A 57,671-nucleotide genomic window follows, 5' to 3' on the forward strand; every position below is an offset into this window, starting at 1 on the left:
ATGAACTGTTACCCGTGCCACGCCGCGCAGAAAACATCGACTATTTAGCGGACAGAATCAAGCAAGTCCAAGACATCATTCAACGTCCTTTGGTCATGGAGAACATCTCTTATTACCACAATTACGGAGATGAGATGCCTGAGGGTGAGTTTATCGCTGAAATAGCAAAGCGCAGTGGCTGTGAGTTGTTGGTCGACATCAATAATCTCTACGTGAACAGTCAGAACCACCACTTTGATGCAGCTCAAATGCTTAAAGCTTTGCCGAGTGATGCTATTCGCTATTACCACATTGCAGGGCATTTAGTTGAAAACGACAGGTCGGTTGAAAGTGATAAATCGATTAAAGGTAACAAGTCGCTGATTGATACCCACGGCATGGAAGTACAGCAAGCTGTTATTGACTTGGCACGTTACACCATCTCTATTCATGGCAGTAAACCGTTATTGCTAGAAAGAGATAACAACGTACCGCCTTTGGTTGTACTGACAGAAGAGTTACGAGGTGTGCATAGTCAGGTTCTAGATGCTGGTGTAAGTCATCGCCCTCTTGAACAGGAGTTGTTATATGCATAATCCGCCAAACTCAATGGTAAGGCAAACACAAGCTTTGGCTGCATTAATACGTTCGCCACTTGAAGGCAACGCGGTGTGCCGATACAGCGAATTCATTAGAGATAACGTATTTGGTGTATTGAACAACACATTTCCGCTGTTTTGTCAGCAAGTCGACCAAGACCAACTACTGATATTGGTTGATGAGTTTGTTGTCGTGCATTACGCCTCAGAGCCGGAGTTTCATCATATCGCGACTGAGTTTGTCAGCTTTGTTCAGCGTCGCGCTCAGCCAATGTATATCTCTAGTTTGACTGCCACCCATCAACTTACAGACGATCAATTGGCTGTATTGGAGTTCGAATGGTGTGCCTTTTGCGTTGAAATTGACTCTTCAAAGCAAGTATTGCCGATGTCGTGGACGGGTGACTTTTGTATCGATGAACAACAGCTTCAATTGGGCTTGTTAGTCAACAGTATGATGAAGCTCGTACAGGTACCTTTCCTTGTTCATGGTGATTCACTGACGTTTCTAACACAAAGGCGACACTCAATTTATTACGCGATTTATCGCGACTCAGACCAACGCGTCAACACGATAAAACTAAGAGAAATTGATGTTGCGATTATCCAAATAATCCAACAACGACCAAATCGTTCTTTAGCCGATATAAAACAAATAATTGCTCAACAATTGGCGAGATTCGAGTTTATTAATTGGGTTGAACACTTCAGTGAAACAGAACTGATTGGCGTTCACTCTTTAGGAGAAAAATTATGATTAAGTCAGCCCTCAGCTGGTACGACACTATTGTCGAGAAATGCAAACAGTTCGATTATCTAGCTCTGCTTGCCGTACGTCTGTACCTTATTCCGGTGATTTATGTTGGTGCACACTCAAAAGTGCTCGGCTTCGCTGGGACGGTCGCTTGGTTCGGTGCATCAACCGCCGATGGTGGTCTTAACCTTCCCTTCCCAGAGCTACTGGCATCCCTAGCGGCAGCGACCGAAGTATTAGGTTGTATCTGTATCGCGCTAGGCCTGTTTACTCGCTTTATCTCGATTCCAATGATTTTCATGATGAGCGTCGCGAGTGCAATGGTTCACTGGAAACACGGTTGGGATGCGATTGCGACTGGTGGTATGGAAGCAACCGTTCGACTTAACGGCTTCATCGAATGGCTCGCGGTTAACTTCCCAGGTCGTTACAACTACATCACAGAACTTGGCGACCCGGTAATGCTCAACAACGGTATGGAATTCGCAGGCACTTACTTCGTGATGCTGTTAGTACTGCTTGTTTACGGCGGTGGTCGTTACGTGAGTGCAGATTACTGGCTACGTAAACAGTTCTCTAAAAAACAAAACAAAGCACTTCGTTGGTAATCGATTCTTTTCACACAGCTACATGTAAAACCTTTAATTAGTTCTCTCTAATTATCATCTTATTTTCCATTATCTTACCCGTCACACTCGTGGCGGGAAGGAGTTTTTATGCTTACAGATGTCGTTGATCTGTCGCGGTTTCAATTCGCAAGTACCGCTCTTTATCACTTTATATTCGTCCCCCTAACTATAGGTCTCTCCTTCTTACTCGCAGTGATGGAATCGCTGTATGTCATGACCAACAAAACCATCTACAAGGACATGACCAAGTTCTGGGGTAAATTGTTTGGTATTAACTTTGCTGTCGGTGTTGCTACCGGCCTAACCATGGAATTCCAGTTCGGCACCAACTGGGCATATTACTCGCACTATGTGGGCGACATATTTGGTGCCCCACTGGCGATTGAAGCGCTTGTTGCGTTTTTCTTGGAATCAACCTTAGTCGGTATGTTCTTCTTCGGTTGGGACAAGCTCTCTAAGCGTCAGCACTTATCGGTAACGTGGTTGACGGCTCTAGGTTCGAACTTCTCTGGTCTTTGGATTCTGATGGCCAATGGCTGGATGCAAAACCCAGTGGGTGCAGAGTTTAACTTCGAAACCATGCGTATGGAGATGACTGACTTCGTTGAGGTGATCTTCAACCCAGTGACTCAAGTGAAGTTCGTGCATACCGTTGCGGCGGGTTACACAACCGGCGCGCTATTTATTATGGGTATCAGTGCTTACTACATGCTTAAAGGGCGTGATTTACCGTTCGCTCGTCGTTCATTTGCAGTCGCAAGTGCTTTTGGTATGGCTGCGATTGTGTCGACAGTAATGCTAGGTGATGAATCTGGTTATGAGTTGGGTGATGTTCAACAGGTGAAGCTAGCGGCTATCGAAGCTGAATGGCACACCGAAGAAGCCCCTGCATCATTTACATTGTTCGGGTTCCCAAACCAAGAAACCATGGAGACGGACTACGCGATTAAGATCCCATACGTGATGGGTATTATCGCAACGCGTTCTTTGGATACGCCAGTTGTCGGGATTCATGATCTATTAGCAAAAAATGAAGAACGTGTGCGCAGCGGTATCTTGGCTTATGGACTATTAGAAAAACTACGCTCTGGTGATAAATCACAACAAAATATCGATGATTTTGAATCGGTTAAACATGACCTAGGTTATGGCTTACTGGTTAAGAAATACAGCGATAACGTGGTGGATGCAACAGAACAACAGATCAAACAAGCAGCCAAAGACACGATCCCAACGGTAGCCCCTCTATTCTGGAGCTTCCGCATCATGGTGGTGTGTGGCGTCTTGATGTTTGCCATCATTGGTCTTTCATTCGTACAAATTTGTCGCCGTAAGATTGGTACCAATCGTTGGTTACTGAAAGCAACAATATGTGCGATCCCACTTCCTTGGATTGCTTGTGAAGCGGGTTGGTTTGTCGCTGAGTATGGTCGTCAGCCTTGGGCAATTGGCGAAATCCTTCCAGTCAATATGGCGGCTTCTAATCTACCCGTTTCAAGTCTGTGGATCTCTATCGGCCTGGTTTACTTGTTCTACACCGCGTTCTTAATTGTAGAAATGTTCCTGATGGTTAAGTTTGCAAAAATGGGCCCGAGCGCACTGAAGACGGGTCGCTATCATCATGAGCAATCAAACCAAGATCTAGCCATTACAGGTGAGCAAAACACACCGCGTCAGCTAGATAAAACTATCGACCTTCATTAAGGAATTCAGATGTTTGATTACGAAAATCTTCGCCTGTTTACATGGGCAGTTATTGGTGTGTTGTTGATCGGTTTTATCATTACCGATGGTTTCGACATGGGCGTTGCGGCGTTGCTCCCAGTTTTAGGGAAGTCAGAAGTTGATCGACGAATCATGATTAACTCGATTGCCCCTCACTGGGACGGTAACCAAGTGTGGTTGGTGACCGCGGGTGGCGCGATCTTCGCGATATGGCCTGCAATCTACGCGGCTGCGTTCTCTGGGTTCTATTTAGCCATGATTTTAGTGTTGGCGACCTTGTGGTTAAGACCACTCGGTATGGATTACCGCGCTAAGATCGACAACCCGAAATGGAAGAAAGCCTGTGATATTGCGCTTATCGTCAGTGGTTTCATTCCTCCGGTTATCTTTGGTGTTGGTTTCGGTAACTTGATGATTGGCGTTCCGTTTGAATTTAACGAATTGCTAATGATGTCATACCAAGGTCGTTTCTGGGATCTACTCACGCCCTTCCCACTACTATGTGGCTTGGTGAGCTTGGCGATGGTTGTCACGCAAGGCGCGGCATTCCTACAGATGAAAACGACGGGTGATTTAAAACAACGTGCCCAGAAAGTGATCGTATGTATGGCGCTTGTGACTGTAGGTCTGTTTATTGTTGGTGGGCTATACGCATATACACTTCCGGGTTACCTGATTACTAGCCCAGTTGTGACCGATGGTGTTTCAAACCCATTGCTAAAACATGTAGTGAAGTTTGATGACTTACTGCTACATAACTACGAAAACTATCCGGTACTTTGGGGAATCCCTGCGCTAGGCATCATCGGAATGCTGAGTTGTGCAGTGATGACTCGACTTAACCGCGCTGGCTTAGCCTTTGCTTCTTCGAGCTTATCAATCGCAAGCATCATAACGACAGCGGGCGTAGCTCTATTCCCAATGATCATGCCATCTAGCTTGATGCCATCGCATAGCTTAACGCTGTGGGACGGAACATCGAGTGAGTTAACACTGAGCATTATCTCGGTTGTGGCAGTTATCGTGGTGCCAATTATTTTGGGTTACACAATTTGGTGTTACTACAAAATGTTCGGTCGATTAGACAGTCAATACATTCATGATAACAGCTCGTCACTGTATTAATTAAAGATGAAATAGGAGGATAACCTATGTGGTATTTATGTTGGGTACTTGGCGTGTTGCTAGCCTGCGCGTTTGGAATCATTAATGCTCTATGGCTGGAGCACACCGATTTTCTCGATGATCAAAACGGATAAAACGGAGCGTAGCAACTGTTAACTAAATAGTAAGCTAACTAATTAAAATAACTGAAAGTCCTTACTTAATGCGATGCCTGTGATCTCAAAGATTGCTGACATGAGTGTTAATGAGGACTTTTTCTTTTCGCATCTAATCTCACGTGCTTACCCCCGTCTTCGCTAGCAAAGTCGGCGTCTCAAATGGCTAAGTTAATAATAGTTAAGTTGGTGCATATCATCGATTAAGTAGCTTTCTCCATCAACGGACCTTGCTTTAACAACCCTATAGGCTATTAGTTACATATTCATCATTTTAATATATCTGTTAATTACAAAATAAATATGAATATCAACGTCACTGGCTTAAAGGGAGTTAACCATGAACAATCCATCGGAACCTCAGCATCGTTTGCTGTCTCTTTCTATTCGCAGTAAGTTTATTTTAATCAACCTCACCCTGTTTATTTCTGTTTTTATCTATGCCATCTACGAGCAGCTCAGCCTAAACAAATTGGAATCACTGGAGCTCGCTGCGACCGAAAACCTTAGAAGCTCAGTCGATTTATTAACGCTTAGGCGACATGAGAAAGACTTCTTGTCTCGACACGATCAAAAATACGCAGAGCGTTTCGATAAAACTGCCGACACATTGAATCAAAGATTGGTGACGTTGAACCAAACTCTAACCTCGCACGAGCTTCACCTTACCGATCAAATGACCAAAATCTCCGATACCCTTCATCAGTACCAGAAACAGTTCCATCAGATCGTCAATCAAGTGAACGACATTGAACGCACAACCCCACCTTTAGGCTTTGTCGCAACCCTCGATGGAAAAAGAACAGCGCTGAAATCAACAATCGAATCAGAATCAAGTTTGGCACTGGAACTTGCGTTGTTAGAGTTGATCGAAAAAGACTTCCATTACCTCGCACATATTAATAGCCAAACGAATGCAGCGTTAACCAATGCTCTTGTTGAGTTTGAACCCTACTCCCAAACTTCGATTGCGACTGAACAAGCCTATTCCGAATATAAGGCCGCGGTTGAAACTCTGTTAGTTGCTAACAGCAATCTAGGTTTGTCTGCAGAGTTGGGGCTTAGAGGCGCCTTACGTAGCAATGTTCATCAAACGGAACAAGCCATTGAAGAAGTGCAGAATGAGATAAGCCAAGCGATTACAGCTGCAGTTAAAAACACACAAAACATGTTACATCTGTTTGGTGCCGCTATCGTCGCTCTGCTTTCTCTATTATTGGGGTTCATCGGTCGCAACATCCTGGGTCGTATCAAAGCGATAAACGTGATGATGGAGTCTATTGCAAATGGAGATGGAGACTTAACTGTCAGAATGAACGCCAAAGGTAACGACGAACTGGCTCAACTTGCTCACTCGTTCGATACCTTCATCAATAAACTGCACGGCAACATCAAAGAGCTATCCGGCGTGATGACGGTGCTGACAGACAGTTCATGCAGTTCTGAAGAAGCGGCAGTTAAAAGTATGAGCAATGCAGAGAAACAAAAGCAGCAATCTGAATCGGTAGCGACGGCAGTCAACGAGTTAGTGATGACGAGTAATGAGGTGACGGCGAATATCGAAAATGCCGCAACCAATGCCGAGAAGATCAAAGAAAATGCCCATCAAGCGCTACAAAAGACACAATCAACCAACGACAGTATTAATGTCTTAGTAGAAAACATTGCAGAGTCTCAGGATCTCATCGTTCAGCTTGAAGAACAGAGCCGTGAAATCAATCAGGTGGTGACGACCATTCAAGGTATTGCTGAGCAAACTAATCTATTGGCACTTAATGCTGCGATTGAAGCGGCGCGTGCTGGCGATCATGGACGAGGTTTCGCTGTGGTATCATCCGAAGTACGAGAGCTTTCACTAATGACCAACGATTCAACTCATCAAATAGAATCCACGATTCATGGTTTAACCACTGGGATAGACAAGACCGTCGCTAAGATGACGGCAAGCTTAGAACAAACTGAGTTGGTGAAAAACCAAACCAAAGACGTGGTGAATGCGATAGAAGGAATACACTTCCAAGTTGGCGAGATGTTCGACTTAAACAGCCAGATCTCAACAGCGTCTGAAGAGCAATCGATGGTTTCTGTTGAGATTGACCGAAACATTACTGATATCGCTCACCTTGCTAGTGACACCTATACTGTGGTTTCTGGGTCGGTACGTTGCAGTGAACAAGTCTCGAGTGTGAGTGTGAAGCTAGAGAAGATTGTCGCGCAGTTTAAGTATTAGTGATTAGCGCAAGCTAGTTGATTCGTGTGGTATGGAAAAACAAAAGGCCTCTATCTGATTGCTAAGATAGAGGCCTTTCTAATTTTGAATACGTACTAACGTGTTATTACGTATCAGCTCTCACTACACGGTATTAGCCGCGTGCTTTCAAGAACTCAGCGTAAGTGCCGCGGAAATCGTTGATCTTGCCATCTTTGATTTCAAGGATACGAGTTGCAAGCGAGTCTACGAATACACGGTCGTGAGATACGAAGAACAATGTGCCTTTGTAGTTCTCAAGAGCCAGGTTAAGCGCTTCGATAGATTCCATATCCATGTGGTTCGTTGGCTCATCCATTAGAAGGATGTTTGGTTTATGCATCATGATCTTACCAAGAAGCATACGACCTTGCTCACCACCAGAGATAACCTTTACAGATTTCTTAATGTCGTCTTGACCAAATAGCATACGACCTAGGAAGCCACGAACAACTTGCTCGTCTTCGCCTTCTTGGCGCCATTGGCTCATCCAATCAAACAGGTTCATGTCTTGTTCGAAGTCATGTGCGTGATCTTGAGCGTAGTAACCGATGTTTGAGTTTTCAGACCACTTGTACTCACCAGTGCGTGGCTCTAGTGCGCCAGCTAGTGTGTTAAGTAGTGTTGTTTTACCTACACCGTTTTCACCGATGATAGCAACACGCTCACCTACTTCGAAGATACCGTCGAACTTGTTGTATAGGTCTTCTTCAAAACCTTGAGATAGGTTTTCAACCACAAGTGCGTTACGGAATAGCTCTTTAGACTGTTCGAAACGGATGAATGGGTTTTGACGGCTAGACGCTTTAACTTCGTCTAGTTGGATTTTATCGATCTGCTTAGCACGAGACGTTGCTTGCTTCGCTTTCGATGCGTTAGCAGAGAAACGAGATACGAACGTTTGAAGTTCAGCAATTTGTGCTTTCTTCTTAGCGTTGTCAGACAATAGACGCTCACGAGCTTGAGTCGCTGCCGTCATGTACTCATCATAGTTACCTGGGAATAGACGAAGTTCGCCGTAATCAAGGTCAGCCATGTGTGTACAAACAGAGTTTAGGAAGTGACGGTCGTGCGAAATGATGATCATTGTGCAGTTACGTTGGTTTAGCGTATCTTCCAGCCACTTGATGGTGTCCATATCCAGGTTGTTCGTTGGTTCGTCAAGAAGCATGATATGCGGGTCTGCAAACAGTACTTGAGACAATAGAACACGAAGCTTCCAACCCGGTGCTACTTCGCTCATCAGACCGAAGTGCATTGATTCTTCAATACCTACTGCAAGAAGAAGCTCACCCGCTTTCGCTTCTGCCATGTAGCCGTCCATTTCAGCGAACTGAACTTCAAGGTCGGCTACTTTCATGCCGTCTTCTTCGCTCATTTCTGGCAAAGAGTAAATGCGGTCACGCTCTTGCTTAATAGCCCAAAGCTCTTTGTGACCCATGATAACCGTGTCGATTACCGTGAATTCTTCGTAAGCAAATTGGTCTTGGTTTAGCTTAGCAACGCGCTCGTTAGGATCGTAGCTTACGTTACCAGCACTTGGCTCAAGTTCACCAGATAGGATCTTCATGAACGTCGATTTACCACAGCCATTCGCGCCGATTAAACCGTAGCGGTTGCCTTCGCCGAACTTAACTGAAATATTTTCGAAAAGTGGCTTAGCGCCGAATTGTTGGGTGATATTTGCTGTGGAGATCAATGCCATTACCTTCTTAATGTGAAAAACGTCGCAACGTTACTTGTTCAGGGCTTTAACTGCAAGTATTGATTGCAATTACTGGCCATTAAGTGAGTGATAACCTAGCCAAATCATAGTTTGAGCTGACTCACATTTTTGATTTTCTATTTATCTCCGAAAAGCCGTCGATTTTCAGGAAAAACAAAATATCGAACAGCGCCCCATAATGGGTGGTATATAACGTCCCAAATCATGCCAACCATTGAATATATCGTATGCTGATTGGTCACAGTCAAAGCCACCCTGATCAAAGCAGCAACAGACATAGCCAAGACTAGCCTAATCCCTGACAATTTCATGACAAAATCGATCGAAACAGGAATAAAGTACTCGCCCCCGATACGGGGTTGGATTTCACAAAGTCAGATTATCTAACTATAGTAATCCTAACCTCATAATTCTAAGAGACTTTTATGCGTTCACTATCGCGCTTCTTAATCCTCACGTTGGCCATTCTCTCATGGCCTAGTCATGCCAACTTGGAATATGACTTACAATCTCAGCCGCAGGTATCCGATTCTGCTGTTGACCTCGATGATCGAATTGATTCGTTACCCGATCCTCTCTTTATGGAGCCGTCGGACAGACGCCAAGTCAATATTCTGCTTGCCGAAGTTCTGCGAGTTCAAAAGCAGGAAATCAAAACCTTCGAGCAACAGATAAAAGCTTACAGAGATAACAGCGACGCCGATCAATGGTTTGCCGTTCAAACCAGTTACGTCACGCTGAATAGCTTGAACGTAAGTAAACAGCATCTTTTAGAGCAGACCAACTCTGCAAACAAAGAGCGTTTAACCGGTTTTGGTCCCTATGGTGTGACCCAGTTTAAGCAAGAGTGGGAATTGACCAAACTCAATATTGAGTATCTTGTTTATTTCCAAATTCGTAGCTTTAAAGCGCTTGTTAAAGACATCTTTATTTCGCCAGTGCCAGTGATTGGTGCCTCACTAAAAGTGTTATTCATCTACTTCGGTTTAGTGTGGTGGCTTGCCAACAGCACCCGCTTGATTGAACAGTTTCGAATTAACTTTCTTGAAGCGAAAACGAACCCTCCTTTTCTGGTTCGCGTGATTTGGTATATCAGCCGCGCTGATCGTGCGATTGCTTGGCTAATTGCCATCACATTGTCATTGAGAGTGCTTTCTAGTATCCCTAGTCTTCAACATTTGATTTTCCTGGAGATCTTCACTTGGTGGATTCTAGGTGGTTCGATTGCCATCAGCTTTATTTTGGAATTTGCCTACCGTTTAGGTCGTACATCAAATCAAGAAGTGATAGCACTACGCCTATCGACTATTCGTCGTTACGTGTGGAGCTTCATCGTTGCGGGTGTGATTCTCCAGATATCAAGTATTACGCTAGGAAAAGGTACGATTTACAGCTGGATTTACAGCGCTCTGTTTTTTTGGTTTGTGCTGGTCACGATCTCAGTTCTCAGACTATGGAGAGCGAAGGTCTTCGATACGTTGCAACACATCTCTGATCGTCCGGTTTGGGTGAATTGGGCAGTAAACCGCAAGGATACCTTCTTACTTAATATATTGGCGACGGCCATTGGCATCGTGTGGTTGAGTGTTTACAACTTTCAACATCGAATTATGGCCCTGCTATCCAATTACACTTTGTTTAGCCAGGCCTTAGCTTATCTATTTAGAATTGAAGTTGCTAAACAGTCTGACCTTGATAAGAATCAGCAAAACTTGGTTCGAATCAAAGGCGATCAAACCTATGAATACATTCTTCCGGGTAATATCGACAGTACGTTGATAGATTACGCGGGAGATGAAATTAAGCAGTTATCACGCTACTTAATGTCAGACAGCCCGGCTATCTGTATTGTGTCTGGCGAACGTGGTGTCGGCGCGACAACGCTGCTATATACCTTACTGCACAAAGTCTCTAACGCTGAGCCTGTATACGTGAGTTGCCCTTATGCGGGTTACCACGAGCTTTTAGCGCATTTATCCGTGAGCATTGGCTTGGACGAAGAAGCGACTGAAATTCAAATATTAGCGCATCTTCGTAAGAGCAATACCACTTACCTTATCGCGATTGATAACGCGCAACGACTGGTAAAACCAATGGTCGGTGGCCTGTCTGATTTAATTCGTTTGACCAACCTTCTGCGTCGTTCTAAAAAGAACCACCGTGTCGTTATATCGATCGCCAAATCAAGCTGGCGATTTGTGGATAGAGCGCGTGGCGAACGTTTGCTGTTTGACTTGGTGTGTTTCCTTCCGCGTTGGACAGAGAAACAAGTGGGTGAACTTCTAAATAGCCGTATCAATACGGAGCTTGAGAAGCCGTTGTCTTTTGATGGTTTAGTAGTCCCTAAGCAATGGGACCAAGATGATATGAGTGAAGAAGAACGTGCACGCCAAGGTTTCTATCGAATTTTGTGGCACTATTCTGATGGCAACCCTACCGTTGCGCTGCGTTTCTTCCGACTCTCTTTGAACCGAAATAAAGAGACAGATCAAGCAGTGGTGCGTCTGTTCCATGTTCCTGAAGCCCAGGAGCTGGAAAATATGCCGAAACCTATGCTGGCTGTACTTCGTTCTATCGTTCAACTGGAAATCGCTTCTCCGGAAGTGTTGTCTGAATGTACACAGCTGAGCACGGCAGAGATAACGGGGATTCTGCGTTACTTTGAAAGCCGTGGTTATATTGGTTGGCATGAAGAAAAGGCTCGAATTTCTGAGCACTGGTTCCGCCATATTACGAACGTTCTCGACCGTCAACATCTACTGGTGAAGTAAAATGAAGAAGTTATTTATCCTACTATTTGTTGGCTTGGCAAGTGCTGTCAGTTTCCCTACCTTTGCGACGGAAGAGTTAGCTAACGTAGAAAACATTTCTAAAATAGCGAGCCTTGTGCGATGGAGCGGCGTGTTCTTCTCCATGATCGTTATCGCTGCGATGTGGTTGCTGCTTAAGTTCATCAACTCGTTAGTGACCAGCTTTGGTAGTCAGTTCGTGCAATATCGAATGCTACTACAAAAACTGCAGTCGTTTACTCAGTTCTTCATCTATGTGAGCACCGGTCTTATCGTGTTTATGATGAGCTTTAGAATCAACGACCAAATACTGGCCTTGATTGGTGGCACCCTCGCCGTGTCGGTAGGCTTTGCGCTTAAAGACTTGGCTGCTTCATTCATCGCCGGTATCACAGTGATGATTGATAGACCCTTTCAGGTTGGTGACCGCGTCACGTTTGAGGGTAACTACGGCGACATCATTACTATCGGTTTGCGTTCGGTACGAATGAGAACATTGAATGACGACATCATTACCATTCCGAATAACAAGTTCTTAAATGAAGTGACGACCAGTGGTAACTACGGTGCGTTGGACATGCAGGTGGTGATTCCGTTCTACGTCGGCATGAATGAAGACATCACCCTAGCCCGTGACTTAATTCAAGAAGCGGCGTCTTCGAGTCGTTACATCCACTTACCGAAGCCTGTCACGGTTTTGGTTAAACAGACGATTACCGATAACTACCTTGCGATACAATTGACGTGTAAGGCTTATGTGGTGGACACCGCGTATGAGAAGTTGTTTGAAACCGACATTACCCTGCGTGTGATGAAAGAGTTTAAGAAGCACAACATCAACCCACCGAAGATTTCAGTGGCAGCGCATTGATCGAACTTGGTCTAACGCTAGGAGAGTAAATTAATCTCCTAGTCAGCGACAAACGAAAACACCTCCGAACTTATCTCGAGTACGGAGGTGTTTTTTTATGTGGTGTTATCTGTGTTAACGCTAAGTGCTTTGGGGTTTATACCTTAAAGTACTTCAACTGTTCTGTTAGATGCTCTGTGGTATTGGCCATTTTCTGACTGTCTTCTGCGAGCGATTGCGATGCCTGTAGAACCTCATTCGCGGCTAAATGAATACCAGTAACACTTTCACTCATTTCCGTTGCGACTGTGCTTTGTTGTTCCGACGCTGCGGCAATCTGAGCCACCATGTCGTTAGCGTTGTGCAGTTCATTCACAATTACATCCAGTTGTTGGCGTGTTTCGTTAGACGCGACAACGCTGTGGTCAACCTTCTCGTTACTGCTTTGCATTGCTTTAAAGGTGCGCTCTGCTTGCTGAGTCAGTTTCTCAATTGTGGATTGCACTTCATTGGTTGAATTCTGAGTGCGGCTCGCTAGGTTACGGACTTCATCTGCCACAACTGCAAATCCTCTGCCTTGCTCTCCCGCTCGAGCTGCTTCTATTGCCGCATTAAGCGCTAACAAGTTCGTTTGTTCTGATACATCACGAATCACACCGACAACTTGGCTGATTTCAGTAACGCCTGATTGCAGATCTCTAACTAAGTTGTTCGCGGTTGAAATGTTATCCGAAACCTGAGAAATGGTTTTAGAAGTGACCTGCATGTTTTGATCGTTCTGGTTTGCATGATCGACCACCTTATTAGTGCTAGCGGCCGTGTTCTCTGCATTCACTGCAACATCTGAGATGGTCGCACTCATTTCAGTCATCGCAGTAGACAGTAATTCTAACTGCGCATGTTGAGCGTTAACGCTGGTTGCGGCCTCTTCACTGGCTTGCGCGATGTGACTTGCCATGGTGCTCGATAAGTCCGCTGACTCATTGGCAGTACGAAGCGTGCTTTGTAGTTTATCGAGCATGGTATCTATCTGGTGGCTCATATCACCAAGCTCATCTTTGCGTGTCATGTTCATGCGTACACGAAGATCCCCATCAGCAATCTTATGGGTGTTATCGATAAGCTTATTCAGTGGCACAAGGATGTTGTTGGAAATCGCGTAACCCATAGCGAACAGTAAGCCAGATAAAACAACCGCTACCATCCCTTCCTTAATAGCTAACGCATAGAACGCCTCTTGGATATCCGCGACTAAGATTCCAGAGCCAATCACCCAGTTCCATTCTGGAAACAACTGAACGTATGAGATCTTGTCTTTGAGTTCACCTTGCGGGCTCATCCATTGGTAATCAAGAAAGCCTTTCTCTTCAGGAGTGCGAGAAATGGTGACCATCTCGCGCCAGTGATGCTTACCTGCTCCATCTCTAAGGTTTCCGGCATTAGTGCCATCAAGCTCTGGTTTTAACGGATGACTAATGATGTTGAGCTGCTGGTTTAGAATCCAGAAGTAATTAGTGTTGTCATAACGAAGCGTTTTGATGGCTTGTAGCGCACGATCCTTTGCGACCTCTTCACCCAGCACACTGCGTTGGCTGTAATAGTAGTTTGCCAAACTTACCGCGGTTTCAACTTGAGCGCTGAGTTTATCTTGCCGCTCTTCCATCGAACTAGCACGCTGTTGCATTAAATTAAAGGTGGATGCCATTACCAGTAGAACGACCGATAAAATGACGATGGAGACGAGCTTTAATTTGATAGATAGGTTACTTAATTTCATAGCTGACTGACTTTATTATTTGTTTTGATTATGGATTTTCGACCAAGTTATCAAAAATTCGTACAGTTCAGATGATATGCATCAAGATCGAAAGATATACACCGTGTTACATAACTAAAAAGAGGTGTACGTCAAACAGGCGGAGGTTGAGATTTGGCTGGCGATAGATTAGTAGTGCGGAATCTTCGTGCTTGGGCTAAAACGTTCGTGTAATAGCCCAAGCGCGTTAGAAATATTATCGGGTGATAATATCGGTGAATTGGCTGTTAGAGCTTATAGATTTGATACTAGCAATTGAGGCGTGGCTTTTTGTTGAAGGTAGATACTAAATCGACTTCCTTTACCTACTTCGGATTCAACACGTATCTCACCGCCCGTTTGGCTCAAGATACTTTGAGAAACGGATAAGCCTAAGCCTGTACCATCTCGCTTGGTCGTGTAGAAAGGCGAGAAAATGCGTTTCAGCTGCTCTTCCTTGATACCGCAACCTTCATCTTCCACATGAACAATCGCCCCATGAGACACGCCGCTTTCAACCCAGTCTTCACTCGAGATGGTTAACGTACCTTGTCCTTCCATCGCATGAATCGCATTCATTTGTAGGTTAACCAGAATCTGTAGCAATTGGTTGCGGTTGACTTCGACTGAGGTTCTAGCATTCAATTTCGAGACATACACAATGCCTTTCTTTTTCGCCCCTGTTTTTACGAGCGTAATACTTTCATCGACAATTGGATTGATATGTTGCCACGTTATTTCATCTTGCACGCCGCCGTGACGGCTGTATTGAAGCAGGCTTCGCGTTATGTTTCGAATTCGGTCTATCTGCTCCATGATGGCGTGGACTTCTTCGTCTACACGGCTCACGTCATCGCCTAGTTCAAACTTCATCAATTCTACATTGCCAAGAATCACTGCAGTTGGGTTATTGATCTCATGAGCAATGCCTGCCGTTAATTCACCTAATGCGGCTAATTTCTCATTGACCACCAGCTTATCTCTGGCTTGATTAAGTAGTTTGATGTGCAATTCGAGCTCTTCAGTTTTCTCTTTTAAACTCGCGGTACGAGAGTGAACCTTACATTCAAGTTCAGACGCAGCTTGTTGAATCTCTTGATTACGTTCGTGGAGCAAATCTAGCATCTTGTCGAACTGTTTAGCGAGCAGTGTAAGTTCGTGTTGATCATCCAAACCTAACGTGCCAATGCGCTTGTCTTGCCCCATCTGGACCAGCTTGACGACCTTGTGGATGCGTTCTATTGGATTGAAAAGATCACGCGCACCACGGTGAACGATCAAACCTGATACCAATAACAGCAACACAATGGTAATGCTAATTTCACCAAGGTTGGTCAGGTACGTTTCTATCAGCGGCCAAATCAAATAACCGGTGTAAAGCATACCAATCACGTTATCGAACTGGTCATGGATTGGTTGATAAGCCGTGATGTACCAAGCATCGTAAACATACGCTCGATCTAGCCACTCTTTACCTTCATTTAAAACTTTTGAGTGAACCTCATTAGAAACACGAGTACCAATTGCGCGCCCAGCTTGTTCTTCACTGCTTAAAGGTACATTGGTACTGACGCGAAGGTCATCGAGAAAGACCGTGACCGTACCTATATGACGATTAAAGCCTTCTCTTTTTGGGTAGATAAGATTACTAATTTGGTCGACTAGTTGAGTACTGTTATTAAGTAAGATCCCGCCATCCAGAAAACCAATCACATGATCACGTTCATCTTTTATGGATACAACGGTTCGGCTTACCAGTCCGCGAGTCTCAACTTCTTGCCCATTGAGCATCGGAACTTCCGCTTTTTTAGCGAGGTCACTATCGAGGTAGTTGAGTTCGTTACGGCTTAACACGCTGAAAAACGAAGACTTGTGAGTTAAATTTAGATATTCGAGTTTCTTAGCCATACTCTCGACACTGCGCCAGCGTAGAAAGTCGAGTTCATAACGAGATTTGTTTTCAGACACCCATCTCGTTAGCTCTTCGTGTGAAAGATCGCTCGCCAGTTTGGTTTGAAAGTTATAAGACTCGGCAAACGCTCGAACGTTGTATGCTTGCTGATTTTGAATTAGGTGGATACTGTTGTCGGCAACATCTAAACGCTCATCGACATCAATCAAAGCGCCCTGCCACGTGTAATGAACAGACCAATACAATGTGATAGCGACAAGTGCACATAAAGTCAGAATGATCGGAGCAGATGTTAGGAACAATAAGCGGTAACGCACCATGGTTTTGAATCGGAACGTCCACTTTGACCACCAATGACGTCTAATCGGCATATTCAGAGCCTTCTGTGTTCCAATCTTTGTATTTACGCTCTAGCGTTTTACGTGCCACGCCAAGATCTCTCGCAGCAGCCGACTTATTACCATCATGGAAACTAACAAGCTGTTCTATATGAGATTTTTCCACTTCTTTAAGTGTCCAAGTGTTTGGATAACCCTCGGCAACATCTGCATTATTCAAGTTTGGCATTTCCGCTCCATGTGACACAGTCACTGAAATATTAGCCGGTACAGGATCGCCATTAATCTCTCGCCAGTAGTGTGCTGGTGGCTTGTCTAAAAGAATGCATCGTTCAACTAAGTTTTTAAGCTCACGAATATTCCCTGGCCATTCGTATTCGTTCATCGCCAATATATCTTCATGTGCCCAATTTGGAACAGGCATCCCAAGCTCGCTTGATAAAAGACGAGTAAAATATGGAACAAGCTCAATTAAATCTGATGGACGCTCTCTCAACGGCACAACATCAATCTTAAGTACATTAAGTCGGTAGAATAGATCGCGACGGAAGTGCCCTTTATCGACCTCTTCCTGAAGGTTTCGGTTGGTCGCCGCTACAACGCGTACATCCACAGAGATCTCTTTCTCACTACCAACAGGACGAATGGTTCTTTGTTCTAACACACGTAGTAGCGCTGCTTGCATTGGCAGCGGCATTTCACCGATTTCATCAAGGAACAAGGTGCCACCACTTGCGACTCGGAAAAGGCCTTCACGGTTTTTCTTCGCACCGGTAAATGCGCCAGAGGTGTGTCCAAACAGTTCACTTTCTAGAAGCTCTGGAGCAATCGCGCCACAGTTAATTGGCACAAATGGTCCAGTACGTTTACTGGCTTCATGTACACCACGCGCCACCAACTCTTTACCTGTACCCGACTCGCCTTCTATCAAAACGGAAGCTCGAGATGGTGCAAATTGACTGATAAGCAGTTTAAGCTGTTTGGTTTTGTCTGAATTGCCGATCAATTCGGTCTTGATATGACGGCTAACATCACGCTTCAACGCGTACTGCATTCTTTGGTCAAGCCGCTTGTCCATACAACGCAGAACGGCTTGTATCATCTGTTCTAGGTTGAAGGGCTTAAGAATAAAATCTGAAGCACCAAGCTTAAGTGCAGATATGGTCATCTCTAGATCGGCATAACCTGTCATGAAAATCACATCGGCGCGTTTGTCGTTGTCGTTAAACGCCTCTTCCCACTCAATACCAGAGCGACCTGGTAAGTTGATATCAAGGACAATCAGATCAAAATGTTCACTCGAACGCAGCGTTTCAGCCTCTTCAACCGACCCTGCACTCGACACCTTGCCAAAGAACTTACCTAGTGCTTTCTTTAAGATAGCCTGCATACCCAACTCATCATCGACGACCAAAACGGAAAACGCCTGATACTGAGTCAATGTGTTCGGGTTGAGATTGGATGCAGATGAACTAGGTAAAGACATAATGATTAGCCGGTGAGGAAAGTTGGGACAGAGTGTACCAATTAACCTTTTGTCCAACAGGGACAATGTGCGACATTTTGTCCTAGCTCATGTTTTGATTCATTTCAACGGGGTAAATGGCGTAGTTTTGTCCGAAATAACAGCAATTTAATGAGATCTGATGCATGATTTATTGGCATTAAGATTGCTTGTAAGGTGTAGATTTCTAATTACAACAATTAGCGTCTTATGCACATGCCCTTCTTTGAGCCCTTTAAATCTGAAGGCATGTCATTCATTTATAACAGAATGGACATAATAATAATGAAAGCAATTCCCTTAACTATTGCAGCTCTATCTATCGTCAGTTACACGGCTAGCAGTGCGGAAGACACCACTCATATCAAGTTGGCGACAACCACAAGCACTTATCACTCTGGCCTACTGGACTACCTACTGCCTGAGTTCGAAAAAGATTCTGGCATCAAAGTAGATGTTCTGGCTGCGGGTACAGGTAAATCACTTCGCATGGGTGAAAATGGTGACGTGGATTTGGTGATGACTCACGCACCAAAGGCTGAAGCGAATTTCGTAGAAAAAGGTTACGGCGTTTTACCTCGTAAGCTGATGTATAACGACTTTGTCATCGTTGGCCCACAAAGCGACCCTGCAAAAATTGAATCTCAAAAAGCAGTGGCAGATGTGTTCAAAGCGATCGCGACTAATAACGTGACGTTTGTGTCTCGTGGCGACGACTCTGGTACTCATAAGAAAGAGATGGGTATTTGGGCGCAAACTAAAATCGAACCAAACTTTGGTGGCTACCGCAGTGTTGGTCAAGGTATGGGCCCAACTCTGAACATGGCGTCTGAAATGCAAGGCTACACCATGACAGACCGTGGTACGTGGTTGGCTTACCAAAACAAACTGGATCTTAAAATCCTTTTCCAAGGTGATAAGAACCTCTTCAACCCTTACCAAGTGATTCTCGTTAACCCTGAGCGCTACCCAAGCATTAACTACCAAGCAGCGAAAGTATTCAGTGATTGGTTGGTTAACCCTAAAGGTCAGAAACTGATTAACGACTTTAAACTGCACGGCAAACAACTGTTTGTTGCAAGCGCAGAATAGTTTGTAATAAGTAAAGCGTAGCGTTGAAGATGTCGTCAAAACCAACAAACACTACACTTAACTAAATTCAGTTAATGAGCACGCTTAAAAACAATAGCTGGCCAATACAGGCTCAAATATATTGTGTCAGCTATGATTAACATCAGTCATTACCGATAAAAACCTATTATCGATTCACACGAGATACTTCATGACCCTATGGCAAACAACGATTGATGCAATGAATCTACTGGTGAGTTTTGACCACGAATTGTGGCAGATCGTCGCGGTATCCTTCAGTGTGTCTTTGTCCGCCATCTCATTAGTGATTGTTCCTGCAATCCTTATGGCTTTCTTATTGGCTTATACCGAGTTCCCCGGAAAGTGGGCTCTGCTTTCGGTGATCAATACCCTGCAAGCGATCCCTACTGTGGTTATTGGTTTGTTGATGTACATGATGCTTTCTCGCTCTGGCCCGCTAGGTGATTGGCAATTGCTGTTTACCCAGAAGGCGATGATTTTAGGTCAGATGTTGATCTGTTTCCCTATCCTAGTCGCGATGATGCACGGTGCTCTGCAGGCCAGTGATCGCCGAGCAGTAGAAACAGCGCGTACGCTTGGTGTATCAACGACACGTGTGGCGTGTACCTTGATTTGGGAAACACGTTTTCCTCTATTGGCCGCAACCATTGCAGCCTTCTCTCGTATCGTTACTGAAGTCGGTTGTTCAATGATGGTCGGTGGCAACATTATGGGGATGACAAGAAACATCCCAACAGCTATCGCTATGGAAAGCCACAAAGGCGCATTCGCTCAAGGTGTTGCCCTCGGTATGGTGTTATTAGCATTGGCATTGGCCCTCAACTTTTTCCTTTCCAGTGTGAGAGGAAAAGGCTATTTAAGAACTTAGGAACGCTGTCATGAGTATAAAAATAACAACGCAGCAAATTTCAATGCGCTACAAAGAGCGTGTTTTGTTCCACATTCCCGAATTGTCGATCGGCCCCAACGATGCCATTTATCTCAAAGGAGACAATGGTGTTGGTAAAACGACCCTACTAAAAATCTTGTCTGGATTAATTCAGCCAAGTTCTGGACGCATTCAGTCTCCAACACAGAGCTGGCAACAAAGATTATTCCCTCGACTCAAATTCAAAGACATCATCTACCTGCATCAAACCCCCTATCTTTTTGATGGCTCGGTGTACCAAAATGTCGCTTATGGCATTCGCTTTAACAAAGAGAGCCAAAAAGATAAGCGAGCTCAAATAATTAATGCATTGAGAATGGTAGGTTTAGAAACCCTGGCAGATGAGCACATCTCTGTGTTGTCTGGGGGGGAGCGTCAACGCGTAGCAATGGCTCGAGCTTGGATTCTTAAGCCTTCAATCTTGCTTATGGATGAACCAAGTGCTTCTTTAGACAAAGAATCTATTGAAAGATTGGTGATTATGGCCGAAGATCTTCTTCAGAGAGGCGCGAGTTTAGTCATCACCAGTCACCAAACTAACGCGTTAACCGATTTATGTAAGAAGCAGTGGTGGATTAAAGACAATACTTTGACCGAATCCCCGCTTCTGCAAGTTATTCAGAAAGATAAAGCACAAGAGAATATTTATGCTGCTTCCAACGCAAACTAGTTGGGTTATTTTGGCTGGCGGACAGGCCAGCCGTATGGGCGGAAAAGATAAAGGACTCGTTGAGCTCAACGGTTCTCCGCTTATTCAATATGTTATAAACAAGCTGTCACAACAAGATGTCAGCATCACTATCAATGCCAATCGTAACTTAGACAGTTACCAAGCATTTGCTCCGGTTGTTTCCGATTTTTTCCCTGACTACCCAGGTCCGCTGGGTGGTATACATGCAGGCCTTAAAAACGCTAGCACCGACTGGGTTGGCTTTGTTCCTTGCGACAGCCCACAAATCAGTGACGACCTTGTTGAGCGCTTTTGTTCTGCGGTTAAAGAAGACAGTGACATTCTTGTCGCTCATGATGGCGAATTTAAGCAACCTGTATTCACCCTATTCCACAAACGTGTTCTGCCAAAGTTAGAAGCGTTTTTAGAACGTGGTGATCGTAAAATCATCTTGCTATACAAAGACTGTGTTACCGAATACGTTGATTTTAGCGATTCTCCTAACTGCTTTGTCAATCTCAACACGCCAGAAGAACTCACCCAATTCGGAACGCTTCAATAATGAAAGATTCAAAACAACGCCCTAACCTTCCTCTATTGGGCTTTGCTGCTTATAGCGGTACAGGCAAAACGACCGTACTTGAAGCCTTGTTACCTTTGTTAACCGACGCAGGTTTAAAAGTTGGCGCTCTTAAACACGCTCACCATGATTTCGATGTCGATAAGCCGGGTAAAGACAGCTACCGCCTACGCAAAGCAGGCGCGAATCAAATGTTGATCAGCTCTCGTAACCGTCATGTCATGATGACAGAAACGCCAGAAGCCGAAGCGGACTTTGATTACCTGCTTACACGTTTCAATACCAACACGTTGGACTTAATTCTGGTTGAAGGCTGCAAGAACATCGCCTTCCCTAAGATTGAGCTTCACCGCGACGAAGTGGGTAAACCTTGGCTTTATCCAAACGATGACAACATTATTGCTATCGCCGCAGACAGCAAAGTTGAATCTGACCTGCCGCAAATGGCGATCAGCGACTTAGAAGCAATTCGTGATTTCATCATTGAATACGCTCAATCGTTCGACTCTACTTCGAAAAAAGATAAAGTCGCTTCATGTGCATCTTCAAAAGACAACACGCCAGTTGTGTGTTGCGACTCTTTCTCTCCAGCCGGCCTAACGGTTACTCAAGGTCAGCAAAAAATTGTTGATAGCATTGATGCTCTAGATTTGACGGAATCTGTTTCCTTAGAGCAAGGCTATGGCCGTGTTCTGGCTGAAGATGTTATCTCGCCAATCAACGTGCCTCAGAACACTAACTCTGCAATGGACGGCTACGCCATTCGTAGTGAAGATTTAGATCTAGATAGCTACCGCGTTGTTGCTGAAGTCATGGCTGGACATAGCTACGGCAAAATCGTACAACAAGGTGAAGCCGTTAAGATCATGACAGGTGCGCCAATGCCAGAAGGCGTTGATGTTGTTGTGATGCGTGAGCAAGCTGTTCAGGAAGGTGACAAGGTTAGCTTCCCTGACGCGAAAATCTCGGTTGGACAAAATGTCCGTATGGCGGGTGAAGATCTAGAAATTGGCCAACCTGTCTTTACGCGAGGCACACGAATCGAAGCGCCAGAAATGGGCATGATGGCATCGTTAGGTTTTGGTACCTGCCCTGTTCTGCGTAAAGTGAAAGTGGGCGTGTTCTCTACGGGTGATGAAGTTCAAGCTCCGGGTAGCGAGCAAAAACCAAACTCTATCTACGATTCGAACCGTTTTACTATTATCGGCATGCTTCAAAAGCTTGGCTGTGACATCGTCGATTACGGCATCATTGAAGATGACGAACAAAAGATGATGAATGTGCTGCACTCTGCGTCGCTTGAAACCGATATGGTTCTGACTTCTGGTGGTGTGTCTGTTGGTGATGCGGATTACATCAAGCTTGCGTTAGATAAGCTGGGTGAAATCAACTTTTGGCGTATCAACATGCGCCCAGGTCGCCCATTGGCTTACGGTAAAATCGAAAACAAACCTTTCTTTGGGCTGCCGGGTAACCCAGTTGCAGTAATGGTGTCGTTCATTAACTTTGTTGAGCCAGCGATCCGCAAGCTTCAAGGTCAAACAAATTGGACGCCAGTGAAAGCAAATGCAGTAGCGACTGAACAACTCCGCTCACGTCAAGGGCGTACTGAATTCAGTCGTGGTGTGTTCTCGATGAATGAATCAGGTGTGCTTGAAGTGAAAACGACAGGTAAGCAAGGTTCAGGTATTCTGCGTTCAATGAGTGAAGCAAACTGTTTAATCGAAATCTCTCCAGCGGTTGATACCGTGAAAGTTGACGAGACAGTGACGATCATTCCTCTACAAGGTCGCGTTTAACTCAAAGCAATTACCTAAATTGACTTAGCTGTTTTTTAGTTGATTTGGAAGATCTTCGCCAAGACATAGACGAAGCCCCTATATTGATTTTTCAATGTTAAGGGGCTTTTTGTTATTTTCGTTTGGTGAAAAACAACTTGTTCGTTTCCTAAAAGACAAATAGCTTAACTTACGCTAAACGTTTAGAACGATAATCTTAAGATTTATTACCATTACCTTGAGCCACGTACGGTTTTTATGTAGAGTGCGCGCAAAGTAATAATTCTATTGGAGAGCACCATGGCTCGTACCATTCTGTACACTTACAAAGACGAAGACAAAGAGTTACTGTTTTCAAAACAAGAACACCGCACGATCCAAGAAGCTGTTGCTGCAGCGGAAGGCATCGACATCTCTGAGTATCTAAAAACTGAGCAACAGCTTGAGTTGATTTCTGATACTAAAGCGGTTCGCAACTACCAAGACAACTACTTCCGCAAGCTTGGCTTTACTAAACTTACGTTGAAGCAAAAAGACAACCTTGGTGTTGGTAAAAAGAAGAAGTAAGCCCTCTGACTCTTTTCTTTATAGGTCGCTTTTCGTTTGTAGTTAGAGCTAAGAGCTAACTAAACGAAAACACCAAACAATAAAAATGCCGCAACCTCTTTCGAGATTGCGGCATTTTTATTTATACTTTTTAACTATCTAACCTTAGCTAGCTTAACGTTAATTCGCGATTACTTAATGTTAAGGAATGCAGCACCACGAACGCCGCCTGAATCACCGTGTTTTGCTTTAATGATTTTAGGACACTTCGCTACAGACAGCAGGTACTTAGGCACACGCTTTGGCATCTCTTCGTAGATAAGTTCAAAGTTTGAAAGACCGCCGCCCAGTGCAACAACGTGTGGGTCAAGACCTGTAAACAGGTTCGCGAAACAGATAGCCAATAGCTCCATAAAGCGATCAACGTGCTCTGCAGCTTTTGTTTCACCTTCATTGTATGCTTGGATGATCTCGATGGCTTTCTTCTTCTCACCGAAGTAGTGCTCGTAAATCAATTCAAAGCCACGGCCTGATAGGTAACTGTCTAAACAACCTTTCTTGCCACAACCACAGCCTAATAGCGGTGCATTATCGCCAAGGTGGAACCATGCATCGATAGGAAGGCGCATATGGCCTAGTTCACCTGCAACGTGGTTACGACCAGAGAACACTTTACCTTCGTAAACTAAACCACCACCGAAGCCAGTACCTAGAATTAGGCCAGCAACTGATGGCTCATCTTTAAGCTCATCATCCCACGCTTCTGAAAGCGCAAAACAGTTTGCGTCGTTCTCAATTTTTACACTACGACCAATCAGCGCTTCTAAATCTTTACGTAGTGGCTTACCTGTTGAAGCTGGTACGTTAACAACCAGCATTGTGCCGTCGTCTGCGTTTTCCATGCCAGGAAGGCCAAGGCCAATTTTGCCTTCGCAAGAGAATTCGCTATCGTACTTTTTTACCAAACCAGCAATCGTATCAAGCAGTAACTGATAATCGTCTGTTGGTGTTGGAACTCGCTCTGTTGCTACTCGCTCAAGTTTCTCATTGAATGCACCAAACTCAATTTTTGTGCCGCCAACATCGAAGCCGTAATACATGAAATCTCTCCAATTTTTCCCTAAATTCGGGCAAATAAATTCTTTAAATAAAACAACTGAGGAACATTATCCATAACACTCCCCCTACAAACCGTGATAGATAACAAACTTATCTCGTGTTCGAGTCTGTTTGAACAACAAGTCAGCACAAAGCGGTTAAAGGTTAGAGTGAAGTCTCACTTTTAGTGTGCTCTATGAAAGCGTTCAGGCTAGGTTTGGTCGGATCCGACTTATAACGCGTCTTGCTTAGCATGTAGCTTTCGCGAAATGCTTCAAACCAAAGTTGTAAAGTCTTTGCGCCCTGCTCTTCACCTGCTTGTTTTAATACTAGGCTCGCCACTTCTGCTGTTGAAAGGTGTTGATCGTTATCTGACTTACGCATCATGTATTGAGAAACCGATTCAGGCTCAATCGATAACACAGGTAGATCTTGAAGGTATTCCGAGCGTCTGAAAATACGTCTTGCTTCACGCCAGCTACCGTCGATGAAAATCAACAACAGCTTTTTATTTGGATCACGCATTTTTGGCAGATCTTGAACCACTCGCGATTTGTCATCGGTATAGTCTTCCGGGAACACAATCACAGGCTGGTATTTCTCGTCTTTCAGAACATCCAACATCTCTACATTGGGCTCAGTTCGATGCCAAAGATAAACATGGCTGTCTTTCACTGTGTCCACAATCAAACGGCCGGTGTTACTTGGCTTTAAGATTTCGTTGTCTGACAAGATCAACATGGTCGCGACGTTCGTATCTATGTTCGGTTGGTGCTCACAGATACAGCTGTCTTGTTTGATTTTGCAGTACTCACACCGAACCACTTTACATCCGCGCGCGTTAAACGGTTTGGTGGAAAGAGATAAACGGTGTTGGTATAAACGGTGGAAAGCGTGAATTCTCATGGACAATAACGACAGATAGAACTAGAAAAGTGGCACGATTGTACTTACAGTGGCTTGATAATGATAGGAGGAATTCTTATGCAGGACCCATCGCTACTTCGCCTTGTTTGTTTTATCACCGCTTTCATCTTGTGTGCGCTGTGGGAGTACCGTGCTCCTAGAAAAACACTGACTCAAAACAAGTGGTTTCGTTGGGGAAATAACTTCTCATTGATGGCGGTTAATAGCATTTTGTTGGCAACATTAATCCCTGTTGCAGCGTTTGAAGCGGCGCTGATTGCTGAACAAAACCAATGGGGTCTGTTTAATAACATCATGCTTCCTTTTGAAGTCACCGTGTTTCTCTGTGTCGTGTTGTTAGACCTTGCCATTTACACGCAACATCTCGTGTTCCACCGTATTCCCCTGCTTTGGAAACTTCATCGTGTTCATCATGCAGACTTGGATATTGATGTAACGACAGGCACACGCTTCCACCCGATTGAAATGATCTTATCGATGCTGATTAAAGTGGCGTTGATTTTTGTACTGGGCGTACCGGCTTTAGCGGTCGTGTTCTTCGAAGTGGTGTTGAATGTGAGTGCGATGTTCAACCATAGCAATGGTCGTTTGCCATTATGGTTCGATAAGCAATTACGCAAAGTGATTGTGACGCCTGACATGCATCGAGTTCATCACTCTATAATCATCAAAGAAACGCATTCGAATTTTGGTTTCTTTTTATCGGTGTGGGACATTTGGTTCAAAACCTATCGCGCTCAACCTAAGCTTGGTCACGACAAGGTAACCATTGGCGTCCCTGAGATACGCGATGGGAAAGAACAAAGGCTAGATTTGATGCTGCGTCAGCCATTTGCACGATTCCCGACAACGAAAGACTAAGTTCTAATTCAGTTCAGCCTCTAGCTTGTATTGAGGTGAACTTATCTTAATCCGAAAACAAAACGCCCTTAGATTCTTGTGAGAATTTAAGGGCGTTTGTGTATCGATAGGGATATAAGCGCAGCTAGTGCTTCAACTCTTGTGTTGTAAGGCTTAACTCAGCACGCTTGTTTACTTCAACAAGCTCGTTTATTTCATTACGTATTTATGAAGCATAGCTTGTTGGTGCCCTGCTATCTCTCCGACTTGCTCTGAGCTTTCAATCATGGATTCAAGCTGTAATTTAGTATTCTCACCCTGTTCCGAAACCCGAGTGATGGAATGCGTCACATCTACTGTCGCACGTGCTTGTTGCTCTGTCGCCACCATGATTTGTTCAACACGTCCTTTAATCTGGCTTACCGCAACCTCAATCTTTTCAAAAGCTTGCTTCACATCGCCACTGGTTTGCAGTGCATTGATCATTTCACTTCGAGATTCAGTAACAGACGTTCGAGATCGATCAGCCGCAGCCACCAGCTCATTCATCATATTGCGAATGTTGGTGGTTTGTTGAGACGTGCCACTCGCTAATTTGCGTACTTCGTCGGCAACGACAGCAAAGCCTCGTCCTTGCTCTCCTGCTCGCGCTGCTTCAATTGCCGCATTCAGTGCTAACAAGTTGGTGTTTTCTGCAATGCCACTGATCATATCGACCATTTCACGAATCTGTTTTACACGGCCATCAAGGTCGGCCATTGATTCTTCGTTCATGCTTAGTGAATGTTCTAACGCATGCAAACGTTGCTGGTTCAGCCCAACGACTTGGCTGCCATTGACTGACTCATCTTCTGCTATTTGTGCATCATCGTTCGATGCGTTAGAGATACGAGCAATCTCACCAATGGATGCTTCCAGTTCAGTAATCGTGGTGATCATGTTCTGCAGTGATTCATTTTGTTCATTCAAGCTAGAGTTGGTTTGCTCTGCAGCGTCGTGACTTACTTCAGCCGTTTGGTAAAGTGTTTCACAGTTACGAGTCACCAAGCGAACCGAGTCGGCGGTCGAATCGACAACGGTATTCAGTTTCGAAGCAATCACTTGTAACTCTAATGGCCCTACCAATGCACTGTGCTTAGAGAAATCGTGCTCTGCAAGCAAGCTCAATTGTTGAGTAATGTTTTTCAGTCCTTTGTTTACCCAGCGGCGCAGTACTAACCATGAGATCACAATGATCACAGCGATCACTAGTCCACTAATAAACAACACACGATCAATGTTGGTGATGGTTTGATTTACGACCAGTTCGCTTTCATCAATCAGGTGTGCAGCAGTCGAAGATAATTGATTAAGGGTACTAATTACGGTATTCGCCAAGGTAATCACTTGGGTTAGGTTCTGCTCTTGCTGCTTAACCAGTTCCAATTTAAGCAATATTTGTCTAATCACACCTTCTTCTGTGAAGCCCTCTTTTACCATCTCATAAGGTGCGGTAAGGCTTGCGAACTCCGCGATGTCTGGATGCCAATCAGCAAAGTCGCTATAAGCCAAGTTAAGGCCCGCGATTCGGTTTCTTAATTGGCGATATTCGTCTTGTGCTTTTTCGATGTCAGACTGCATCATTAGCATCAAGAAGGTGTTCGCCATTGCCGACGCGCTCGATGTAAAACGATTTGCGGCATCGCTCGCTTCTGGGTTGTCTTCGACTAAGAATGAGCTGATACGGTTCATTTCTGGTCCGATAGATCCGACGCCATAACGGAACTCGCCCATGTTACTATCGATCAAATTTTGCTTACTTTGAATCTCTATCTGCGCCAGCAGTACCGTGTTGGTCATAGCTTGCAGTTGTGCCATGTCATCGACAAGGTTTTGTTGTTGCTCTAAAGAGATCGCTTCAGGAAAAGACTGGGAGATAAAAAGGAGTTCCTCTAGCGTGGTATTACTCTCTGTGGCAAGTTGGTCAATTGAGCCCCTTGTGGCATTCAGTGTACCTAAGTCGGTTGATTGGGTGCTGTATGTGAGAAGTTTTACTTGTTCTAATACGCTTTGCGTTAATTCGGCATTATGTAGAGCAAGGGGTAATGCTTGTTCCGAGAGTGCGTCAAAGTGTCCCCCGACCCGTTCAACGCCCCGAATGCTAACCATTGATAAAAAACTAACAAGTAAAAGAATGGAAATAAATACAGCAGTGACGGTTTGAATGAGCGAGAATGTATAACATGAGGGTTTTATTGATAAATTTGTGTCGGGCATGTGAAATCCAGTTTGACTACGAAAAGAGATATCCTTAAGTTATTCCGTATACTAGAAGTCCTTGATGACGTTTTTATTTCAGTTTTTTGTCAGAAGAGTTACATATGAAAATCACAAAAATGGCTGTAGTTACAATAACTTTAGCAACATTGGCTGCTTGTAGCTCGTCACCATCGCCTTCTCAGCTTAGTCAAACAGCACAGAATCCTCTCTCAAAATCAGAACAATTGACTACAAACGCTTATATGAGCGTGTATGAACAGTGGAAAGGCGTGCCATACCATTTCGGTGGGACCTCATTTAGAGGTATAGATTGCTCTGCTTTTGTGCAGATAGCCGTCCAAAATGCGACTCAACAAGCCCTGCCAAGAACCACAATAGACCAGAGTAAAAAGGGAAAAGAAATAGCGTATGGGCAGGCAACGAGTGGCGACTTGGTGTTTTTTAAGACATCGATGACAGTGCGACACGTTGGAGTTTACTTAGGAAATAATCAATTCCTACATGCTTCTACATCGAAAGGTGTGATTATATCGAGGCTGGACAACCCTTATTGGGCTTCCAAGTTTTGGCACTTTAGGCGTTTATAGCGATTCAAAAGATTCACCGCTGAACGACATAACATGAAACGTTACGGCTTAAACGCCTTTTACTATTTTAGAGTGATACGCGAATAGCTAGTCGTATTTAGCAACAGCAGTATCAAACAGGTTCTTCACCAACGCGATATATTCATCAAGAAATACAATTTGTTCGTTGGTCGCTTTCTTAGCCCAAACACCCGCTAATACTTCACCAAGGTCAGCTACTACGGCATCTGCTTCTTTCAATAGCTGAAAACGAACGCTCGAATGCAACTCTGGGTTTTGCTCGAAAATAGCCATGATGTTCGTTGAAATCATGTCTGTGATGATGTCTTCAACACTCTCGTTACCTGTATCGCCATTACTATTGGTAAAGACGTCCAGATTAAATGATAGGTGCTCGATCAAAGCCAAATAGCCATCGGTTTCTACAACCACAATAATTCTCCGTTTTAAGCTCTAAAGCAGATTAATACGTACTTGCCTAATACTATGTAAATGACGCTATTTGTCATCACTTTATTGCCCAAAACCGCATTAAAATGATCCTAGTTAGTATTTCAGCTTAAATTTAAATCGATATAGCTCTATGCGGTGTACCTGCCCACTTAAACCATAAGTAAATTCACGCCTAACAAAGTGTAAGACAAACTTTGAAGTAAAGTATTGCGCCAGTTAACAATAGCCCTTTCAGCTTACTCTAAAAGTGCATTTAAATTGGTGGGGAGACAATAACAAGCTCAAACCACTTTTCCAGTTTGTGGTGATTAAAACGGTTTCGATTGTGAGACCACTTCCAAACTATTTCACCACGTCAGGGGTTCAATTTATGTTTGTATTTCAACGAGCTTGTATCAGCTCGAGTTCACAATTCGGCCAATTGATTCTGCATAAGCTGAAGAAGAGCTAAGAACATTGACGAGTGCGTCTATAAATTGCTCAGATTTATCCTAAACTATTGCTATCAAACAAACAGTATTTCTAACTTCAATCTTTTTAACTTTCAGTCTTTGAGGATTTCCTATGTGGCAGGCCATTTCTCAACAACTTTCAGATACTCTTCTATTTAACTTTCAGATTACTGAGCGTACCAAGGTTTCTGGTGGCGACATTAACGATTGCTATATGATCAGCGATGGTAATGAACGTTACTTTGTGAAAGTGAATCAGCGAGAATTTTTACCTAAGTTTGAAATTGAAGCTGAGAACTTGCGCTTGTTGAGAGAAACCTCCACCGTTTACGTACCTGAATTAGTGCTTATTGGCAAAACCAAGGAGTGCTCGTTCATTATTCTCAATTACTTGCCAACCAAGCCGCTGGAGACGGGCAACAATAGCTTCGATTTCGGCGTACAGCTTGCACAGCTTCATCAATGGGGCGAGCAAAAAGAGTTTGGTTGCGATCAAGATAACTACATCGGCAGTACGCTTCAACCTAACCCTTGGCATAAGAAATGGGGTCGTTTTTTCTCTGAGCAGCGTATTGGTTTCCAGTTACAACTGCTAAAAGAAAAAGGCATCGAATTCGGTGATATTGATGACATCGTTGATGTGGTGAATATGCGTCTTGCCGGTCACAACCCTCGCCCGTCTTTGCTCCATGGTGATCTTTGGAATGGCAACGTTGCAAATTCAGCCTTTGGACCAATCTGTTACGACCCGGCTTGTTATTGGGGCGATCATGAATGTGACTTAGCTTTAACGGAATTGTTTGAAGGGTTTCCAAAAGAGTTTTATGACGGTTACCAGAGCGTAAATCCACTAGACGTTGGCTATACTGATCGCAAAGACATTTATAACTTGTACCATCTTCTCAACCACTGCAATCAATTTGGCGGCGAGTATTTAGCTCAAACTGAGGCATGCATTCAGAAGATACAAGCCGTTTAATACCAATCGCAGCTAGCTAAGTCGTTCTATAAAGCTACTACGAACTATACAAGCTATTGCGATCTATAAAGCTACTAGGATTGGGACGAGTTACAGTGAGGAGAATTTACTATGCATAAATACACAGAAAAACATGTCTCCTGCCCCCACTGTGGGCATGCAATCAGCATAACGCTAGATGCTTCAAATGGAAGCCAAGATTTTTATGACGATTGCCCAGCGTGTTGCAATGCTATTCATCTCGACATGCAAGTAGACGAAGTAAGAGACAGAATCAACCTCTCGATTGATGCAGACGACGAACAAGTCTTCTAACACACTTACTCTCTTGTCGAGTTAGATCTACTCTCGATTTCTAGGCTAACCTAGAAAAACACAAATACACAAAAATAGAAAAAGAGCACTTAATGTGCTCTTTTTCTATATCTTCGACTTTTACTTAGTCATCGATTTTTGGGCATGTGCTATTGATAAACCTCTACTATTATTTTTGGTTTGCTAGTACGCGTTCAACAGTATCAACAATTGCTTGTGTTTGAGGATCAAACTCAATGTTTACTTGGTCGCCTACTTCACGGCCGCCAAACAGAGTACGATTCAGCGTTTCTGGGATTAGATGGACAGAGAAACGGCTCTCTTCAACTTCACCAATGGTCAATGAACAACCATCAACGCCAATGTAACCCTTGCTTAACACATACTTCATTGATTCTTGCGGCAGCTCGAACCAAAGCGTGCGGTTGTTTTCTGTCTTAATCACATCAACGAGATTAGCCATCAGAGTAATGTGGCCAGACATGCTATGCCCGCCAATTTCGTCACCAAACTTTGCTGCACGCTCAACATTCACTTTGTCACCAACATTCAACTGGCCTAAGTTCGTCAATCGCAATGTTGCTTGCATTAAATCAAAGGCAATCTGATTGCCTGAAATTTCCGTTACCGTTAAGCAACAACCGTTATGAGCTACTGAAGCACCAATTGCTAATCCCTCAACCATTTCGTCAGTTAGCTCGATGGTATGAGTTTGAAACAACTCTTTTTTGTTGATAGCAACCAGTGTTGCCATGCCTTGAACGATACCTGTAAACATAAGATTCCTATTTAGCGTTCTAGTAACAGTTTTTCATAGCAGTTATTGTGACATTTCTTTATGATTCGTCCAGTGGAAGCTTAAGATCATTGTCTCTGATTCCTTCAGAATGTCCTTTCCTACACTATTATTCTAATTTTCCCTCTTATTTGGAGTTGTTTGTGCATCGTTACAAAGAAGAATCCTCGAATCTAATCAAACTTGCGACCCCAGTATTGATCGCATCCGTTGCACAAACTGGAATGGGTTTTGTTGATACCGTAATGGCCGGTGGCGTCAGCGCTATCGATATGGCGGCGGTTTCGATTGCAGCAAGTATCTGGCTACCATCAATCTTGTTTGGTGTTGGTCTATTGATGGCGTTGGTTCCTGTCGTTGCACAACTGAATGGTTCTGGTCGACAAGTAAAAATTCCATTTGAAATTCAACAAGGTGCTTTTTTAGCGCTCGTCATTTCCCTTCCTATCATTGGCGTACTGTTCCAGACGCAATTGATATTGGAGTGGATGGACATTGAACAACTCATGGCAGAAAAGACCATCGGCTATATGAATGCGGTGATGTTTGCTGTCCCTGCATTTTTGTTGTTCCAAACATTGAGAAGCTTTACTGATGGTATGTCTTTAACTAAGCCTGCAATGGTGATTGGTTTTATTGGCTTGCTATTGAACATCCCGCTTAACTGGATGTTCGTATACGGAAAGCTTGGTGCTCCTGCGCTGGGTGGTGTTGGGTGTGGCGTTGCAACGGCTATCGTATATTGGGTGATGTTTGCACTGCTGTTTGCTTACGTTTTAACATCAAAACGTTTAGCGAAAATCAACATCTTCGGTACGTTCCATAAGCCTCAGCTCAAAGCGCAAATTCGCCTGTTTAGACTTGGTTTCCCTGTCGCTGCCGCTATCTTCTTCGAGGTAACCTTGTTCGCAGTGGTTTCTCTGTTGGTTGCTCCGCTCGGCTCATTGATAGTTGCCGCGCACCAAGTCGCGATCAACTTCTCTTCGCTAGTCTTCATGATTCCAATGAGTATCGGTGCGGCTGTGAGTATTCGTGTTGGCCATAAGTTGGGTGAAAACAACACCGAAGGAGCAAAAATCGCGACACACGTAGGTATCATTGTTGGTTTAGTCACAGCCTTAATGACGGCGGCATTAACTGTATTGTTCAGAGAGCAAGTGTCTTTACTCTACACAGAGAACACCGCGGTAATTACCGTTGCAATGCAATTGCTTTTGTTCGCTGCGGTTTATCAGTGCACCGACGCAATCCAAGTTATCGCAGCAGGTGCTCTACGTGGCTACAAAGACATGCGCTCGATCTTCAACATTACCTTCGTGGCTTACTGGTTGCTTGGTCTTCCTATCGGCTACATTTTAGGAATGAAAGATTGGATTGTTGAACCTATGGGTGCACACGGTTTCTGGATTGGTTTCATTGTCGGTCTAACATCGGCCGCGATTATGCTGGGTATGCGCCTACACTGGATGCACAAGCAGGACGACGACGTTCAGTTAGAGTTCAGTTCTCGCTAGATTCGCACTCACTAAATCGGTCTATCTGATTTCGAATACAAAAAAGAGCTCTGATTTTCAGGGCTCTTTTTCGTTTACTGGTCAGGGAGATCCTATGTGTTTTAGTAGTCACTCTTTTCTCGAACAAAGCGCGCAAATTTAGGTTTTCCGTTTTGAGTAAAACCGTTGTAGCGAAAGGTAATACGGCTGCCGATCTCTGGCGGTGCGAGTCTCATTTGGTCACTGAATCCGCTGCCTATATAAAATTCCACCCCCTCTTCTGTGTGGACCAAAATCGAACCCATCATCCCTTTATACTTACCTGTCCCGCCCTTGTAGCCAATAACTGTCGCTTCGGCATCATGATGCCTTTTAAGCTTTAACAGGTCATTACTTCTGCCTGCTTGATAACGACTGGTGATTTTTCTAAGCATCAAACCTTCACCATTACTCTCATCGACATTATCGAGTTGATGGAACAGTGCTTCCTCATTATGAATCGGTACATGTTCGATGTAGCTGACATGAGGTTCACCAATCACGCTTACCCAATGCAAAATGTTGTAATAACGCTTTTGATAATCCCCTGCAGCGCCTGGCATATCAAACAACATAAAATCGATTTGCCGCCATGCCGCATCGCTCGGCGTATGGTCGAGAACGGTAGATTGAACTAGATGGAAATTGCCTCTTCCTGCCCACAACTCCCCTTCGAGATGGACCTTCGGCAATTTTTCAGTAAACCACTTGGGTGAGTAAATACGATTTCCATTGCGAGTATAAAGATATTGGCCATCCCACAAAGCCCGAATCCCATCAAGTTTTTCACTCTTCCAGTATTCAGAAACATCGATGCCTTGCTGGTAAGAGTTGGCAAGTACCAGATGGTCGGGTGGTAAATAGGATGAATGAGATGAAAGTGAACATGCCCATAGAGTGGCTATAGCCAGTTTGGTTAATCTCATCATCTGCTCCGTATTAATAACTGTAGTGGTCAACAAATGCCTTTAATCCTAAGCGCTCTAACACGTAGTTAGACAATCTTTGCTAGAAGATGCGATCAACTCTCCAACCTTATTTAATATTCATTTTCATTCATCATATTAATGACTTGTAGATCTCAAATGTCCCACCGTTTTTAGTTCTCATATTGAGAAACGTCTTTTCTCAATATGAGATGGAAATGACACCTACACATAAGTTATTGAAAAATATAAATATAAAAGTTGGCACATTCAGTGCAATTGTTCATACATACTTAAAAGGAGATATCGCTATGGAACTACGTAAGATTGATTTGAATACAACGACACTAACGCTTTCTATCTTCGGTGATTTGGATGCAGCAGGCAGTCGTGACGCACAAACAGACATTGATGATGTCATTTCTAATGACGGTCACCCTGAGATAGAAGTTGATTTTAGCCAAGTTGAGTTCTTAGATTCATCAGGTGTTGGTGCGATTGTTTATATGTTCAAACGCCTGACCGAGCGCGAACGCAACATGCGACTTGAAAATGTGACTGGTCAGCCTCTTGAAATTATGAACCTGCTACGAATTGGCCACGCTATCCCAGTAAATTCAAAAAATCCTACAAATTCATGAAGATCCACTAAGCTAGAAGTAACAAAACATAATAATAAAAAGTAAAAACATAGGACGTTGGCATGAAAATACTGAAAAACTACATAGCCCTTTCTCTGTCCGCTCTGGTTCTGGGTGGCTGCACCAACTACCCAGAGCAAGGCACAGGGGGGTTAGCTGAAAGTTATGATTCCATCAACTATCAAAACTCAGATTTCTCTCCTGTTATGCCCGACGAGCCTCTTGGTCCAGAACATGGATTACGTTTTGATTGGCAGTTAGCTAAATTACATCTCGATGCTTTGATTCAAGAAGGTGCTCGTTGGTGTTTCCCTGCAGCTGTTGTCCAAGCGATTGAAAAACAAAATCGCATTGCACGTGAGCTTCAAGGCGGTCTACTTCTGGATGCAGCCAACGACCTGGTGATCCAAAGAAAACGCTTAAATGAACTTGAAGTCCAACTAGACTATGTAACCTCACAAGCCCACTGTGAGCCACCAAAAAATGAAAACCAATTTAGAATGCAATTGTCTGTTATCGAACAGTTGTATGACCTGCTTAATGTTGATAATCAATTCGCGGAAGATTCGACCGAAGTCAATCCGAAGTACATGGGAAGACTTGCGGAAGCAACCAGCCTACTCAAAGAACACAAATCTCTAGACCTTGTTGTTACAGGCCATGCTGATGCGACAGGTACCGAAGAATATAACGATAAGTTAGCGCTTGGACGAGCGAAACAAGTCGAACGCTACCTGACTATTTTTGGTTTAGGCGCTCAACGAATCAAAGCCGTCTCTGTTGGTGAGACCGTCCCTCTTTTTGAAGGTGAATCCGACGGCACACGTTTAACTAACCGCCGAGTGAGCATCGAAGTCATCTCGCCTAAAAACGCGGAGAAAATGGGAGGTGGACTATGAAATTATTGATCGCTTTTACCGTCTCCCTATTGTTGTGCTTTGCGAATATCGTCAATGCTAGCGACGAGTTTTCAGACGCGGTTCAAGTCGGTGACCTAATCCAAGTTAACGTACCCGGCGAAAGCACCTTAAACATAGGGTTCCAAGTAGACAAACGTGGCCGTATAACCCTTCCTGAAGTTGGTGCGGTGTTTGTCGCAGGTTATGACAGTGAACAGCTCAACAAAGTCGTTCTAGAGTCGCTGGCAACTGCTTATAAAGATCTTTCGAACGCATCGGTGTACGTCAAAGAGCAGCAAATCATCATCTACGTGCAAGGTTATGTAGAACAGCCTGGCGAATACACACTTGCATTGGGTTCTAGTATCCAAATGGCACTTTACGCTGCAGGTGGTCTACGTTCAGGGGCACAACTCGATAAACTTATTCTTAAGCGAGGTGCTGACAAGGTAGAATTCAACTACAAACGTTTCCTAGATTCGGGGGATGAATCAACGCTCCCCGCTTTGCAATCATTGGATTCACTGTTTGTACCTGCTTCCCCATTAGTGGGCAACATTGAGCAAGAGTTTGACGCTGCAAAGCTTGCTAACTCAGGTGACAGTGCTGATTCTCGTAATTCAATCAAAGTGTTTGGTGAAGTTAACGCACCAGGCTCTTTCACTTACAAAGAGAACACTGACCTTGTCGACGTGCTAATGCGCTCAGGCGGTGTAACACGCTATGCCAGTGTCGAGCAAATCCGAGTCATCTCAAATAACACCCCAACGCTATTCAACCTAAAACGTTACTTAGATTCTGGTGACGAAAGTCTGCTTCCAATTTTACGACCTGGCGCGACCATTTTCGTGCCCAAGCAAGAAGAAGAGATCAAATCTGGCGCGAACATGGTTTACGTGATGGGTGAAGTCGCTGCCCCTGGTGCTTTTGAAGGTAAAAGAGGTGCCACCTTTATGGATATCCTAGCTAATGCGGGCGGCCCGACTCGTTTCGCTGAGTCACGACAAATCCGTGTACTAAAAGCCGACGGCAGAGTAGTTAAATTCGATTTAGCGGCATACACAGAAGGTTTACCTAATTCTAACCCTCCTAGCATCAAAGCTGGAGACGCGATTTTCGTTCCAGAGAAAACAGACATGAACGAGAAATCATGGCTAAAGATCTCGCCGGATAGAGCTGTAAATGTCATTGGTGAAGTTGTTCGACCAGGACGTATTGAGTGGTCAGACGAAATGGATTTCATGGGCCTACTTGCTCATGTTGGAGGGCCAACACTGCGCGCCGATACCACAAAAATAGAAGTGGTTACAGGTAGAAAGCTAGTGGTTTTCGACTTAGACGAATTTATTAAATCTGGAGCTCCACGTGACCAACTGCCCTTCATCCGTGCAGGCTCAATTGTGCGCGTACACGACTTACCTCAAGACCCTTCAGACAACAAATCTCAATGGGTACGTCAAAGCTCAGATGCATCAATTTACGTGTTTGGCCAAGTTCGTTCACCAGGCCGTTACCGATTTACAAAAGACATGCACTTTCTAGATATATTGTCAGCGTCAGATGGACCAACGAAAGACGCCGACATTCACAATATTCGCGTAACCCACAGAGATAAGACTTACTCTAAAGTGAGCAAATTGAACTTATCTCTCTATTTCGAAACGGGGGATGAATCCATCCTACCAAACGTAACTGCCGGCGATACTATTTATATCCCAGAAAAAGATAAGAATTGGTTAGACACACCAAAAGAAAAAACGGTTCGCGTGCTTGGCGCAATTAATAACCCGGGTCGTTACGTGTTTAACGACAACATGACCATCTTAGATATCTTGGCAGAAGCTGCAGGCCCTACTGACAATGCTTATGTGGAGAAGATTACTATTGTGAACATGTCTTGTTGCCAAGGCCAAGCACGTACCTTTGACCTTGTTGAGTTCAGCAAAACAGCGAACATCTATAGCCTACCAGTGTTACGTGCAGGTGATACGATTTACATCCCAGACCGTCGTGAAAGCTTTATTGAGAAAGCCCGTGTTGGCTTAGATGACATCCTACGAATTACCACCACCATCGTGTTAATAGGAGCGTTATAATGACTATTTCAGCAACGCATGCCGAAGTTGAACAACTGTACTTAGCTTCTGAACTTAACGGCCAGAAATCAATATGCGTGACCGCTTGTCATTCGGGTGACGGGGTAACGTCTATTGCAACCGCATTAGCCGAGCGCTTTCTTCTTGCTGGCCACTCTACGCTTTATGTCGATCTCAACTTGTTCAACCCTGCTTTCAAAGATTTGAATATGCTAGAAGACAGTCAGCAAGGTCAATTAATAGAACATGTTGAATCTCATCGTACGTTTATCGGCATCCCTGCTCCACAAGTCGCTTCAACGCAATTGGCTTATAAAGATCCGACAACGCTACAAAAAGTAGTCAACAAATGGTTAGAGAAATACGACAGAGTCATCATTGATACTTCACCGCTTCTCAACATAAACAAAGGGAACATTCCGGCGCAGTCAGTTGCGAGCGCTTGTGACAGCACACTTATGGTTGTCGTATATGGTGAAACATCGAGTCACCACCTAGAACAAGCGAAAAAGCTGCTTGATGCGCAAACTATCAACCTAATGGGTAGTGTGATGAACATGAAACAAACGCCTAGTTTTGCTCAAGAGCTGGTAAGACAGATCAATGGAATGAAATTCATCCCTGCTAAGCTTCGCGATAGTTTGGCAAACAAACTGTATCAAAATGAATTTTTGAACCTGCCAATGTAACTTTCGCGTTTAACTTTATGGCTGTCATTTACCCCCTGACAGCCACCTATCCTATTAGGCCTCAAGCCAATCCCCTTAAAACCAAATTAGTTATTTTTGGCGAAATTATTGTTAAAAATACGATTTTTAAAACCATTCAACGCATTTCACACACGTCAATCATGGTCTTACCACCTTAAAATCCCTTCAAAAATCAACAGCCCTACACCTAACTTTAGCGGTAATGTGACACAGACAGTTAAAGCGTCATGTAAATCGAATCAAAGATGGAATTCGTACGATTATTCCCTAAGATTATAAATAGAGGTGGTTTTTGACGAATTTGTAATAGTTTGACAAAGTTATCCGATGGCTGTTGAAACACAGTGGATGAATTGGCAAATCACACTTCACTGACTTTGCACGTTTATCTATTCAAACTTCACCCATCCCTCCTTCTGCTCAAATGGTTCAAATACACGGAAAGGATCACCATCGAGCAATTTAGATAATCAATTTACCTTGGTTACCTTAGTTGTATTATTAAAGAGAAAGGAAACTCAATATGAAATACAAGTTAAGCTCCGTATTTTTGTTAGTAGCAGCAGCCAGCGGTAATGCTAACGCTGGAGAATGTGGCAGCGTAACAATCGCAGATATGAACTGGAACTCTGCAACACTGATCGCCAATATCGACCAATTCATCCTAGAACACGGTTATGGGTGTGATGCTGAACTTATCCCTGGCGACACGATGCCAACAGGCACATCTATGATCGAAAAAGGCCAGCCTGATGTTGCCCCTGAACTTTGGAGCAACAGCTTAAAAGACGCATTGGATAAAGGTGTTGAAGAAAAACGCCTTCGCTACGCAGGTAAAGCACTTGTGAACGGCGGCGAAGAAGGCTTTTGGGTTCCAGCTTACCTAGTTAAACAATACCCTGAAATGGCAACCATCGAAGGCGTACGCAAGAACGCTAGCTTATTCAAACACCCTGAAGACCCAGATACATCTGCATTCTACAGCTGCCCTGCAGGCTGGAACTGTCAGATCAGCGCCGGAAATTTGTTTAATGCTCTTGAGCTAGAAAACAGTGGTTTCACGATTGTTGATCCAGGCTCGAGTGCCGGCTTATCTGGCTCTATCGCAAAAGCTTATGAACGTGAAGAAGCATGGTTTGGTTACTACTGGGCACCAACCGCTGTTCTAGGTAAATACGACATGGTTAAAGTCGACTTTGGCAGTGGCGTAAATGAGGAAGAGTTCCTTAACTGTACCACCAAAGAAGATTGTGAATCGCCAAAAGCGACCATGTACCCGCCTTCACCCGTCCACACGATTACCACTGAAAGTTTTGCTTCACGAGCACCTGAAGCGTACGACTACTTTACTAAACGTGGTTTCACCAACGACAAAATGAACTCGCTACTTGCTTGGATGGAAGACAACCAAGCTGATGGTGAAGAAGCGAGTTTGCATTTCTTGAGTGAATTCCCAGAAGTATGGCACCCATGGGTTTCTCAAGAAGTGGCTAAGAAAGTTGAAGCTGAACTGTAAGAGCTTGGATCAACGAGTAATTACGCTTCAACAATAAAACAGAAATAACGTCGCTATACTTGATGTTATTCATGATTCGGAGCCCTTTTCATTGCCGATTTTCCTATCGCATGAACAAGTGGCTCCGAACTATAAGGATATAAAATGGCTGACAGCAATTGGTTATCAAGCTTTCCAGAGATGGAACGCTCTGATTTACGAACCATAAAAAAGACGCTAGATGGCGCATACCGTGAATTTTCCCGTGAATACGGCGAAATGATTGAATCTCTCTTTGACCCTCTTCTTTCATTCCTTGTTTGGTTTGAAAAACTCCTTATCTCAACACCTTGGATTATAGTCCTCGCCGTGTGTACCAGCCTTGTCTACGCAGCAAGCCGTTCTTGGAAACTGGCGTTAGGTTGTGTTGTTTCTCTACTTCTCATTGGTTACTTTGGAATGTGGGAAGACACCATGCGGACGCTCAGTATCATTACTGTGTGTACCTTAGTTTCGATATTCTTAGGCATTCCGATTGGCATTGCGATGGCTCGTTCAAATCGAGCGCAATCTATCGTTACGCCGATGCTCGATATCATGCAAACCATGCCGGCATTCGTTTATTTGATTCCAGTGGTAATGCTACTTGGTATAGGTAAGATTCCAGGGCTAATCGCCGTGGTTATCTATGCGATTCCACCTGTGATTCGTTTAACCAACCTAGGCATACGCCTAGTCGACAAAGAAGTCCTTGAAGCCGCTACCGCTTTTGGTGCGAGCAAAAAGCAGCGCTTGTGGGGTGTTCAACTTCCTCTAGCAATGCCAACGATTATGGCGGGTATCAACCAAACCATCATGATGGCACTGTCTATGGTTGTTATCGCATCCATGATTGGTGTTAAAGGTCTAGGACAGCCGGTTCTTAAATCGATTACCAACCAGTACTTCACATTAGGCCTGATGAATGGTTTCGCCATCGTTGCCCTCGCAATCCTTTTTGACCGCGCTTCTCAGGCGTACGCAAGAAGAACTAATGCGCATTTAGGAGGATTCAAGCATGACTAAACCATTGATTGAGATTAGTGGCCTATACAAAGTGTTTGGACCAAAACCAATGTCTGTTATGAACCGAGTTCAAAACGGCGAACATAAGGATCAGATTCTCGCGGACACGGGTCATACCGTTGGTTTAAAAGAGATCAACCTTGAGATTAACCGTGGCGAAATCTTCGTTATCATGGGTCTTTCTGGCTCGGGTAAATCGACGCTGATTCGCCACTTCAACCGTTTGATTGACCCGACTCAAGGCAAAATCATGGTTGAAGGCATTGATGTGATGAGCCTCAACACTAAAGAGTTAGAAGAGTTCCGTCGTCATAAAATGTCGATGGTATTCCAACGCTTCGGCTTAATGCCTCATCGCACTGTGGTTGAAAACGTTGCGTATGGGTTGGAAGTACAAGGCATCAAAAAAGAAGACCGTTTAACGAAAGCCAACGAGTGGTTAGAGACTGTAGGTTTGAAAGGCTACGGTAATCAGTACCCTGCCCAACTGTCTGGTGGTCAGCAACAACGTGTTGGCCTTTCTCGCGCTTTGTGTACCAACGCCGAAATCTTGTTAATGGATGAGGCCTTCTCGGCACTCGACCCTTTGATCCGAAGTGAAATGCAAGATCAGCTTATCGAGCTGCAAGAGAAACTTCATAAGACCATTGTTTTCATCACTCACGATTTGGATGAAGCACTCCGTCTCGGCGATCGAATCGCAATTTTGAAAGACGGCGAGTTAGTACAACAAGGCACACCACATGAGATTCTTCTGAACCCTGCCGATGACTACGTAGAAGCTTTTGTTAAAGACGTAAACCGTGCTCGTGCATTGACCGTTGAAACCGTTATGCAGCCCCCTCTCTACCGAATCACATCGGAAACAATAGAAGGTGCTCTCGCGCAAATGAAGATGCTTAAGAACGATTACGCTTATCACGTTACGGATGATGGCTATCAAGGCTTGGTCACTCAAGAGAGCCTACAAGATGCCGTTGAAGATGCATCGGTGCATGATTTCAGCGAAGAGATATACGAAGAAGTCCCTGCTATCTTGCCTGATGCCGTGATTGAAGAAGTGCTACCAGACACCATGTCTTGTGACTACTCACTTCCGGTTGTTGATGAAGAAGGTAATCTGAAAGGTGAACTGGAGAGAAGCGCTGTTGCCGACATCTTCTCTGAAAGTAGCGAGGAAGAAGTAGAAGTCGACCCAAAGCCAAGGATTGATAAGGCTTCGTAGTTCTACTGTTCGTTATTTAGAGTACGGCTGTTTAAATTAGTCAAAATTGCTTAACATCTCCTAAGACCACTGTTGTTATTTAACTGCGGTGGTCTTTTTTATTTGTATCGACCTCGTTTTCGCCCACACTCTACCCGCACGTTACGTTTTATAGTCACCTAAGTTTATATTTCATAAGAGAAAACAAATTAAATCAGCCCGTTAGGTTTGTCACAAACACGGTAGTAAGGTAAGCGAGATAGCAATTAATTGCTCTATTTGCACGGCAACCAGTTGAAATTATTCTAGAAAATGACTAGAACTTAATAGTACTCATGAATATTAGGCTCAACAAAAGGACTTAGTTTGATCAATTCTACTTTAGCGTCAGACGCACCCGCAGATCTCAACTCACGAGAAGTTAGCGAACTTGTGGATGAAAGCGTTCTAGAGCAAATGATTCGAGATACAAGTGCGGACATTATCCCGATCTTGATCGACCACTATGTCGAAGAAACACAAACACGCTTGGTTACCATTAAAGAGGCTGTCACTCAGAAAGACGCTCAGACACTTGAGTTCGAGGTCCACACTCTCGGCAGCACGGCGCTTTCATTAGGTAATCGCCCCTTGGGTGAGTTAGCTCGCGCTCTAGAAAAGCAATGTTTAAACCAAAATCATGATGCGGCATTTCTACAAGTTGACGAATTACTAGAACTCGCAGAACGCTCAATAAAAGCCTTGCTTGAAAGGAAAGATGCTGGCTTTAGTTAACATTAGATGTTCATATCGGTATCGAATTAAAAACTCAACATAGTCGTTTATCAATATAGTCACCATTAAGATACGTTCAAGCATGACAAACAATTCGGGAAAATATACCGCCCGCTTTTTAAAAGATTGCATGCGGTAGATAACAAATGCACAAGACTCGTATTGATGGCCTCTATCACTATGTTATTGGTTAGTTAGGATAAAGTTTCAAAAGGAATATACAATGCGCCCTAAGGTATTGTTAGTTGAAGACTCCACGTCGCTCGCCGTACTCTACAAGCAGTACGTAAAAGATGAGCCCTACGATATTTTTCACGTCGAAACCGGCGCGGAAGCTAAAACCTTCATTGAAAGACACTCTCCTCAGCTTGTTATTCTCGACCTCAAGCTGCCGGACATGCCGGGGGAGGAAGTTTTAGATTGGATTAGCGCGAACGGAATACCGACCGCAGTTATTATCGCGACAGCACATGGCTCAGTAAACATTGCTGTAGATCTTATCCAGCGAGGTGCGGAAGACTTCTTAGAGAAACCCATTCAAGCAGATCGACTTAAAACTTCAGTTCGTTTACATCTAAAAAGAGCGAAACTCGAAAACCTCGTCGATAACATGCAAAGTAAGTTCGATCGTGATCGGTTTCATAATTTCATCGGCTCTTGCCTACCTATGCAGGCGGTTTATAAAATCATTGATTCTGTAGCGCCAACCACTGCTAGCGTGTTTATTAACGGCGAAAGTGGTACGGGTAAAGAAGTGTGTGCAGAAGCCATTCATCAAGAGAGCCAGCGTAACGGCAAACCCTTCCTTGCCATTAACTGTGGCGCTATCCCTCGAGACCTAATGGAGAGTGAAATCTTTGGTCATGTTAAAGGTGCGTTTACCGGCGCAACAACCGACCGTAAAGGCGCGGCGATGCAAGCGCATGGCGGTACCCTATTTCTCGATGAGCTTTGTGAAATGGAATTGGAGATGCAGAAGAAGCTCCTAAGATTTTTGCAAACTGGTACGTTTACTCCACTCGGCGGCAACCGCGAAATCAAAGTTGATGTCAGAATTATCTGTGCGACCAACCGTGACCCACTGGTTGAGGTAGAAGAAGGACGCTTTAGAGAAGATCTTTATTATCGTGTTCACGTTGTGCCTATCGAAATGCCACCACTTCGCGAACGGGGAAGTGACATTGTCACCCTTTGCAATCACTTCTTGAAGCTATATGCGAAGCAAGACAAGAAGAAGTTCAAATCAATAGACAAAGAAACGCAGAACCTACTTAAACGTTACGTATGGCCTGGTAACGTCCGTCAGTTACAAAACATCATCCGTAACATCGTGGTGTTGAACAATGAAACAAGCGTAACCAAAGACATGTTGCCGTCTCCGATTAATAAAGCAGATGCTGCTCCAACATCGAAATTAGTGACGCCTATTCGAGTAACGGTGCCCCAACCAGCTGTGGTAGAAGCTCCAGACGCTAAGTTGCCACCTATTACTCCAGAGGAATTAGAGCAATCGTCAGTTGTCTCAACTGGCAACGGTTCGATGACGCCCGCATTTACCACAAGCGAAGGAGCTATTCGTCCTATGTGGCAAATAGAACGGGAAGCTATTCAACATGCCATTAATCATTGCGATGGGAATGTGTTAAATGCCGCGGTGTTGTTAGAACTTAGCCCTTCTACTGTTTACCGTAAGAAACAGGCTTGGGAATCGGAAGATGAGTGCAATCAAGCCTAGCCAAGGTGTACTCAACGTAAACCGTCATGAGATTTGGCTGTTGATCGACAGCCAAACTTTTGGAGGTATAGAAACACATGTTTTAGAATTAGCACAAGGCCTGATATCTGAAAGCGTTCAGTATTCAGATGCTGTTCGAATTGTTCTTTTGACGAAGTTTAATCCTGGAGCCATCATCGTTGAAAAGCTGGAAGCGCTGAACATCCCTTTTAGTTACCTCTCCGATTTAGCCTCTTGCTCAGCAGATTCAAGCAGCAATAGCGCGGCACAGCTTAAACGTGCCGTTCAACATTATCAGCCAAGGCTTATCCATGCTCATGGTTACAAAGCCAGTTTGGTCAGCAAGTTAATCAAGCTCCCACCTCGTTTCAACAACACAAAGCAAATCACCACTTATCACGCAGGTGAAACCCCAACAGGCAAGGTGTGGGTTTATGACTGGCTCGACCGTTACAGCAGCTTTCTTTCTGATCAGTCGCTCGTGGTCAGTGAGAAGATTAAAGCGAAAGTGCCCAGTAAGACCTATCAATTGAATAACTTTGTTAAAGTCCCAACCGGGTTAACAAGCTCCCCTTCATCAAGCCAAATCCACGTTGGTTTTGTGGGTCGATTAAGCCATGAAAAAGCACCAGATCGATTTGTGACATTAGCTAAACAGTTTCCCGAGGTTCAGTTTGAGGTTTTTGGTGACGGACCAGAAATGGAGACGCTAGTTAAATCTCAGCCTGAGAATGTTAACTTGTACGGGCATCAGACTAATATGGGTGATGTCTGGAGCCAAATCGATTTGTTGATCATCCCTTCTCGCTTCGAAGGCTTACCGATGGCCGCATTAGAAGCCATGATTCGCGGTATTCCCGTTCTCGCCACCTCAGTTGGCAACTTACCTAAACTCATCGAGCATCAAGTTAACGGCTACCTAGCCCATTCTGAAGCCGAACTAGAACAGTGTTTGTCTTTGTGGATGTCATTGACGAGTGAACAACGCGACTCTCTAAAGAGTAACGCGATAGAAACCGTCAAAAGCCAATACTCGCCACAAGCTGTTATCCCGCAGTTGTTGGAGATCTATCAACTCGACCGCTAAAACGAGTCGTAGTCAGGGTTGATCACTTTGGCTTAACGATTTGGGCACCCTAGTCAGTTTTATAGTGATTCTCAAAATGAAAAACCTCAACTCAAATCTACCACCTCCCTCTGTAATATAACCTTAAATCAGCAGCTTAAACAAAATGCATAACTGGCACTCGCTTTGCAATATTTAACATCAGGCGTCACTACGCCTTAAAAAATTGGTGAGCCAGTTTATTTGCGATATTAGAGGTAACAATGATCAACCCAGAAGCCAATAGATTCCCAGTCATCATTATGATCAGCACCTTATGTGTTGGGCTTGGTGTTGTTTGGTACTTTGTGCCTCATCCCGCTGTTATTGTAGCGCTAGCTCTTCTGCCATTAACCGGATTATTCGTTTTAAACAAGACATTTTGGTTAGTGTTGCTGTTCGTTGTCTTTTCATTTTTCCGAATTCACGAAGCAATACCTCAACTTTATTCACTAAAAATACCGCTGATGCTCTCACTAGGCGCTCTATCAGCCCTACTCTGGCATGCATTAATCAGTAAAGAGCTTAAAATATTTTGGCACCCTTGCTTGAATTGGCTCGCCATATTTTGGGGTTTGGTTTTCATTGGTATTATCTTCGCGACTAACAGACCGATTGCTCTGGCGGAATTCAAAGGTGTTTACTGGAAAATAATGGTGATGACACTCGCCATCGTTTGGTTAGTAAACAGTGCAGAGTATTTGGTCAAGACTTCGACCGCTATTATCTGTGCGGGATCATTAGTTGCTAGCATCGCGATTAATAATTCAATCAACGGGATTGGTTTAGTGGAAGGCAGTCGCGTAACTATAGGTCGTGACTTTGGTTCGATGTTAGGCGACCCGAATGACCTATCCTTAGTTCTTATGTTCCCATTAGCCTTTACTATCAGTCAAGCGACCACGACGGGGATCCCGGTAACAAGACGTATCATTAGTGTTGGTGCAACGGTTTTATTACTTGCTGCCGTTATTGCCACACAAAGTCGAGGTGGTTTACTTGGCTCACTTGCTGTAGTCGGGATCTTTGCGCTCAAAATCATTCGTTCAAAATCACTGTTGATTACTTTGGGAGCAATTGGAGCGATTGGCCTTTATTTCGCTGCCGGGATTTCAGATCGAGCATCTGGCGGTGCGGCTGAACAAGGTATCGATGAATCAGCTATGGGGCGGATTTATGCTTGGGAAGCTGCCTTTAAGATGGCGCTAGATAACCCTTTAACCGGAGTCGGTTTGGATAACTTCTTTTCCAACTACTTCTTCTACAGTTCCCACTGGGATGGTTTAAACCATGCTGTTCACAGTACTTGGTTTGGCGTACTTGCAGAAACCGGCTTTCTAGGACTCATCATATACGTGATACTGATTACCTCACTGATCAAAACCATACGTTCCACACTGAAGCAGCTTTCAGAAACAACTAACACCATAGATCCAAACCTTAATGCCGCCGCTTACGCTGTATATGCTGGGTTGATCGGCACCATCGTGTCAGGAACTTTTCTAACGCAAGGCTTCAATTGGCCTATTTATATCCTCGCAGCACTGGTTGTCGCTATCGCGAACATATCTCAAACTGCCTGTCAAAATGAGAAAACCTAAAAGCCAATTCTTAACCAATTGAAAATATTGAGTTTATTAAATGGCATAGTATATGAAAGTACTTCTATATAACAAGACAGAGGAGTTTCATTATGACGTCAGTATCTATACATCAATTCAAGCATTGGCTTAAGTTTCATCCTAATTCTCGAATTAGAAATGTATTTTTCATTTTGAAAAATATCAGAAGCGCAGAGCTACCTACCCCTCAAGTACTTAATCGCTGCCTATATCAAGCGCACAAGCTAGTGGTGAATTTGGTTTCTGGCTTTACTCGCTTCTTCTACTGGACACCAGCTTTTAAAGGTCGTGTGGCTCAATGTGGTAAACGCCTGTATTTGTATGGTGGTCTACCTTTCGTGAGCGGTCCGGTACAAATTTCGATTGGCGACAATTGCCGCATCTCTGGGCACACTACGTTCTCTGGTTGTACGCAACCATTGGAAGGCTTAGAACATCCATTGCTTTCGATTGGTAACAATGTCGACATCGGTTGGCAGTCGACTATCGCTGTTGGAGGAAAAGTGGTTATCTCTGACAACGTACGCATTGCTGGCGGTGCTTTCCTATTTGGATACTCTGGACACCCACTTGATGCAAAACGCCGAGCACTAGGTGAAGGCGATGATCCTCAGCAAATCGGCGACATCATACTTGAACCTGATGTGTGGCTAGGCACTAATGTAACGGTTAAAGGTGGCGTAACCATCGGCGAAGGTGCGGTAATAGCCGCAGGTAGCGTAGTAACAAAGAATATCCCTGCCTTTGCAATCGCTGGCGGTAACCCTGCTCGAGTTGTCGGTCAGATTAAATCCGTTGAAGGGACTGAATCCGATGTATTCGATTCGTTAGAGACTCATGGAGGTGACCATGCGTGATTTAATCGTATTTGGTGAAGACTTTGGCGGCCTACCTTCATCGACTCAACATTTAGTTCGTCACCTTGCTAAGCTGCACAAAGTCTTGTGGGTCAACTCTATTGGTCTAAGACAACCGAAGCTGTCCGCTAAAGATGCAACCCGAGCGTTCAACAAATTGTTTGGCAAAACCAAAGCTGTGACTCAAAACATGCTCGACTCTGAGGGACACGACAACATTACGATCGTGAACTTGAAGACCATTCCTGCGCCTGCTTCTAAGTTTTCTAGAAAGTTGGCTCAGCAAATGATGTTACACCAAATAAAACCGGTTATTGCTGAACTTAATCTTAATTCGCCTATCCTGTGGACTTCACTTCCGACCGCTGTTGATTTGTGCGGACACTTAGGTGAGTCATCTGTGGTTTATTACTGTGGCGATGATTTCAGCGCTTTGGCAGGTGTTGATCATGACACGGTAGCGCAACACGAATCGGAGTTGATCAACAAAGCGACTCTTATATTCGCGGCCAGCAAAAAGTTGATGGATAAGTTTCCAAAGCATAAAGCACACTTGCTACCACATGGTGTCGACGTAAACCTATTTTCAACACCAGCACCAAGAGCAAAAGATTTACCAAGTAACCACCGCCCTATTGCTGGTTTTTATGGCAGCCTTTCTAAGTGGCTTGATTATGAAATAATTGATCATGTTGCGAATGCAATGCCGGAATGGGATTTTGTTTTTATTGGCCCAAACGAGCTTGATACGCTCATGCTGCCTAAGTTGAGTAACGTACATTACCTAGGCCCACGTCCGCACCATACATTACCGAGCTATTCTCAACACTGGGATGTGAGCTTATTGCCGTTTGTTGATAACGAGCAGATCCGAGCTTGCAGCCCACTTAAACTAATGGAATACCTTGCGGCCGGCACACCAATTATCACAACGCCATTCCCTGCTTTAGTTCCATACCAAGAGCACGTAACGACTGTTGGCAGTGCAAATCAAATGATTTGGGCGCTTGACCATGCGCGCCAACTGAGCAATTCACCTATCTCTGTCGTCGAACAAGAGAGTTGGCAGAACCGTGGTAACTTCGTTCATTGGATGTTGGAGCTATTATGAATAATCTGAAATTGCGGTTATTGGCCATCATCAATGCCATGTGGCGCCAACGCTACGTTATCGTTCTACCAATGCTTATTTTGCCCTTTGTAGGCTTCGGTGTAAGCAAGTTGGCTCCGACCAAATATGACGCGCATACCAGTATGTTGATTCAAGAAACCGCCAAAATGAATCCATTCTTGGAAGACATAGCCGTTTCTACCATGCTCAAAGACCGACTCAATGCATTAAGAACGCTGCTACACAGTCGACATGTTCTTTACTCGGTCGCTGATGAATTGCAGCTAACCACACCAGATATGCCAGATCTAGAAAAAGAAGAAATCATCACCGACTTGTCTCAACGCTTATCAGTTACTCAGCTTGGAAAAGACTTTCTCAAGATCAGTTTAACGTCCAACACTCCAACTGGAATGGAAGCGACGCTGCGATCGGTCAGTGAACATTTCATTGAACAATTGTTAGCGCCGGAACGCTCATCTATTGAAGATTCAAGTGACTTTTTAAAAATTCATATAGACAAGCGTCGTATTGAACTTGAAACAGCAGAAGAAGCATTGGCCTTGTACATGAACGAAAACGTGCAATCGACGCCAGAAGTACAAAGCCAAAGCTTAAACCGCTTAGCATCGCTGAAACAGAACCTTGCTGAAAAAGAGGCAGAGTTATCGGGCGTTGAAAAAAGTCTTGGCTCAATTGACCAACAACTTTCAAGAACCAACCCTGTGATAGGTAAATTAGAAGACCAAATCATCGATATTCGAAGCGACCTTGCCCTGTTACAAGCTAAATACACAGACAAACACAGTGCTGTGCAAGCTAAAGTCCGTGAATTAGACAGACTTGAAAATGAGAGAAAAAGTTTACTCGAAGTAACCCAACCAACGATGAACAGCGACCAACTTTGGGACATTGCAAGTAGCACGACACTGAACAAACTTTCTGATACCCAACCTCTTTTGGTCACTCAACTACATAGCCTACAACTGGTTCGTGCTCGCTTTGAGTCTTTAACAGAAGAGACCAAAAGCCTTCGTACTATGATTTTCGAACTAGAACACAAGGCCAATAACTTCGGTGAAAATGCAAAAGAGATGTACCGTCTTAAGCGACAAGTTGAGATTAAGCGCCAACTTTATGATGAACTGACAGAACGTTATGAAATGGCTCAGCTAACGGGTTCGCTTGGGGTATTCGAGCAAAACAAACGTGTGAAAATTATCGACTTGCCTTTCACACCTAGCATGAAATCTAACATGCCGACTTTTATCTTTGTTCTGGCTGGATTTGTTGCAGGCATCGGATTGGGCATTGGTCTTGCGGTATTGTTTGAGTTATTCGATTCTACAATCAAACGTAAAGCCGAAATCGAAGATATCTTGGGTGTTCCAGTAATAACGGTAATTCCTAAAATGAGCTAGTCAGCTTTAAAATCAGACCTTACCTGAGGTTTACTCCCTTACAATAAATGCCAACACTCGATTGGCGTTTTGCTTGTCTAACACCCCAAGTTCTTAAACCCACTTCCTAATTTCCCTAAGCCCTATGATCCAAACAGCCATTCAATCGCATTTTGTTTTGATTCCCATTTTGAGAAATGAAAACCGCCTCAGACGAACCGTGTTTAAGTAATTGAAAATTAGAGATTATTTAGTTGGCACAACTCCTGCTATCTCCTTGTGTAGTTAAACGTTTTAAAGAAGTTACTTCACGAGAAACGGCAGAAAGGCGAAACAAGAATTATAAAGGCAGGGTTCAAATTATGAATACGCATTTAACGAAGCATGGCAAAAAGATCATACACGTTGTTCAGCACCTTGCTCCGGGTGGCTTAGAAACCCTAACTCTTGATTTGCTGCGCCTTGCTAAACCAACAGACCAAGTGTTGATTGTCAGTCTAGAAGGAACAAAACAAGACTCGATCAACAACTGGCCTAAATTAAAGCAGTACCAAAATCAGATCGTCTTTTTGGATAAGCCACCAGGTGTGCAATTCAATATCATCATCAAATTGATTAAAGCATTTAATGGTATTCAACCTGATGTGGTTCATACCCATCACATCGGCCCCCTACTTTATGCTGGATATGCCGCCCGCGTAACGGGTGTTCCAACTCGAATTCATACTGAACATGATGCTTGGCACCTAAACAATAGTAAACGTCGCCGTTTACAAGCGCTTGCTTTAAAAGCTGCTCAGCCAACGTTGGTTGCCGACGCGACACGTGTTTACAACCAGCTCCGCACCGCTTTTTCTTACGAGAACATCATTACCATCAAAAATGGTGTGGATTGTGAGAAATTTAAGCCAATGTCGAAAGAGCATGCAAGAGCAAACCTAAACCTACCAACAGACAAACACATCATCGGCTGTGCAGGTCGTCTAGAACATGTCAAAGGCCAAGACCAACTCATCAAAGCGTTGACTCTTCTACCTGAAAACATGGTTGTTGCATTTGCTGGCGGCGGTACGAAACGCAATCAACTAGAGCAACTCACTAGCCGATTGAATCTCAGTGACCGAGTCATCTTCCTCGGCCTAGTCGACGACATGACCACGTTTTACGGAGCGTTGGATACTTTCTGCCTTCCTTCTCGCCACGAGGGGTTGCCTCTTTCAACACTCGAAGCTCAAGCGTGCAATATTCCAACCGTCGCAATGGACGTTGGCGCTGTCGATGAAACCTTATGCCCAATCAGTAGCACCCTTGTTAAAAAGGGCAGCATTATAGAGTTAGCCAATGCGTTACTAGAAACTCAAAATGAGCGCTTTTTGTCACCCCGCCACTATGTACTAGACAACTTCGACATAGTGAATATGGTTGCCTCTTACAACAGCATCTCAGAAGGAGCTTACGCATGATCGATTGGTTACTTGCCGGACTTTGTTTATTTTCAGGTGCGTTGATTGTCTATCATCACGCAGCCTACCCTTTATTGCTGCGCTGGTACGCGAAAAACCACCCTGCACGTCAAGTTGAAGAGAGTCATCGTTGTTACAAAGAGGAACAACAAGATTGCACGTTACCGACCATCACCGTTCTTGTTCCTGCATTTAACGAAGAACAGTGGATTGCAGACAAGATTCGTAACCTTGCTTCTCTCGATTACCCAAAAAAGAAACTGAAAGTCATTATCGCTTGCGATGGTTGTACCGATAACACGGTCGCAATTGCTCAGATGACCATCCAAGAAGCGATGTGTAGTGATATTCATTTTGAGATACATGACCACCAATTGAACCGAGGTAAAGTAGCGGTTATTAATGAGGAAGTGACACATATCACCAGTGACCTTACAGCATTGAGTGACGTTTCCGCCCTTATTTCATTGGATGCATTACTTATTGCTGCCGCTCATTTTGAAAGTGACAAGGTTGGCGTGGTAAACGCAACGTATCAGCTTTGCCCAACAGGCAACGAAGGCGAAAACACTTACTGGCAGTACCAAACCGCCGTTAAAGAGTCTGAGGCTTCATTAGGTTCGAGCTTAGGTTCTCATGGCGCCTTCTACTTATTCAGAACACACCTCTTTGAACTACTTCCTTTAAATACCATCAATGATGATTTCATCTTACCGATGCAAATCGTAAAACAAGGTTACATTGCTGAGTATGAAACCCAAATGGTGGCACTAGAGCTAGAAGAATCGAACCTAGAAACAGACTTCAAAAGAAGACTTCGTATTTCAGCGGGCAACATGCAACAAGCGATTCGATTGTTCGGCTTGTTCAGCCCGAAGTTCAAAGGCATCGCGTTTGCGTTCTTCTCAGGAAAAGGACTTCGCCTCCTAACACCATATTTAATGATTGTGTGCTTAGTGTGCTCCATCTTGCTTAGCAACTACTTGGTGTTCGAAGCACTGTTATGGGCTCAAGTTACCGTTTATACCATTGGCGTAATTGGCTGTATCTTGCCAAAGCGTTTAGTAAACAAACCTATTTCATTAATCTCTTATTTGATAGTTGGACACTACGCCAACTTCATTGGTGGCATACGTTACCTAATCGGACTAGAAAACTCACCTTGGACACGAGCGAATCATTAAGGACTTATTATGATGAACATTGAACAGCTATCTACTCAAAACCTATACCAAGACAAAATTTCACGAGCTAAACGTACATTTGATTTGGTAAGCTCATTGATTGCTTTGATTCTGCTAGCACCGGTATTTCCACTGATTGCAATGGCGATTGCACTCACTTCTCGTGGTCCTATTTTTTACCGCCAACTTCGCGTTGGTAAATCAACACCACAGAAAATGGAACTATTTGAAATCATGAAGTTCCGTAGCATGTACGAAGATGCAGAAACTCGCTCTGGTGCAGTTTGGGCAACCGCGAATGACCCACGAATCACACCGGTTGGTCGATTCTTGAGAAAGACTCGTCTCGATGAACTGCCACAACTGTTTAATGTATTAAAAGGTGAAATGTCTCTTATTGGTCCACGCCCTGAGCGCCCTACTTTTTACACTAAACTAGAGAACGAAATCCCTTACTTTGCTGACCGCACTTATGGCGTAATGCCGGGTATTACAGGGCTTGCACAAGTGAACCAAGGTTATGACACCTGCATCGATGATGTACGTCGTAAAGTAGGTTTTGATCACAGCTACGCACTGAGTCTATGTTCTATGAAATCTTGGATTGCCACTGACCTGAGCATCATAACAAAAACGATCGTCGTTATGGTTAATGGTCGCGGTCGCTAAACCAGTATGGTCTAAAGTGAGAGAACCAGCTGCTTAGTCCAAGGTGAAAAATAGAGCAGTCTTGTCCAATGTGAACACAAAGCCAGCTTTGATAGTGATTTATCGGCTGGCTTTTTACTGCCTCAAAACAAGCCAAACGATGAAGCTACCCTTGCCGTCGATAACGCGGTGAACAAAGCAAAGTCGCTATACAAAGCAGGCCTAGTCGATTACTTATCGGTGCTAGACGCACAAAGACAACAAAAAGCGATGCAAGATCGCCAAGTAGCCGCCAAGCTTCAAACCGCCAACACCACGATTGCCGTGTATAAAGCGTTAGGTGGAGATTGGAAAGTCGCTAGAGAAACACAAAGTGTCGAGTTAGCTTCTGTGAACTAACAAAGCTACACGCTGTTCACCTAAACAATAAGCTGTAATCGTTCAGATAAGCTTAATAAGAAAATACCGCCGAAATCATCGGCGGTATTTTTGTTACTGAAAGTCGCTGTGGCAATTGTGCACCCATGTTTAACGGATATGTACCTTTCCAATTGGGTTTAAACGACTAAATCGGTATTTAGGGTAATAGATCCAAAACAGTTCTTCGTTCTTAGAGTCTTGAGCTATCAATAACTCAACCTCGCCAGAGTTAATAGCAATACGTACTTTACTTTTTGATAAAGGCTTCGTTCTATTTATCGTTACGTAGTTACTACTTCTCAAAGAGTCTAACAATTTAGATTCCTCAAACTCCTCATGAGCCTCCACAACGAAACTCGACACGCTCAGCTCTTCAGCGAGGAGCTTTCGGATTTGATACTTCTGAGAGAGAAACAGAACGATACTGATTGCTGCGACTCCACTTAATAGAATCAACGCTTTTATATTTTTACGCCAGACCCCAACAAAAAGAGCTGAAAGTAAGCTTACAATAAAAACTAAGGAGGTAACCGTAAACCAAATATCTAAATAGTCGCCCATAATTAACCTATTCACCTCAACCTAGTTTAAGTACCCCTGATCATGTCTTCCATGACGAAAGTGAACTATTTACGCGACAACCAGTGACTAGGAATTAGACGCATCGTTGCTGTCTGTATCTACGGTTTTGATCAGAGGACCAGCACACTCGACAAAACCACCGATATCGAAAGTATCTGGCGCATCGGCTCCGCCCGTCACACCAAAACTGCCTTTCACCACTGGATCCTTCTCAGTCTTATCTACGTCTAAAATGATCTCTACTTTATACGTGTGACCATCTGGAAGGAGTTTGGCACACTCTTCCAGTGTTGAAGCAGTAGCAACCATGCTGAAACCAAATAAACACACCGCAAGTACACTACTTTTCATTTTCAACATCATTAAACCTCTCGAAGACTATAGAAACATCATACCAACAATCGACTCATCTTCACGGGGATTGCTATAAAACGTCTAAAAAACATAACCTTGGTTATCTATGAACGCTACTTTGGCGCTTCTGACTTTGTAAAATTGGTTTTAAAAGTGAAGGCATACGGCGTATCACCGATTTCTCTGAGGTGTTCAAGTCGCTCTATCGCTTCTTCGAGTGTGGGAATACGGTCTTCTTCGATCCACCAAAGAACATAAGTATCTTCAGGTAAACGATGAAACCAGTCACCCTTTCGGCGCATAAAATCACGGTGATGTGTGCGAAACATGAAGTTCTTTAACGAATCTACAGAGTCCCACACCGACATATTCACAATCATATTCGGATCATCAAAAGCTTGGATATTGGTCGCATCACCAGATTCATCTTTCAGACGCCAAACGAACCCTTCACTGCTTTCTGCGATTCCATTAACCAACTCTAAGTTATCGACAAACTCTTTGATTTCTGGCGCATCTAACGGGTATTTCGCCAAAGCGATATTTAACTGAGCTAATTTCATAACGTTTCTTCCTTGATAAATTATGAGTAAATTTTTCTAGCACGCCGACTGATTCTTACAAAACTAAAGAACAGCTACGCCTTCAACTTCAATCACTGAGTTAACATTAGCGCGCTCGATTATCTTGAGTAACGTCGTTTGGATTAGTTCATTATCTCGAATTTCGGTTTCACAAGAAAAACGCTCTTCTTGAACACCATCGCCCTCACCCAACATGAATTGAACCGCGACTTCCGTTGCGAGTTCTTTGGTCGCTCCGTAGTACGCTAACGTGATTTTTGGGTATCCGTGGTCGCCTTTTTTAACCTGCTTTGCGATGCGTTTCTTGGCTTTATCTAAATTCATACAACTTCCTTTTAAGTCTGAAATACAAGGTGACTAGAACAACTTTTTAAACGGTAAGCAATACAATCAGCGTTGGTTATAGAGCTTCCCTAGCCTCTTGATACTAATCAAGATGGTACAGTCTTAACGCTTTAAAGAGTGATAGCTAGAACACAGATAACCAGTTTAAGAAAAATAATGACAGCGCGTAAGAATTACGCGCCAAGAAGCGGTAGATGTTTTCGTTGTTGATAAGTTAAGGCTAACTCTAAGCACTGCTTGATTGGTGCTTTGGGAAGTGGTTCAGTTAGGTTCAAGATGATTGCCCGATTACCTTGAAATGCCAATGTGCCATCGTGCAATTCTCTGAATGTGTCGATTAGCTTCGTTTGACAGTTAAAGAACAAGTAATAGTTATTTGGCGATTTTAATTTCCAATCGATTCGAATTGGACTGCCCGTCTTAACGCTGTAACTCGGCTCGCCCCATTTCAGAGACTCTTCGACGTCACC

General features: G+C 44.0%; 52 protein-coding genes and 1 pseudogene (2 of these 53 cut by a window edge). 38 read left to right on the forward strand and 15 right to left on the reverse strand.

Features of this window, described 5'->3' with window-relative positions:
* The 7 genes from BCV39_RS11225 to BCV39_RS11255 form a co-directional block, all read left to right on the forward strand.
* Positions 1-575, forward strand: partial view of a DUF692 domain-containing protein gene (locus BCV39_RS11225; RefSeq protein ID WP_102431976.1) — the 3' portion only. Its footprint begins 328 nt before the window's first position; only the last 575 of its 903 coding nucleotides appear in the window; its start codon lies off the left edge, out of view; it ends in the stop codon at positions 573-575.
* Positions 568-1,335, forward strand: a complete 768-nt coding sequence (locus BCV39_RS11230) for a putative DNA-binding domain-containing protein (RefSeq protein ID WP_102431935.1) — start codon at positions 568-570, stop codon at positions 1,333-1,335. The genes BCV39_RS11225 and BCV39_RS11230 overlap by 8 nt, the downstream gene beginning before the upstream one ends.
* Positions 1,332-1,940, forward strand: coding sequence for a DoxX family protein (locus BCV39_RS11235; protein ID WP_102431936.1), 609 nt, complete (start codon positions 1,332-1,334; stop codon positions 1,938-1,940). Before BCV39_RS11230 ends, BCV39_RS11235 begins: the two co-directional genes overlap by 4 nt.
* A gap of 108 nt (positions 1,941-2,048) precedes the next feature.
* Positions 2,049-3,665, forward strand: coding sequence for a cytochrome ubiquinol oxidase subunit I (locus BCV39_RS11240; protein ID WP_102431937.1), 1,617 nt, complete (start codon positions 2,049-2,051; stop codon positions 3,663-3,665).
* Between the two features lie 9 nt (positions 3,666-3,674).
* Positions 3,675-4,811, forward strand: coding sequence for a cytochrome d ubiquinol oxidase subunit II (gene cydB, locus BCV39_RS11245; protein ID WP_102431938.1), 1,137 nt, complete (start codon positions 3,675-3,677; stop codon positions 4,809-4,811).
* A gap of 26 nt (positions 4,812-4,837) precedes the next feature.
* The gene (gene cydX, locus BCV39_RS11250) at positions 4,838-4,945 is read left to right on the forward strand and encodes a cytochrome bd-I oxidase subunit CydX (protein ID WP_102431939.1); all 108 of its coding nucleotides are present in this window, start codon (positions 4,838-4,840) and stop codon (positions 4,943-4,945) included.
* A 361-nt stretch (positions 4,946-5,306) separates the two neighbouring features.
* Positions 5,307-7,196: a methyl-accepting chemotaxis protein gene (locus tag BCV39_RS11255; protein WP_102431940.1), complete on the forward strand. Its 1,890-nt coding sequence runs from the start codon at positions 5,307-5,309 to the stop codon at positions 7,194-7,196.
* 133 nt (positions 7,197-7,329) lie between these two features.
* Here the strand turns inward: BCV39_RS11255 and BCV39_RS11260 are convergent, their stop codons facing one another.
* Positions 7,330-8,913 carry an ABC-F family ATPase gene (locus BCV39_RS11260; protein ID WP_050650342.1) on the reverse strand — a complete coding sequence of 528 codons (1,584 nt, stop codon included), beginning with the start codon at positions 8,911-8,913 and terminating at the stop codon, positions 7,330-7,332.
* Positions 8,914-9,365: 452 nt separating this feature from the next.
* Here BCV39_RS11260 and BCV39_RS11270 point away from each other — a divergent pair, with 452 nt between their 5' ends.
* Positions 9,366-11,711, forward strand: a complete 2,346-nt coding sequence (locus tag BCV39_RS11270; RefSeq protein WP_102431941.1) for an AAA family ATPase — start codon at positions 9,366-9,368, stop codon at positions 11,709-11,711.
* 1 nt (position 11,712) lies between these two features.
* Positions 11,713-12,600, forward strand: a complete 888-nt coding sequence (locus BCV39_RS11275; RefSeq protein WP_009846738.1) for a mechanosensitive ion channel domain-containing protein — start codon at positions 11,713-11,715, stop codon at positions 12,598-12,600.
* A 136-nt stretch (positions 12,601-12,736) separates the two neighbouring features.
* On the opposite strand, the gene BCV39_RS11280 is transcribed toward BCV39_RS11275, so the two are convergent.
* The 3 genes from BCV39_RS11280 to BCV39_RS11290 all read right to left on the reverse strand — a co-directional run bounded on the left by BCV39_RS11280 (position 12,737) and on the right by BCV39_RS11290 (position 18,110).
* Complete coding sequence (locus tag BCV39_RS11280) at positions 12,737-14,356, reverse strand: methyl-accepting chemotaxis protein (protein ID WP_102431942.1); 1,620 nt, start codon at positions 14,354-14,356, stop codon at positions 12,737-12,739.
* Positions 14,357-14,629: 273 nt separating this feature from the next.
* The gene (locus tag BCV39_RS11285; protein WP_102431943.1) at positions 14,630-16,657 is read right to left on the reverse strand and encodes a cache domain-containing protein; all 2,028 of its coding nucleotides are present in this window, start codon (positions 16,655-16,657) and stop codon (positions 14,630-14,632) included.
* Entirely contained in the window at positions 16,647-18,110 is a 1,464-nt protein-coding gene (locus BCV39_RS11290) for a sigma-54 dependent transcriptional regulator (RefSeq protein ID WP_048665023.1), read from the reverse strand. The genes BCV39_RS11285 and BCV39_RS11290 overlap by 11 nt, the downstream gene beginning before the upstream one ends.
* Before the next feature lie 303 nt (positions 18,111-18,413).
* On the opposite strand from BCV39_RS11290, the gene BCV39_RS11295 reads away from it, so the two are divergent.
* From BCV39_RS11295 to BCV39_RS11320, 6 genes are all read left to right on the forward strand, one after another.
* Positions 18,414-19,220 (forward strand): substrate-binding domain-containing protein, encoded by an 807-nt coding sequence (locus BCV39_RS11295; RefSeq protein WP_017059611.1) that lies wholly within the window; start codon positions 18,414-18,416, stop codon positions 19,218-19,220.
* A gap of 190 nt (positions 19,221-19,410) precedes the next feature.
* Complete coding sequence (locus tag BCV39_RS11300) at positions 19,411-20,109, forward strand: ABC transporter permease (RefSeq protein WP_009846742.1); 699 nt, start codon at positions 19,411-19,413, stop codon at positions 20,107-20,109.
* 10 nt (positions 20,110-20,119) lie between these two features.
* Entirely contained in the window at positions 20,120-20,839 is a 720-nt protein-coding gene (locus tag BCV39_RS11305; RefSeq protein WP_017067175.1) for an energy-coupling factor ABC transporter ATP-binding protein, read from the forward strand.
* Complete coding sequence (gene mobA, locus BCV39_RS11310; RefSeq protein ID WP_102431944.1) at positions 20,817-21,401, forward strand: molybdenum cofactor guanylyltransferase MobA; 585 nt, start codon at positions 20,817-20,819, stop codon at positions 21,399-21,401. The genes BCV39_RS11305 and mobA overlap by 23 nt, the downstream gene beginning before the upstream one ends.
* Positions 21,401-23,218, forward strand: a complete 1,818-nt coding sequence (locus BCV39_RS11315) for a bifunctional molybdopterin-guanine dinucleotide biosynthesis adaptor protein MobB/molybdopterin molybdotransferase MoeA (protein WP_102431945.1) — start codon at positions 21,401-21,403, stop codon at positions 23,216-23,218. Before mobA ends, BCV39_RS11315 begins: the two co-directional genes overlap by 1 nt.
* A gap of 279 nt (positions 23,219-23,497) precedes the next feature.
* Complete coding sequence (locus tag BCV39_RS11320) at positions 23,498-23,764, forward strand: DUF2960 family protein (protein ID WP_017063882.1); 267 nt, start codon at positions 23,498-23,500, stop codon at positions 23,762-23,764.
* A gap of 170 nt (positions 23,765-23,934) precedes the next feature.
* On the opposite strand, the gene nagK is transcribed toward BCV39_RS11320, so the two are convergent.
* Both nagK and BCV39_RS11330 read right to left on the reverse strand, forming a co-directional pair.
* Positions 23,935-24,843 (reverse strand): N-acetylglucosamine kinase, encoded by a 909-nt coding sequence (gene nagK / locus BCV39_RS11325; RefSeq protein ID WP_102431946.1) that lies wholly within the window; start codon positions 24,841-24,843, stop codon positions 23,935-23,937.
* A gap of 163 nt (positions 24,844-25,006) precedes the next feature.
* The gene (locus tag BCV39_RS11330) at positions 25,007-25,747 is read right to left on the reverse strand and encodes a tRNA-uridine aminocarboxypropyltransferase (RefSeq protein ID WP_170960794.1); all 741 of its coding nucleotides are present in this window, start codon (positions 25,745-25,747) and stop codon (positions 25,007-25,009) included.
* A gap of 78 nt (positions 25,748-25,825) precedes the next feature.
* On the opposite strand from BCV39_RS11330, the gene BCV39_RS11335 reads away from it, so the two are divergent.
* The gene (locus BCV39_RS11335) at positions 25,826-26,629 is read left to right on the forward strand and encodes a sterol desaturase family protein (RefSeq protein WP_102431948.1); all 804 of its coding nucleotides are present in this window, start codon (positions 25,826-25,828) and stop codon (positions 26,627-26,629) included.
* 189 nt (positions 26,630-26,818) lie between these two features.
* Here the strand turns inward: BCV39_RS11335 and BCV39_RS11340 are convergent, their stop codons facing one another.
* Positions 26,819-28,864, reverse strand: a complete 2,046-nt coding sequence (locus tag BCV39_RS11340; protein WP_102431949.1) for a methyl-accepting chemotaxis protein — start codon at positions 28,862-28,864, stop codon at positions 26,819-26,821.
* A gap of 104 nt (positions 28,865-28,968) precedes the next feature.
* Between BCV39_RS11340 and BCV39_RS11345 the strand changes: the two genes are divergently transcribed.
* Positions 28,969-29,454 (forward strand): NlpC/P60 family protein, encoded by a 486-nt coding sequence (locus BCV39_RS11345; protein ID WP_102431950.1) that lies wholly within the window; start codon positions 28,969-28,971, stop codon positions 29,452-29,454.
* A gap of 87 nt (positions 29,455-29,541) precedes the next feature.
* On the opposite strand, the gene BCV39_RS11350 is transcribed toward BCV39_RS11345, so the two are convergent.
* The gene (locus tag BCV39_RS11350; protein WP_048665016.1) at positions 29,542-29,886 is read right to left on the reverse strand and encodes a DUF3802 family protein; all 345 of its coding nucleotides are present in this window, start codon (positions 29,884-29,886) and stop codon (positions 29,542-29,544) included.
* A 585-nt stretch (positions 29,887-30,471) separates the two neighbouring features.
* Between BCV39_RS11350 and BCV39_RS11355 the strand changes: the two genes are divergently transcribed.
* Together BCV39_RS11355 and BCV39_RS11360 are read left to right on the forward strand one after the other, a co-directional pair.
* The gene (locus BCV39_RS11355; RefSeq protein ID WP_048611040.1) at positions 30,472-31,338 is read left to right on the forward strand and encodes a fructosamine kinase family protein; all 867 of its coding nucleotides are present in this window, start codon (positions 30,472-30,474) and stop codon (positions 31,336-31,338) included.
* A 111-nt stretch (positions 31,339-31,449) separates the two neighbouring features.
* The gene (locus BCV39_RS11360; protein ID WP_004733789.1) at positions 31,450-31,653 is read left to right on the forward strand and encodes a CPXCG motif-containing cysteine-rich protein; all 204 of its coding nucleotides are present in this window, start codon (positions 31,450-31,452) and stop codon (positions 31,651-31,653) included.
* Between the two features lie 169 nt (positions 31,654-31,822).
* On the opposite strand, the gene BCV39_RS11365 is transcribed toward BCV39_RS11360, so the two are convergent.
* Complete coding sequence (locus BCV39_RS11365; protein ID WP_102431951.1) at positions 31,823-32,431, reverse strand: riboflavin synthase subunit alpha; 609 nt, start codon at positions 32,429-32,431, stop codon at positions 31,823-31,825.
* A 161-nt stretch (positions 32,432-32,592) separates the two neighbouring features.
* Between BCV39_RS11365 and BCV39_RS11370 the strand changes: the two genes are divergently transcribed.
* On the forward strand, positions 32,593-33,963 hold the full coding sequence (locus BCV39_RS11370) for an MATE family efflux transporter (RefSeq protein WP_061017956.1): 1,371 nt from the start codon (positions 32,593-32,595) through the stop codon (positions 33,961-33,963).
* Positions 33,964-34,064: 101 nt separating this feature from the next.
* Here the strand turns inward: BCV39_RS11370 and BCV39_RS11375 are convergent, their stop codons facing one another.
* Positions 34,065-34,907, reverse strand: a complete 843-nt coding sequence (locus tag BCV39_RS11375) for a DNA ligase (protein ID WP_048658712.1) — start codon at positions 34,905-34,907, stop codon at positions 34,065-34,067.
* 311 nt (positions 34,908-35,218) lie between these two features.
* Here BCV39_RS11375 and BCV39_RS11380 point away from each other — a divergent pair, with 311 nt between their 5' ends.
* From BCV39_RS11380 to BCV39_RS11465, 18 genes and pseudogenes are all read left to right on the forward strand, one after another.
* Positions 35,219-35,548, forward strand: coding sequence for an STAS domain-containing protein (locus tag BCV39_RS11380; RefSeq protein ID WP_004733793.1), 330 nt, complete (start codon positions 35,219-35,221; stop codon positions 35,546-35,548).
* Positions 35,549-35,610: 62 nt separating this feature from the next.
* Positions 35,611-36,447, forward strand: coding sequence for an OmpA family protein (locus BCV39_RS11385; RefSeq protein WP_102431952.1), 837 nt, complete (start codon positions 35,611-35,613; stop codon positions 36,445-36,447).
* A complete protein-coding gene (locus BCV39_RS11390) occupies positions 36,444-38,543 on the forward strand; it encodes an SLBB domain-containing protein (RefSeq protein WP_102431953.1) in 2,100 nt (699 codons plus the stop codon). The genes BCV39_RS11385 and BCV39_RS11390 overlap by 4 nt, the downstream gene beginning before the upstream one ends.
* Complete coding sequence (locus BCV39_RS11395; protein ID WP_102431954.1) at positions 38,543-39,232, forward strand: tyrosine-protein kinase family protein; 690 nt, start codon at positions 38,543-38,545, stop codon at positions 39,230-39,232. The genes BCV39_RS11390 and BCV39_RS11395 overlap by 1 nt, the downstream gene beginning before the upstream one ends.
* Positions 39,233-39,776: 544 nt before the next feature.
* Positions 39,777-40,769, forward strand: coding sequence for an ABC transporter substrate-binding protein (locus BCV39_RS11400; RefSeq protein ID WP_019823101.1), 993 nt, complete (start codon positions 39,777-39,779; stop codon positions 40,767-40,769).
* Between the two features lie 144 nt (positions 40,770-40,913).
* Positions 40,914-41,813, forward strand: a complete 900-nt coding sequence (locus tag BCV39_RS11405; RefSeq protein WP_102431955.1) for a proline/glycine betaine ABC transporter permease — start codon at positions 40,914-40,916, stop codon at positions 41,811-41,813.
* On the forward strand, positions 41,806-43,038 hold the full coding sequence (locus BCV39_RS11410; protein WP_102431956.1) for a glycine betaine/L-proline ABC transporter ATP-binding protein: 1,233 nt from the start codon (positions 41,806-41,808) through the stop codon (positions 43,036-43,038). Before BCV39_RS11405 ends, BCV39_RS11410 begins: the two co-directional genes overlap by 8 nt.
* A gap of 348 nt (positions 43,039-43,386) precedes the next feature.
* The gene (locus BCV39_RS11415) at positions 43,387-43,791 is read left to right on the forward strand and encodes an Hpt domain-containing protein (protein WP_102431977.1); all 405 of its coding nucleotides are present in this window, start codon (positions 43,387-43,389) and stop codon (positions 43,789-43,791) included.
* 223 nt (positions 43,792-44,014) lie between these two features.
* The gene (locus tag BCV39_RS11420; RefSeq protein ID WP_102431957.1) at positions 44,015-45,526 is read left to right on the forward strand and encodes a sigma-54 dependent transcriptional regulator; all 1,512 of its coding nucleotides are present in this window, start codon (positions 44,015-44,017) and stop codon (positions 45,524-45,526) included.
* Positions 45,507-46,613 (forward strand): glycosyltransferase family 4 protein, encoded by a 1,107-nt coding sequence (locus tag BCV39_RS11425; protein ID WP_102431958.1) that lies wholly within the window; start codon positions 45,507-45,509, stop codon positions 46,611-46,613. The genes BCV39_RS11420 and BCV39_RS11425 overlap by 20 nt, the downstream gene beginning before the upstream one ends.
* Before the next feature lie 242 nt (positions 46,614-46,855).
* Positions 46,856-48,232 carry an O-antigen ligase family protein gene (locus BCV39_RS11430; RefSeq protein ID WP_102431959.1) on the forward strand — a complete coding sequence of 459 codons (1,377 nt, stop codon included), beginning with the start codon at positions 46,856-46,858 and terminating at the stop codon, positions 48,230-48,232.
* A 92-nt stretch (positions 48,233-48,324) separates the two neighbouring features.
* Positions 48,325-49,110: an acyltransferase gene (locus BCV39_RS11435; protein WP_102431960.1), complete on the forward strand. Its 786-nt coding sequence runs from the start codon at positions 48,325-48,327 to the stop codon at positions 49,108-49,110.
* Entirely contained in the window at positions 49,103-50,221 is a 1,119-nt protein-coding gene (locus BCV39_RS11440; protein ID WP_102431961.1) for a glycosyltransferase, read from the forward strand. Before BCV39_RS11435 ends, BCV39_RS11440 begins: the two co-directional genes overlap by 8 nt.
* Positions 50,218-51,642 carry a Wzz/FepE/Etk N-terminal domain-containing protein gene (locus BCV39_RS11445; RefSeq protein WP_102431962.1) on the forward strand — a complete coding sequence of 475 codons (1,425 nt, stop codon included), beginning with the start codon at positions 50,218-50,220 and terminating at the stop codon, positions 51,640-51,642. The genes BCV39_RS11440 and BCV39_RS11445 overlap by 4 nt, the downstream gene beginning before the upstream one ends.
* A 341-nt stretch (positions 51,643-51,983) precedes the next feature.
* Positions 51,984-53,084: a glycosyltransferase gene (locus tag BCV39_RS11450; protein WP_102431963.1), complete on the forward strand. Its 1,101-nt coding sequence runs from the start codon at positions 51,984-51,986 to the stop codon at positions 53,082-53,084.
* Positions 53,081-54,268 carry a glycosyltransferase family 2 protein gene (locus BCV39_RS11455; protein ID WP_102431964.1) on the forward strand — a complete coding sequence of 396 codons (1,188 nt, stop codon included), beginning with the start codon at positions 53,081-53,083 and terminating at the stop codon, positions 54,266-54,268. The genes BCV39_RS11450 and BCV39_RS11455 overlap by 4 nt, the downstream gene beginning before the upstream one ends.
* A gap of 9 nt (positions 54,269-54,277) precedes the next feature.
* Positions 54,278-54,937: a sugar transferase gene (locus tag BCV39_RS11460; RefSeq protein WP_102431965.1), complete on the forward strand. Its 660-nt coding sequence runs from the start codon at positions 54,278-54,280 to the stop codon at positions 54,935-54,937.
* Positions 54,938-55,075: 138 nt separating this feature from the next.
* Positions 55,076-55,315 (forward strand): annotated as a pseudogene (locus BCV39_RS11465) (hypothetical protein); the annotation flags it as partial.
* 129 nt (positions 55,316-55,444) lie between these two features.
* On the opposite strand, the gene BCV39_RS11470 reads toward BCV39_RS11465, so the two are convergent.
* The 5 genes from BCV39_RS11470 to BCV39_RS11490 form a co-directional block, all read right to left on the reverse strand.
* Positions 55,445-55,897, reverse strand: a complete 453-nt coding sequence (locus BCV39_RS11470; protein WP_102431966.1) for a hypothetical protein — start codon at positions 55,895-55,897, stop codon at positions 55,445-55,447.
* A gap of 87 nt (positions 55,898-55,984) precedes the next feature.
* On the reverse strand, positions 55,985-56,281 hold the full coding sequence (locus BCV39_RS11475; RefSeq protein ID WP_102431967.1) for a hypothetical protein: 297 nt from the start codon (positions 56,279-56,281) through the stop codon (positions 55,985-55,987).
* A 104-nt stretch (positions 56,282-56,385) separates the two neighbouring features.
* A complete protein-coding gene (locus BCV39_RS11480; RefSeq protein WP_102431968.1) occupies positions 56,386-56,835 on the reverse strand; it encodes a DUF3291 domain-containing protein in 450 nt (149 codons plus the stop codon).
* A gap of 63 nt (positions 56,836-56,898) precedes the next feature.
* Positions 56,899-57,180 carry a hypothetical protein gene (locus tag BCV39_RS11485; RefSeq protein ID WP_102431969.1) on the reverse strand — a complete coding sequence of 94 codons (282 nt, stop codon included), beginning with the start codon at positions 57,178-57,180 and terminating at the stop codon, positions 56,899-56,901.
* 194 nt (positions 57,181-57,374) lie between these two features.
* Positions 57,375-57,671, reverse strand: partial view of a DUF1801 domain-containing protein gene (locus tag BCV39_RS11490; RefSeq protein WP_102431970.1) — the 3' portion only. 108 nt of this gene lie beyond the right edge of the window; the window shows 297 of its 405 coding nt (coding positions 109-405); its start codon lies beyond the right edge, outside the window — the gene reads right to left on this strand; the stop codon is at positions 57,375-57,377.

This window comes from Vibrio sp. 10N.286.55.E10, from assembly GCF_002872555.1.
Classification (GTDB): Bacteria; Pseudomonadota; Gammaproteobacteria; order Enterobacterales; family Vibrionaceae; genus Vibrio; species Vibrio crassostreae.

Coding starts and splice junctions, on each gene's coding strand:
- mobA (WP_102431944.1), top strand. CDS start 20,817: ATGCTGCTTCCAACGCAAACTAGTTGGGTTATTTTGGCTGGCGGACAG.
- BCV39_RS11315 (WP_102431945.1), top strand. CDS start 21,401: ATGAAAGATTCAAAACAACGCCCTAACCTTCCTCTATTGGGCTTTGCT.
- BCV39_RS11460 (WP_102431965.1), top strand. CDS start 54,278: ATGATGAACATTGAACAGCTATCTACTCAAAACCTATACCAAGACAAA.
- cydX (WP_102431939.1), top strand. CDS start 4,838: ATGTGGTATTTATGTTGGGTACTTGGCGTGTTGCTAGCCTGCGCGTTT.
- nagK (WP_102431946.1), bottom strand. CDS start 24,843: ATGTATTACGGCTTCGATGTTGGCGGCACAAAAATTGAGTTTGGTGCA.
- BCV39_RS11295 (WP_017059611.1), top strand. CDS start 18,414: ATGAAAGCAATTCCCTTAACTATTGCAGCTCTATCTATCGTCAGTTAC.
- BCV39_RS11425 (WP_102431958.1), top strand. CDS start 45,507: ATGAGTGCAATCAAGCCTAGCCAAGGTGTACTCAACGTAAACCGTCAT.
- BCV39_RS11320 (WP_017063882.1), top strand. CDS start 23,498: ATGGCTCGTACCATTCTGTACACTTACAAAGACGAAGACAAAGAGTTA.
- BCV39_RS11365 (WP_102431951.1), bottom strand. CDS start 32,431: ATGTTTACAGGTATCGTTCAAGGCATGGCAACACTGGTTGCTATCAAC.
- BCV39_RS11355 (WP_048611040.1), top strand. CDS start 30,472: ATGTGGCAGGCCATTTCTCAACAACTTTCAGATACTCTTCTATTTAAC.
- BCV39_RS11235 (WP_102431936.1), top strand. CDS start 1,332: ATGATTAAGTCAGCCCTCAGCTGGTACGACACTATTGTCGAGAAATGC.
- BCV39_RS11405 (WP_102431955.1), top strand. CDS start 40,914: ATGGCTGACAGCAATTGGTTATCAAGCTTTCCAGAGATGGAACGCTCT.
- BCV39_RS11380 (WP_004733793.1), top strand. CDS start 35,219: ATGGAACTACGTAAGATTGATTTGAATACAACGACACTAACGCTTTCT.
- BCV39_RS11330 (WP_170960794.1), bottom strand. CDS start 25,747: ATGAGAATTCACGCTTTCCACCGTTTATACCAACACCGTTTATCTCTT.
- BCV39_RS11290 (WP_048665023.1), bottom strand. CDS start 18,110: ATGTCTTTACCTAGTTCATCTGCATCCAATCTCAACCCGAACACATTG.
- BCV39_RS11340 (WP_102431949.1), bottom strand. CDS start 28,864: ATGCCCGACACAAATTTATCAATAAAACCCTCATGTTATACATTCTCG.
- BCV39_RS11345 (WP_102431950.1), top strand. CDS start 28,969: ATGAAAATCACAAAAATGGCTGTAGTTACAATAACTTTAGCAACATTG.
- cydB (WP_102431938.1), top strand. CDS start 3,675: ATGTTTGATTACGAAAATCTTCGCCTGTTTACATGGGCAGTTATTGGT.
- BCV39_RS11230 (WP_102431935.1), top strand. CDS start 568: ATGCATAATCCGCCAAACTCAATGGTAAGGCAAACACAAGCTTTGGCT.
- BCV39_RS11445 (WP_102431962.1), top strand. CDS start 50,218: ATGAATAATCTGAAATTGCGGTTATTGGCCATCATCAATGCCATGTGG.
- BCV39_RS11360 (WP_004733789.1), top strand. CDS start 31,450: ATGCATAAATACACAGAAAAACATGTCTCCTGCCCCCACTGTGGGCAT.
- BCV39_RS11410 (WP_102431956.1), top strand. CDS start 41,806: ATGACTAAACCATTGATTGAGATTAGTGGCCTATACAAAGTGTTTGGA.
- BCV39_RS11475 (WP_102431967.1), bottom strand. CDS start 56,281: ATGATGTTGAAAATGAAAAGTAGTGTACTTGCGGTGTGTTTATTTGGT.
- BCV39_RS11385 (WP_102431952.1), top strand. CDS start 35,611: ATGAAAATACTGAAAAACTACATAGCCCTTTCTCTGTCCGCTCTGGTT.
- BCV39_RS11300 (WP_009846742.1), top strand. CDS start 19,411: ATGACCCTATGGCAAACAACGATTGATGCAATGAATCTACTGGTGAGT.
- BCV39_RS11335 (WP_102431948.1), top strand. CDS start 25,826: ATGCAGGACCCATCGCTACTTCGCCTTGTTTGTTTTATCACCGCTTTC.
- BCV39_RS11485 (WP_102431969.1), bottom strand. CDS start 57,180: ATGAATTTAGATAAAGCCAAGAAACGCATCGCAAAGCAGGTTAAAAAA.
- BCV39_RS11305 (WP_017067175.1), top strand. CDS start 20,120: ATGAGTATAAAAATAACAACGCAGCAAATTTCAATGCGCTACAAAGAG.
- BCV39_RS11270 (WP_102431941.1), top strand. CDS start 9,366: ATGCGTTCACTATCGCGCTTCTTAATCCTCACGTTGGCCATTCTCTCA.
- BCV39_RS11285 (WP_102431943.1), bottom strand. CDS start 16,657: ATGCCGATTAGACGTCATTGGTGGTCAAAGTGGACGTTCCGATTCAAA.
- BCV39_RS11395 (WP_102431954.1), top strand. CDS start 38,543: ATGACTATTTCAGCAACGCATGCCGAAGTTGAACAACTGTACTTAGCT.
- BCV39_RS11455 (WP_102431964.1), top strand. CDS start 53,081: ATGATCGATTGGTTACTTGCCGGACTTTGTTTATTTTCAGGTGCGTTG.
- BCV39_RS11390 (WP_102431953.1), top strand. CDS start 36,444: ATGAAATTATTGATCGCTTTTACCGTCTCCCTATTGTTGTGCTTTGCG.
- BCV39_RS11255 (WP_102431940.1), top strand. CDS start 5,307: ATGAACAATCCATCGGAACCTCAGCATCGTTTGCTGTCTCTTTCTATT.
- BCV39_RS11435 (WP_102431960.1), top strand. CDS start 48,325: ATGACGTCAGTATCTATACATCAATTCAAGCATTGGCTTAAGTTTCAT.
- BCV39_RS11375 (WP_048658712.1), bottom strand. CDS start 34,907: ATGAGATTAACCAAACTGGCTATAGCCACTCTATGGGCATGTTCACTT.
- BCV39_RS11280 (WP_102431942.1), bottom strand. CDS start 14,356: ATGAAATTAAGTAACCTATCTATCAAATTAAAGCTCGTCTCCATCGTC.
- BCV39_RS11480 (WP_102431968.1), bottom strand. CDS start 56,835: ATGAAATTAGCTCAGTTAAATATCGCTTTGGCGAAATACCCGTTAGAT.
- BCV39_RS11450 (WP_102431963.1), top strand. CDS start 51,984: ATGAATACGCATTTAACGAAGCATGGCAAAAAGATCATACACGTTGTT.
- BCV39_RS11400 (WP_019823101.1), top strand. CDS start 39,777: ATGAAATACAAGTTAAGCTCCGTATTTTTGTTAGTAGCAGCAGCCAGC.
- BCV39_RS11440 (WP_102431961.1), top strand. CDS start 49,103: ATGCGTGATTTAATCGTATTTGGTGAAGACTTTGGCGGCCTACCTTCA.
- BCV39_RS11275 (WP_009846738.1), top strand. CDS start 11,713: ATGAAGAAGTTATTTATCCTACTATTTGTTGGCTTGGCAAGTGCTGTC.
- BCV39_RS11470 (WP_102431966.1), bottom strand. CDS start 55,897: ATGGGCGACTATTTAGATATTTGGTTTACGGTTACCTCCTTAGTTTTT.
- BCV39_RS11420 (WP_102431957.1), top strand. CDS start 44,015: ATGCGCCCTAAGGTATTGTTAGTTGAAGACTCCACGTCGCTCGCCGTA.
- BCV39_RS11430 (WP_102431959.1), top strand. CDS start 46,856: ATGATCAACCCAGAAGCCAATAGATTCCCAGTCATCATTATGATCAGC.
- BCV39_RS11240 (WP_102431937.1), top strand. CDS start 2,049: ATGCTTACAGATGTCGTTGATCTGTCGCGGTTTCAATTCGCAAGTACC.